General features: G+C 69.2%; 45 protein-coding genes and 1 tRNA gene. 26 read left to right on the top strand and 20 right to left on the bottom strand.

From position 1 onward, the window contains the following. Nucleotides 1-152 precede the first annotated feature (152 nt). The 5 genes from AB0D12_RS25845 to AB0D12_RS25825 all read right to left on the bottom strand — a co-directional run bounded on the left by AB0D12_RS25845 (nt 153) and on the right by AB0D12_RS25825 (nt 7,911). Nucleotides 153-2,390 carry a protein kinase gene (locus AB0D12_RS25845; protein ID WP_362687336.1) on the bottom strand — a complete coding sequence of 746 codons (2,238 nt, stop codon included), beginning with the start codon at nt 2,388-2,390 and terminating at the stop codon, nt 153-155. A 3-nt stretch (nt 2,391-2,393) separates the two neighbouring features. Next, nucleotides 2,394-3,314, bottom strand: coding sequence for a serine/threonine protein kinase (locus tag AB0D12_RS25840; protein WP_362687333.1), 921 nt, complete (start codon nt 3,312-3,314; stop codon nt 2,394-2,396). Nucleotides 3,315-3,455: 141 nt separating this feature from the next. Continuing rightward, the gene (locus AB0D12_RS25835) at nt 3,456-5,543 is read right to left on the bottom strand and encodes a serine/threonine-protein kinase (RefSeq protein WP_362687330.1); all 2,088 of its coding nucleotides are present in this window, start codon (nt 5,541-5,543) and stop codon (nt 3,456-3,458) included. Nucleotides 5,544-5,555: 12 nt separating this feature from the next. Next, nucleotides 5,556-7,742, bottom strand: coding sequence for a PQQ-binding-like beta-propeller repeat protein (locus tag AB0D12_RS25830; protein ID WP_362687327.1), 2,187 nt, complete (start codon nt 7,740-7,742; stop codon nt 5,556-5,558). A 4-nt stretch (nt 7,743-7,746) separates the two neighbouring features. Then, on the bottom strand, nt 7,747-7,911 hold the full coding sequence (locus AB0D12_RS25825) for a hypothetical protein (protein WP_362687324.1): 165 nt from the start codon (nt 7,909-7,911) through the stop codon (nt 7,747-7,749). 671 nt (nt 7,912-8,582) lie between these two features. On the opposite strand from AB0D12_RS25825, the gene AB0D12_RS25820 reads away from it, so the two are divergent. The 5 genes from AB0D12_RS25820 (at nt 8,583) to AB0D12_RS25800 (ending at nt 13,436) form a co-directional block, all read left to right on the top strand. Next, nucleotides 8,583-8,912 (top strand): hypothetical protein, encoded by a 330-nt coding sequence (locus tag AB0D12_RS25820; protein ID WP_362687321.1) that lies wholly within the window; start codon nt 8,583-8,585, stop codon nt 8,910-8,912. A gap of 21 nt (nt 8,913-8,933) precedes the next feature. Continuing rightward, nucleotides 8,934-11,216, top strand: coding sequence for a DUF6571 family protein (locus AB0D12_RS25815; RefSeq protein ID WP_362687318.1), 2,283 nt, complete (start codon nt 8,934-8,936; stop codon nt 11,214-11,216). Between the two features lie 54 nt (nt 11,217-11,270). Next, nucleotides 11,271-11,873: a hypothetical protein gene (locus AB0D12_RS25810; protein WP_362687315.1), complete on the top strand. Its 603-nt coding sequence runs from the start codon at nt 11,271-11,273 to the stop codon at nt 11,871-11,873. Then, entirely contained in the window at nt 11,873-12,445 is a 573-nt protein-coding gene (locus AB0D12_RS25805; RefSeq protein WP_362687312.1) for a hypothetical protein, read from the top strand. Before AB0D12_RS25810 ends, AB0D12_RS25805 begins: the two co-directional genes overlap by 1 nt. Nucleotides 12,446-12,965: 520 nt before the next feature. After that, nucleotides 12,966-13,436, top strand: coding sequence for a VOC family protein (locus AB0D12_RS25800; protein ID WP_362687309.1), 471 nt, complete (start codon nt 12,966-12,968; stop codon nt 13,434-13,436). 146 nt (nt 13,437-13,582) lie between these two features. Here the strand turns inward: AB0D12_RS25800 and AB0D12_RS25795 are convergent. Further along, nucleotides 13,583-13,654 (bottom strand) — tRNA-Cys (locus AB0D12_RS25795). A 170-nt stretch (nt 13,655-13,824) separates the two neighbouring features. Between AB0D12_RS25795 and AB0D12_RS25790 the strand changes: the two genes are divergently transcribed. The 4 genes from AB0D12_RS25790 (at nt 13,825) to AB0D12_RS25775 (ending at nt 19,574) form a co-directional block, all read left to right on the top strand. Next, nucleotides 13,825-15,291 carry an MFS transporter gene (locus AB0D12_RS25790; protein WP_362687306.1) on the top strand — a complete coding sequence of 489 codons (1,467 nt, stop codon included), beginning with the start codon at nt 13,825-13,827 and terminating at the stop codon, nt 15,289-15,291. Between the two features lie 115 nt (nt 15,292-15,406). Continuing rightward, nucleotides 15,407-17,191 (top strand): DEAD/DEAH box helicase, encoded by a 1,785-nt coding sequence (locus AB0D12_RS25785; RefSeq protein ID WP_362687303.1) that lies wholly within the window; start codon nt 15,407-15,409, stop codon nt 17,189-17,191. A 406-nt stretch (nt 17,192-17,597) separates the two neighbouring features. Further along, a complete protein-coding gene (locus tag AB0D12_RS25780) occupies nt 17,598-18,239 on the top strand; it encodes a helix-turn-helix domain-containing protein (protein ID WP_362687300.1) in 642 nt (213 codons plus the stop codon). A 546-nt stretch (nt 18,240-18,785) separates the two neighbouring features. Beyond that, a complete protein-coding gene (locus AB0D12_RS25775) occupies nt 18,786-19,574 on the top strand; it encodes a S16 family serine protease (RefSeq protein WP_362687297.1) in 789 nt (262 codons plus the stop codon). Here AB0D12_RS25775 and AB0D12_RS25770 read toward each other — a convergent pair. From AB0D12_RS25770 to AB0D12_RS25735, 8 genes are all read right to left on the bottom strand, one after another. Then, nucleotides 19,504-20,871 carry an MFS transporter gene (locus AB0D12_RS25770; RefSeq protein ID WP_362687294.1) on the bottom strand — a complete coding sequence of 456 codons (1,368 nt, stop codon included), beginning with the start codon at nt 20,869-20,871 and terminating at the stop codon, nt 19,504-19,506. The genes AB0D12_RS25775 and AB0D12_RS25770 overlap by 71 nt on opposite strands. Next, a complete protein-coding gene (locus AB0D12_RS25765) occupies nt 20,868-21,044 on the bottom strand; it encodes a hypothetical protein (protein WP_362687291.1) in 177 nt (58 codons plus the stop codon). The genes AB0D12_RS25770 and AB0D12_RS25765 overlap by 4 nt, the downstream gene beginning before the upstream one ends. Before the next feature lie 15 nt (nt 21,045-21,059). Beyond that, complete coding sequence (locus AB0D12_RS25760) at nt 21,060-21,653, bottom strand: helix-turn-helix domain-containing protein (RefSeq protein WP_362687288.1); 594 nt, start codon at nt 21,651-21,653, stop codon at nt 21,060-21,062. Nucleotides 21,654-21,774: 121 nt separating this feature from the next. Next, nucleotides 21,775-22,767 (bottom strand): glycine betaine ABC transporter substrate-binding protein, encoded by a 993-nt coding sequence (locus AB0D12_RS25755; protein ID WP_362687285.1) that lies wholly within the window; start codon nt 22,765-22,767, stop codon nt 21,775-21,777. Continuing rightward, a complete protein-coding gene (locus tag AB0D12_RS25750; protein ID WP_362687282.1) occupies nt 22,767-23,597 on the bottom strand; it encodes an ABC transporter permease in 831 nt (276 codons plus the stop codon). The genes AB0D12_RS25755 and AB0D12_RS25750 overlap by 1 nt, the downstream gene beginning before the upstream one ends. Beyond that, nucleotides 23,594-24,823, bottom strand: a complete 1,230-nt coding sequence (locus tag AB0D12_RS25745) for a betaine/proline/choline family ABC transporter ATP-binding protein (protein ID WP_362687279.1) — start codon at nt 24,821-24,823, stop codon at nt 23,594-23,596. Before AB0D12_RS25745 ends, AB0D12_RS25750 begins: the two co-directional genes overlap by 4 nt. Further along, nucleotides 24,816-25,463: an ABC transporter permease gene (locus AB0D12_RS25740; protein WP_362687276.1), complete on the bottom strand. Its 648-nt coding sequence runs from the start codon at nt 25,461-25,463 to the stop codon at nt 24,816-24,818. The genes AB0D12_RS25745 and AB0D12_RS25740 overlap by 8 nt, the downstream gene beginning before the upstream one ends. 9 nt (nt 25,464-25,472) lie before the next feature. Then, the gene (locus AB0D12_RS25735) at nt 25,473-25,949 is read right to left on the bottom strand and encodes an Lrp/AsnC family transcriptional regulator (protein ID WP_362687273.1); all 477 of its coding nucleotides are present in this window, start codon (nt 25,947-25,949) and stop codon (nt 25,473-25,475) included. Between the two features lie 121 nt (nt 25,950-26,070). Here AB0D12_RS25735 and hppD point away from each other — a divergent pair, with 121 nt between their 5' ends. From hppD to nthA, 4 genes are all read left to right on the top strand, one after another. Continuing rightward, complete coding sequence (gene hppD / locus AB0D12_RS25730; protein ID WP_362687270.1) at nt 26,071-27,216, top strand: 4-hydroxyphenylpyruvate dioxygenase; 1,146 nt, start codon at nt 26,071-26,073, stop codon at nt 27,214-27,216. Nucleotides 27,217-27,358: 142 nt separating this feature from the next. Next, nucleotides 27,359-27,640, top strand: a complete 282-nt coding sequence (locus AB0D12_RS25725) for a hypothetical protein (RefSeq protein ID WP_362687267.1) — start codon at nt 27,359-27,361, stop codon at nt 27,638-27,640. Then, entirely contained in the window at nt 27,633-27,923 is a 291-nt protein-coding gene (locus tag AB0D12_RS25720; protein WP_362687264.1) for an SH3-like domain-containing protein, read from the top strand. The genes AB0D12_RS25725 and AB0D12_RS25720 overlap by 8 nt, the downstream gene beginning before the upstream one ends. Then, nucleotides 27,920-28,507 (top strand): nitrile hydratase subunit alpha, encoded by a 588-nt coding sequence (gene nthA, locus AB0D12_RS25715; protein WP_362687261.1) that lies wholly within the window; start codon nt 27,920-27,922, stop codon nt 28,505-28,507. Before AB0D12_RS25720 ends, nthA begins: the two co-directional genes overlap by 4 nt. Nucleotides 28,508-28,649: 142 nt before the next feature. Here nthA and AB0D12_RS25710 read toward each other — a convergent pair whose 3' ends face one another. Continuing rightward, the gene (locus AB0D12_RS25710) at nt 28,650-30,275 is read right to left on the bottom strand and encodes a tetratricopeptide repeat protein (protein ID WP_362687258.1); all 1,626 of its coding nucleotides are present in this window, start codon (nt 30,273-30,275) and stop codon (nt 28,650-28,652) included. 108 nt (nt 30,276-30,383) lie between these two features. On the opposite strand from AB0D12_RS25710, the gene AB0D12_RS25705 reads away from it, so the two are divergent. Both AB0D12_RS25705 and AB0D12_RS25700 read left to right on the top strand, forming a co-directional pair. Continuing rightward, entirely contained in the window at nt 30,384-31,751 is a 1,368-nt protein-coding gene (locus AB0D12_RS25705; RefSeq protein WP_362687255.1) for an FAD-linked oxidase C-terminal domain-containing protein, read from the top strand. Between the two features lie 155 nt (nt 31,752-31,906). Further along, complete coding sequence (locus AB0D12_RS25700) at nt 31,907-32,287, top strand: VOC family protein (protein ID WP_362687252.1); 381 nt, start codon at nt 31,907-31,909, stop codon at nt 32,285-32,287. A gap of 27 nt (nt 32,288-32,314) precedes the next feature. Here the strand turns inward: AB0D12_RS25700 and AB0D12_RS25695 are convergent, their stop codons facing one another. Continuing rightward, nucleotides 32,315-32,791 (bottom strand): SsgA family sporulation/cell division regulator, encoded by a 477-nt coding sequence (locus tag AB0D12_RS25695; protein WP_362687249.1) that lies wholly within the window; start codon nt 32,789-32,791, stop codon nt 32,315-32,317. 218 nt (nt 32,792-33,009) lie between these two features. On the opposite strand from AB0D12_RS25695, the gene AB0D12_RS25690 reads away from it, so the two are divergent. Then, nucleotides 33,010-34,458, top strand: a complete 1,449-nt coding sequence (locus AB0D12_RS25690) for an RDD family protein (RefSeq protein ID WP_362687246.1) — start codon at nt 33,010-33,012, stop codon at nt 34,456-34,458. Between the two features lie 87 nt (nt 34,459-34,545). Further along, the gene (locus AB0D12_RS25685; protein ID WP_362687243.1) at nt 34,546-35,301 is read left to right on the top strand and encodes an RDD family protein; all 756 of its coding nucleotides are present in this window, start codon (nt 34,546-34,548) and stop codon (nt 35,299-35,301) included. Here the strand turns inward: AB0D12_RS25685 and AB0D12_RS25680 are convergent. After that, complete coding sequence (locus AB0D12_RS25680; RefSeq protein ID WP_362687240.1) at nt 35,287-35,637, bottom strand: hypothetical protein; 351 nt, start codon at nt 35,635-35,637, stop codon at nt 35,287-35,289. The two genes, AB0D12_RS25685 and AB0D12_RS25680, sit on opposite strands and share 15 nt — an antisense overlap. Before the next feature lie 373 nt (nt 35,638-36,010). Here AB0D12_RS25680 and AB0D12_RS25675 point away from each other — a divergent pair, with 373 nt between their 5' ends. Then, nucleotides 36,011-38,428: an immune inhibitor A domain-containing protein gene (locus AB0D12_RS25675; RefSeq protein WP_362687238.1), complete on the top strand. Its 2,418-nt coding sequence runs from the start codon at nt 36,011-36,013 to the stop codon at nt 38,426-38,428. Nucleotides 38,429-38,550: 122 nt separating this feature from the next. Then, complete coding sequence (locus AB0D12_RS25670; protein ID WP_362687235.1) at nt 38,551-38,970, top strand: hypothetical protein; 420 nt, start codon at nt 38,551-38,553, stop codon at nt 38,968-38,970. Nucleotides 38,971-39,205: 235 nt separating this feature from the next. Here AB0D12_RS25670 and AB0D12_RS25665 read toward each other — a convergent pair whose 3' ends face one another. Together AB0D12_RS25665 and AB0D12_RS25660 are read right to left on the bottom strand one after the other, a co-directional pair. Continuing rightward, nucleotides 39,206-39,790: an isochorismatase family protein gene (locus AB0D12_RS25665; RefSeq protein ID WP_362687232.1), complete on the bottom strand. Its 585-nt coding sequence runs from the start codon at nt 39,788-39,790 to the stop codon at nt 39,206-39,208. A gap of 97 nt (nt 39,791-39,887) precedes the next feature. Then, on the bottom strand, nt 39,888-41,216 hold the full coding sequence (locus AB0D12_RS25660) for a nicotinate phosphoribosyltransferase (RefSeq protein WP_362687366.1): 1,329 nt from the start codon (nt 41,214-41,216) through the stop codon (nt 39,888-39,890). A 182-nt stretch (nt 41,217-41,398) separates the two neighbouring features. Here AB0D12_RS25660 and clpS point away from each other — a divergent pair, with 182 nt between their 5' ends. From clpS to AB0D12_RS25625, 7 genes are all read left to right on the top strand, one after another. After that, nucleotides 41,399-41,713, top strand: a complete 315-nt coding sequence (clpS, locus tag AB0D12_RS25655; protein ID WP_327323855.1) for an ATP-dependent Clp protease adapter ClpS — start codon at nt 41,399-41,401, stop codon at nt 41,711-41,713. Then, complete coding sequence (locus tag AB0D12_RS25650; protein WP_362687229.1) at nt 41,713-42,306, top strand: DUF2017 domain-containing protein; 594 nt, start codon at nt 41,713-41,715, stop codon at nt 42,304-42,306. The genes clpS and AB0D12_RS25650 overlap by 1 nt, the downstream gene beginning before the upstream one ends. A 345-nt stretch (nt 42,307-42,651) precedes the next feature. Next, a complete protein-coding gene (locus AB0D12_RS25645) occupies nt 42,652-44,082 on the top strand; it encodes an amino acid permease (RefSeq protein WP_362687226.1) in 1,431 nt (476 codons plus the stop codon). Between the two features lie 125 nt (nt 44,083-44,207). Continuing rightward, nucleotides 44,208-44,630 (top strand): M67 family metallopeptidase, encoded by a 423-nt coding sequence (locus tag AB0D12_RS25640; RefSeq protein ID WP_327323853.1) that lies wholly within the window; start codon nt 44,208-44,210, stop codon nt 44,628-44,630. Between the two features lie 120 nt (nt 44,631-44,750). Beyond that, nucleotides 44,751-44,867, top strand: a complete 117-nt coding sequence (locus tag AB0D12_RS25635; protein WP_362687223.1) for a putative leader peptide — start codon at nt 44,751-44,753, stop codon at nt 44,865-44,867. A gap of 123 nt (nt 44,868-44,990) precedes the next feature. Further along, nucleotides 44,991-45,269 (top strand): MoaD/ThiS family protein, encoded by a 279-nt coding sequence (locus tag AB0D12_RS25630; RefSeq protein ID WP_327323851.1) that lies wholly within the window; start codon nt 44,991-44,993, stop codon nt 45,267-45,269. Next, nucleotides 45,269-46,219, top strand: a complete 951-nt coding sequence (locus AB0D12_RS25625; RefSeq protein WP_327323850.1) for a cysteine synthase — start codon at nt 45,269-45,271, stop codon at nt 46,217-46,219. The genes AB0D12_RS25630 and AB0D12_RS25625 overlap by 1 nt, the downstream gene beginning before the upstream one ends. Nucleotides 46,220-46,384: 165 nt before the next feature. On the opposite strand, the gene AB0D12_RS25620 is transcribed toward AB0D12_RS25625, so the two are convergent. Continuing rightward, a complete protein-coding gene (locus AB0D12_RS25620) occupies nt 46,385-46,849 on the bottom strand; it encodes a type II toxin-antitoxin system PemK/MazF family toxin (RefSeq protein WP_362687218.1) in 465 nt (154 codons plus the stop codon). Between the last annotated feature and the right edge of the window lie 180 nt (nt 46,850-47,029).

Below are 47,029 nucleotides of genomic sequence, written 5' to 3'. Positions count from 1 at the left end.
GTGGAGTGGTCAATCTCGTCCAGATGACCATCGGTGGCCACCTGTCTCCACGGCTCCCCACACCAGCAAGATCACGATCTACGGCTGGAGTACTAGGCGGAGCGGGTCACCGGTGCCGAGCGGGTACATGGGGCGAGGGCCTTCTGTTGAGGTCACTGGAGCGGGAATGCGCCAAGGAATTGGCCGCCCAAGGCGATCAATACCCCGGCGCGCTCATGGGCGACGAAGCGCGTGCCGCTCGTTTTGTACGTGCGAGATGTCGTACCGGAGGCGAGCGAGACGGAGTACAGGCCCGAATTGCGCTTGCCGTAGGCGTATTCCGTGCCTATGACGGGAGGGCTGGTTAGGTCGTCCGATCCTTCCACGCCCTTGTCCAGCCATTCGATGCCTCCGCTCTTCGCATCGAGGCCGATGAGGCCGAGCTTCTCCTGCACTGCGTACACAACTCCGTTTGTGACAGCCGGTGGGCCGAAGTAGCGGAATTCGCGGCCAAACTTTCCAGACTTCTTGACGTAGTTCCATGCTTCGCTGCCGTCAGTCAGCCGCAGGGCACGCAATGGTCCCAGCCCCAAATAGACGTGTGTGCCGTCAATCGCCAGCGGGCCGCGCGCCTGGTCCGGCTTGGCGCCGACCATCGGCTCGTCCCAAAGAACCTTTCCGTTCCGTGCGTTGCGTGCGACGACGTGCACAGCCCCCTCGGCGGTCTCCTGGAGCAGTGCAAGCCGGTCGCCGACGACCCCGCCGGCGAGGAAATGCAGCCGCTTGGACCCCTCGGGCCGGGCTGGCAGGGGCTGTCTCCACAGCTCTTTGCTCGTGCCTGTGTCCACGGCGGCCAGGAACCAGGGCTGAACGCGCTGAATTCCATCCTTCTTGTCGGCGCCTTGGCCTGCGGCAAAGTAGACGACTCCCTCCGAGGCGCACACCAACTGGTTTTCCAGAATCGCGCCGTTGAAGTCCTTGAGCTGTGGAAAGCGCTTCTTGAGCCTGCCATTGGTGAGATCGACCGTCTCGATGGTGAACGGTGAGGAGGGGTCATGCTTGGCATCAGATTGCTTCACGTGGCCGATGCGGTAGATGTGCTCGCCGTCGGAAGTGACCTGCCAATAGTGCTCGAGTTCGCCAGTTGCCCACGAGGTTTGCCCCGTCCGGGGATTGACTGCTGCCAGCCCGCTACTGACGATCAGGGCGAGCAGGTCACCGACGGGGAAAGGGACTGACGCCTCAGCGGGCCAAAGATCGCCTGGAGGACTGCTGACCTTGACCTTCCAGAGGTGGTCCTCATCAGGGTTTTTCGGGTACGGAAGGGATATGCCCAAGTCATTCGGAGCGCCTTTCCCGCGTGGCTCCTCAGGGCCGAACCACGACCAGGCGCCCATGCCTATGGCTGTCACAGCGAGTGCCGAGCCGCCTGACAACGCCAGCACTTTGCGGCGGGACATGGGGGCGGGTGTGGAGGCGGGGATGGTTTCGGCTGTGGCGTGATCCGCCGGGGCCGGGAGGCGGTACGGCTGGTGCTGCCAGACCTCCGTCGCGCGGCGGGCGATTTCGGCGAGGACGGTATCGGGGAGGTGGTCGGCGAACTGGCCCTGACCGTCGTGGAGGTGGCTGCTCAGCTCCCAGGTGGTGGGGCGCTGCGACGGGTCCTTCGACAGGCAGCGCGTCAGGATCGGGAGCAGAGTCTCGGGGACCCCCGTCAGGTCGGGGTCGGCGTAGCGGACGCGGTAGAGGAGGTCGGCGGCCTGGCCGGCGCCGAAGGGGCCGTGGCCCGTAGCGGCGTGAACCAGGACGCCGGCCAGCGCGAACACGTCGCCCGCCGAGGTGTGTTCCTGGCCCGTCGCCTGCTCAGGAGACATGAACGCCGGGGTTCCCGCCGCCGCCCCCGTACGCGTGAGGCGGTCGTCGCCCGCCGCCCGCGCGATGCCGAAGTCGATGATTTTGGGGCCGTACGCCGTGATCATGACATTCGACGGCTTCAAGTCGCGGTGGACGACATCCGACGCGTGGAGCTGAGCCAGCGCCCCGGCGAGCGCCGCCCCCAGCGCACGGACCGACGCCTCCGGCAGCGGCCCGGCCAGTGCGACCGCGTCGTCCAGCGGCGGGCCGAGGACGTATTCGGTGGCCAGCCAAGGCGTTTCGGCCTGCGGGTCGGCGTCGACCACGGTCGCGCCGTGATGGCCGCCGATGATGCGTGCCGCGTCGGTCTCCAGCCGGAAGCGGGTCCGGAATCCCGGGTCGCCGGCGATGCGGGCGTGCATGGTCTTGAGCGCGACGGTACGGCCGCCGGCCGAGCGTGCCAGGTAGACGGTGCCCATGCCGCCGCTGCCGAGGCACGCGATCAGACGGTACGCACCGAAACCGGCGGGATCGGCATGCGTCAGAGGGGAGAGCACAGGTCAGGCACCGTGGGTCTGCGGGACGCGAAGCTCCGCGGCGAGTACTTCGGCGGACTGGCGGGCCACTGCCGCCACCACACGGCCCGGCAGCCAGCCGGGCGTCAACAGCGAGGTGCTCGAGTCAAGAACCGTTGACGCCGGCGCTGTGGACGCGGGCGGCAGCGCATGCAGGACCTCGGCCGCGGTCGGGCGGGCCGCCGGGTCGCGGGTGAGGCAGCGGGAGATCAAGGAGCGCAGGGATTCGGGGAGTTCGGCACTGTCCGGGACCGTGTGGCCGGTGGCGGCGTACGCGAGGACCGCGCCCAGGGCGTAGACGTCCCCCGGCGGGCGCGGGCGGCCGCCCGATGCCTGCTCCGGGGCGAGGCTGCCGGGCTCCAGGCCGGGCAGGCCGGAGCGCTGTTCGCCGTCCGGGGCGGCGGCGCGTACGGCGCCGAAGCAGGTCAGACGCGGGCCGTCGCCCGCCAGCAGTACGGCCGCCGGTGACAGGCCGGCGTGCGTGACGCCCGTCGCGTGCGCGCCCGCCAGCGTCTCGGCGAGAGCAGCCCCGATGGCCCGCACCGTGCGCTCCGGCAGGGGCCCGCCGTGGACGGCGAGGGCCACGGGAAGCGGCAGCGAGGGGAGGTACGGGGACGCGTACCAGGGGGAGTCGGACGCCGGCGACAGTTCGGCGACGGGGGAGACCCAGGGGCCGAGCAGCCGGCGAGCGGCGTCCGCCTCGACGAGGAAACGTTCGGGATCCACGCCTTCCCCCGGTGTCCTGACCAGTACCGTACGATCGCCGTCCGCGCTGCGCGCGATGAAGCGGCGCTCGGGGGCAGGGGGAAAGCCCGGACCGGCCGGATCGAGACGCGTGATGAGGTAGTACGGCCCGATCTGGCGCGGACTGTGCCCCTGCGGCCGTTCCGTCTGTGCTCGTTCCATCTGCTAAGCCCCCGTGGTGGTCATGAACGACAGGAGCCTACTCAAGGGCCGGTGCGGGCCCGGAGGGTGGTCCCTCCGGGGGCGGTCACGGACCGCGGACCGTTGGTCGGCTCTGAGGGCTCCTTGCACGTGCAATCCGGGTCAGGCGCGTACCGGCATGGCGACGACCGAGCCGCCGTGCGCGGCGAAGAGCCGGTTGCCGTCGCCCGACACCTCGTACGCCGCCCCGTCGTCCTTGCCGCCGAAGGTGTACGGGAAGAGCTCGTCGCCGGTGTCCACGCTGACTGCCGTCAGTCCGTAGTAGCCCGACTCGACGATCCACACTGTGCCGCCCTGCACAGCAGGCCGCTTCCGGGGGTCGTCGCCGTATCCGCGCAGGTAGAACTTCCACTCCTTCGTTCCGTCGCTCGCGCGCCGCCGGTACAGCCCGTCGTCGACGGCGTACAGCTCGTTCCCGCGCACTGCCGGAGGACCCCAGCCGCCGCCTGACTCATCGACCTTCGTCTGCGGGTCCACCGACCAGATCTTCTTGCCGTCGGCGAGCGCGTGAGCGGCCAGAGTCCGCCCGCCGAAGTAGACCCTGTCCTTCACGATGGCGGGCGCCAGAGCCGCCGTTCCCTGGTCGGGCAGGCCCCACACCTTGCGGCCGGTGGCCGTGTCCAGGACGACCACCACGCCGTCCGATGCGAAGAGCACCAGGCGGCCCGCGCCGACGGCCGCCGCCGGTGGGGCGGTGTACGAGGTGCGTACGGGCGTGGGGATCGACCACAGCACCTTCCGCGTGGCGGCATCGACCGCGCTCAGATGCCGCTCCTTGGTCATCACGTAGACCGTGTCGGCGTCCGCCGCCAGCAGCTTCTCGACGGTGATGCCGGAAGTCGTCCAGGCCTGCTCCCCGGTGGATGCGATGAACGCCTGCAATGCGCCTTCCGCGTCCGCTCCCACGACGAGTCTGTCGGCGACTGTCACGAAGCCGGCCGAGCCACTCGCCCCGGTGGCACGCCACTTCTGCTTCCCATCGGTCACGCGATGGGCGGCCAGGCCACCCTTGTCGGTCTCGAGGATCACCACATCGCGTACGGGAAGGGGAGCCGGGGTCTTCGGACCCGCCCCGCGCACGGGGCCCCACAGTGGCGCGAAGTCGTCGCCGGCAGCCAGTGCCGCGGCTGACGGCGTCTCGACGGCCGGCGGAACGGCGACCGGCGGCGGCCCCGAACCGTCCCGACCGCCGCCCTTGAGCCACCAGGCGGTCGTACCCGCACCGGCCGCGAGGACCGTGCCGCCCACGGCCAGGGCGGTGAGCATGCGGCGCCGGGACGGCTGAGCGGGAACCTCTGTCGAGTACGACGAGACCAGGTGCTCTGCCGTGGTCTCCCGCCGGGCGATCTCCTCCGCCCAGGGCCCCTGCCGCCAGACCTTGCCAGCGCTCTTGGGAGGCGCGAGCGCCTGGGCGATCTGCGCGGGTACGGGCCGCTGCGCCGGGTCCTTGGCGAGGCAGGGGAGTATCAGGGGGCGGAGCTGGTCCGGCACCCGGCTCACGTCCGCTTCACCATGGACGACTTCGTACTGCACCGCAGCCACATGCGGGCCGTTGAAGGCCCGTTGCCCACCGGCCGCGTACGCGAGAACCGCCCCGAGCGAGAAGACGTCGGCCTGCGGACCGACCCGCTGCCCGAGGACCTGCTCGGGAGCGCCGTAGCCGGGGGTGACCGGGATCTGGCCCGTGGTGGTGAGCGTGAGTCCGTGCTCGGGGCGGGCGATGCCGAAGTCGATGACGCGGGGGCCGCGCGAAGTCAGCACGATATTGGACGGTTTGAGGTCACGGTGGACCAGGTCCGCGGCATGAATGTCCTGGAGCGTACGGGCGAGGGACGCGGCGAGCACCCGCAGACCGGGCTCGCCCAGCGGCCCGTACGCGTCGACCGCCTCCTCCAGCGTGGGTCCTGCCAGGAACTCGGTGGCGATCCAGGGCCGTCCGCCCTCGGTCTGTGCGCCCAGTACCCGAGCCACGCCGGCGCTGGTCACGGCCTGCGCGGTCCGGGCCTCGCGGACGAAGCGCTGGGCCAGGTGCTGATCATGCGCGAGCTCGGGCCGCAGGACCTTCACCGCCGCCTTGCGGCCGCTGTTGTCCCGCCCGAAGTAGACCTTCCCCATGCCGCCTTCGCCCAGTGTGCCGATGAGTCGGTATGGGCCGAGGCGCAAGGGGTCGCCGGTGCTGAGGGGGATCATGGTGAAGCTCTCTCACTCGAAGGGCAGGGCGGTCACGGTGGCGCTGTCGGCGCCGATGAGCGTCTTGGTTCCCTCGTGCACTGCGAAACGGATCGCGGAACTCGGCGACGACCGGACGGACTTGTGGGTGCGGAGATCCACGGCGCTGACGCCGCTGGTCACAGGCGCGTACACGAACTTCCTGCCGACGACCGGTGGCACGTCGAGCCTCGGGTCCTCGTCCTTCGTCAGGTCCTCCACCTCCTGCCACAACAGCTTTCCCGTGGTCGCGTTCAGGGCGACGAGGCCGCGGCTGCCCTCGGCCGCGTACACGACGCCGTTCTTCACGGCCGGAGGCCCGTAGAGCCGTGAGTTCTCCTCGACATCGCCCCGATTGCGCCCCTCACCGAACGACCAGGCGACCTTGCCGTCGGAGTGCCGGACCGCGTGGACCCGTCCGCTGCCGATGTAGACGTGCTGCTGGTCCACAGCGAGTTGGCCGGGAATCAGGAAGGAGTTGTCGCCCCGCACTCTGGGCATCTCCGTCGTCCAGAGCCGCTTTCCGGTGCGGATGTCGGTGCCGCTCACGCTGAAGTCCGGGAGAGTCACCCCGTTGCCCGCGGTGACCAGGCACTTTCCGACGGCCTTCGCGCTGATCGCCGACGAGCCGTTGTCGGGATAGATCATCCCGTGGGGCCGCTGCCAGAGCTTCTTCCCGGTACGGATGTCGACGGCGAGCAGACGCCAGCCCTTGGCCTGGTCGGCGAAGTCCGTGGACTTGGGTCCGGTCCAGGCGATCAGATAGAGGACGCCGTCGGCGGCGGTGAGCAGTTCCACGTCGTGCACCGAGCCGCTGAATTCGGCGAAGTGCCCGATGCGACGTTCGAGGGTCCCATTGGCTGCCGAGAACGCGCTGAGTGTCAGCCCCTCCCCTTCGGTCTCCTCGGGTACGAAGCCGTAGATCGCTGTGCCGTCCGACGCGATCTGCTGCCCCACGTCAAGCAGGGGGTAGGACCAGCGCTGCTTGCCGGTCTTCGGGTCCAGCCCCAGCAGCCCAACGTCGGACAGGGTGACGACCGTGTTGCCGACGGGCATGGGGAGCTGGCGCTGCCATTTGTCGGCGACATCGACGCTCCACACGGCCGACGGCCCGTTGTCGGCTTGTTCGTCGATCGAAGCGTCGTCGTCGGCGTGCTGCTTGTCGGACCACGCCCACGCTCCGATGCCTGCGGCAGCCACGCCGAGGGCTGACCCTCCGCCGATCGTGAGCAGCTTGCGGCGGGACATACCGCTCGGGGCGGGGGTCTCGAACTCCTGCGGGGCCGGAAGGCGGTGCGGTTGGTAGTACCAGACCATCGACGCACGGCGAGCGATCTCGAAGAGGACGGTGTCGGGGAGGTGGTCGGCGAATTGTCCTTGACCGTCGTGCAGTCGGGTGGCGAGTTCGCTGGTGGTGGGGCGTTGGGTGGGGTCTTTGGAGAGGCAGCGGGTCAGGATCGGGGTGAGGGCGTCGGGTAGGCCGGTGAGGTCGGGGTCGGCGTAGCGGACGCGGTAGAGGAGGTCGGCGGGCCGGCCCGAGCCGAAGGGTCCGTGGCCCGTTGCCGCGTAGGTGAGAACGCCCGCGAGGGCGAAGACGTCGCCCGCCGGTGTGTGTTCCTGCCCTGTTGCCTGTTCCGGGGACATGAAGGCGGGGGTGCCCGCGGCTGCTCCGGTGCGGGTGAGGCGGTCGTCGCCTGCTGCGCGGGCGATGCCGAAGTCGATGATTTTGGGGCCGTACGCCGTGACCATCACGTTGGAGGGCTTGAGGTCTCGGTGGACGACGTCGGAGGAGTGCAGTTGGGCGAGTGCTCCGGCAAGGGCTGCGCCCAGGGCTAGGACCGAGGCTTCAGGGAGTGGTCCGGCGATGGAGACGGCGTCGTCGAGGGGCGGGCCGAGGACGTACTCGGTTGCCAGCCAGGGGGTTTCGCCGAGCGGGTCCGCGTCGACGACGGTCGCACCGTGGTGCCCGCCGATGATCCGGGCAGCGTCGGTTTCGAGGCGAAAGCGGGTACGCGAGGCCGGATCCGATGCGATGCCCGCGTGCATGGTCTTGAGCGCGACGGTACGGCCGCCGGCGGAACGGGCCAGATAGACGGTTCCCATGCCGCCGCTGCCCAGGCGGGCGATCAGGCGGTATGCACCGAGCTGGGCGGGGTCGTCGTGGATGAGAGGGGACGGCATCGTGTCAGTTCCGTACCGCGCCGAAGCCCGTCGGGCGCGGGCCGTCTCCGGCCAGACGTACGGCCGCGGGGGAGGGGCGACCGGTCGGAACGAGGCGGGTGATCAGGTAGTGCGAGCCGATACGGCGCGGAGTCTCCACGCGCGGTCGATCCGTCTGTGCTCGTTCCATGTGCGAATCCCCCGTCGACAAGACAACATCAGCAGAGCCTACCGAGTGCCCGAGCCCGGATTCGCCGGGAGGTGGATGGCTGCGCTACGCATTTGCTCGTCGGCATCCTGTGACCTCTGGGTCATTCGCATGGCGAAAGCGCAGGGCAAGCGATTGGCCCCAAGCGCGGGTAACCGCCCCCACTCGTGACTATTTGTAGCTAATTGCAGCCGCAATTCAGGGCTGTTCCCTGTCATAAACGCTCGCTACAGTGGCTCTGAAGCAATGGGTAACGGGGGAGGGCACGTTGCTGCCGAGCAACGGTAGGTCGGGGACACACGTCGTGGCCCCCTGCCGGCCTGCTCGGGGCTGCCCAGGACGCGATGGTGCGAGGCCGGCTCGGAGGACGTGCGACGAAACGGTGCGGTGGCTGCGAGCGGAGTGCCCGCCCCCCCGCTGTGGTCCGCCGTACGGCGGTCCGCCGCAGGTTCCGCCACCCCTCATCGATCAGGTCTCCGTAATTCCTGTGAGTCACAGCGAACCAGTCTTGGCAATGATCCGACCGCAGTCCTGAGGAAGACATGTCGTTCGAAGAGGAATGGGCCCAGCACAAGAGCGAGGCCACAACCCGAATGCAGCTCAACCAACTTGACCCGGGTGACGGTGGGCGCGGAGGGGGGCAGAGGCTTCACGTGACGTACAGCGTCCTGATGGGCCGCGCGGACAAAGCAGACACGGCCCGCGGTGACTTTGTCGATGCCGACAACAAGGCGATGACGGAGACCGGCCAGGTGGGAGCGAGCCTCAGAGGCTTCAAGTCGGGTCCTGCCTTCGCCCCCTTCCTCACTCGGTGGAAGAAGCAGGTGTCCTACGTCGAGGGCTTGCTCAAGAACGATGTGGCGGGTGCTCTTCGGGCCTCCGCAGCTGATTTCGAGGTACGCGACAAGGACGAAGCAGACCGCTACAAGAACTCCCGTAAGGGAAAGAACGGTGGCGCCGACGACAAGCCGGACCTGAAGTAAGAGGCTGAGGAGATCACGGACATGCTCGACTACAAGACACTCCTCCATGCCGACTTCACGGAGCTGTCGGAGGCGGTGACCCAATGGGGCAAGCTTCCTGAAAAGTTCCAGAAGGCCAACACCCTCTACTGGAACACAGTGGTCAAGGACATCTCTGGGTCCGACTGGAAGGGCGAGGCAGCCACCGCGGCCTACGAAAAGCTCTCCATGGTGGACAGGCAGATGGTGGCTGCCGGCGACGAGGCAGCGGACGTCCACAAGCTGCTCTCCGATGCCCATGAGATCTTCACGGAAGCGCAGAAGAAGTTGAAGACCCTGACGGCCGACATCGAGAAGGACAAGTATCTCTCGATCAAGCCCGACGGCGAGGTCTGGTTCGATCCCCCAGAGGGCACCGAGAACCAAGCGCAGCTCAACAAGGCGTACCAGGAGTCGATCCAGGCCTACCGGACCAGTATTCGGAATCAGGTGACGGCTGCTCAGGAAGCGGACGACACACTGCACTGGGCCCTCAGTCAGGACCACAACGGCCGCCAGCGCGGTTTTGACTCCGACACGTACAACAGCATCAAGGACGCACAGAAGGGCCGCGAGCAGGCCGACAAGGACCTCAAGGAACTCGAGGAACTCACGGGGGACAAGAGCGATCTGAGGCTCGCCGGCCTCTCGGACAACTTGGATCCCAAGACCCTCCAGCGGATCAACGCTCTTATCGCGAAGCACGAAGGCGACCCGTACTTCGCCGAGAAGTTCGCCACGAACATGGGGCCCAAGGGGACTCTCGAGCTCTGGACGCGAATCGCGGACCGGACGCAGACCGGTGGAGATCAGTCAAAGGCGTCGGAAAGCATTCAAAAGTCGCTCGGCTACACCCTCGCGCTCGCCTCCCATTCCGACAGCGACGCCATGGAGCGCTGGAAGAAGGACATGGTCGGCCTCGGGAGCAAGCAGGTCGAGTTCCTGGACATGAATGCCGGCACCAGTCACAAGGGGCCGTACGGCTTCCAGGTGATGAGCAGCCTCATGCGGAACGGCGAGTACGACAAGGACTTCCTCAAGGACTACGGCAAGGGTCTCATCGACTTCGAGAAGGATCACAGCAAGACGGAGCTGAAGCGGCTGTACCGTCCGGACGGCTCTATCGACCCGTTCCTGAGCTTCGGGGCCGGGTCCGACCACGGCTTGGATCCCATGGCCGGTTACATGGAGGCGCTGGGGCACAACCCGGACGCGGCGAAGGAGATGTTCTACTCGAAGGACTGGGAGGCCGATTCCAAGGTCGACCCGGAGCTGAAGTACCTCATGTCCGATCGCAAGTGGCCCGACGGGAATCCTTTTGCGGAGGACAAGCGGGGTTACGGGTACGACGAGCTGGGCCACGCGCTGGAAGCCGCGACGCTCGGTGTGCCGTACGACCAGCCTGACCTGGGACTGCGCCGCGACGACACGACGGCCAACATCATGTCGCAGGTCGTCCAGACGGTCGCCAACGACCAGGGATATGTGGCCGACAAGCCAGGTATCGGAAACAGCCTGGCCAAGATGGGCGCCGGCTACATCGACGACCTTGACTGGTCCGTCGCGAACTTCGGCGACACCAAGGACGGTCAGGATCTTCGCGACGAAGCCTTCAATCACAAGGGCCCCGGCCACATCAATCTCAAGCATCAGACGGCTTCCGACTTCCTTGCCTCGGTGGGCAAGCACGAGGGAAGTTACGAGATTCTCTCTGCCGCCCAGCATGAGTACACCTCCAGTGCGCTGGTGGCACACCGCCAGCCCGACGCAGCGCTCAACACCATTCTGGAAACGGGTTCCAAGACACACGGAATCCTTGACCAGGCTCGGGTCAGCGAGATCAATCACACGTACGGCGAAGCCACGGACGCAGCCAACCGCAAGATGGCCGAAGCCGCGGAGTGGAAGAAGTTCGGGGTCAGTCAGGGAGTCGGTCTGGGAGTCGGCCTGGCCACGCTGCCGTTCGGCGGGCCCACGACAGCGGCAGCAGTCGCCTTCGCCGTGCCCGCCGTCATCGAAGGTGTGGGTGGAGCCCTGGAGACCGATCAGGGGATCAGGATCGATCGCGAACTGGCGGAGCAGGAAGCCGATTACGACCGCAAGGAAGAAATCTCCAAGAGGGAGTTTGTCTCGCTGGGCAGGTCCCGTGCGGTCGATCCGCTCGAGGCCTACATCGCGGTCCACCCTGAACTCGAAGGGACCAGGTGGCACACGGATATGAAGCACAACTTGGAAGGCAGCTACAACTTCGGTGACAACGAGACCGACCAGACTGATGCGGACTGAATGATGGAGCAGGTGTTTTCCCGTCGGTCTCCCGCAGTCGCTCTGCTTGCGTGTGTGCTGTTCGCGAGCACGGCGTGCAGCGGGAGCGACGAGGAACCGGAGAAGAAGCCCAAGCACTCGGCCGCCCTTACGGCGTTGAGTCGTGCCTGCGGGGGGATCTTCGACAAGGAGACCGTCGCCGAAGTGCTGGCAAGGCCGAAGGGCAAGAGCCTCGAGCGAGGCGCCCAGGTCGAAGGTGCCGTCGACGGGGCGGCTGACGCGGGGCGATTCCTCGGCGAGGAAATGGATTGGTCCAGGCCCTCCAAATCCACCTGCTTTGTCGATGGCGAATCGGGCGGGTCCGCGGAGATCGACATCACTTTCGGATGGTGGCCGGGGCCCCTCCCGCCGAAGGACGCCAAACCAGGAGAGTCCGCCGTGTTCGTGGCGAAGGAAGGGAGTTCGGAGCTTCTCGTCGACTGCCGGCGGACCGACCTGGCCGAGTCGGGGAAGAAGGGAGCGATCCTTCGCGGCGTCATCACCGACCGCGTCGGCCTGAGCAGCAACGCAAGCGCCAAGTTGCTCATCGCCTCGGCCCGGAAGGTGGCGGAGGGCTTGAAGTGTGAGAACCAGCTGACGTTCCCGGATCCGCCGGAACGACAGAAGGGCCTGAAGTAATGACCGGCGTCGTCATCTTCTTCTTCGTCGCAGCGGCCCTCTTCATTGCCCTCGGGCTTGCCGACCAGCGCAAGCTCTACTGGAAGCTGTCCTCCTGGCGTTACCGCAATCCGGAGGCCAATGAGCCCTCCGACACCGCGTACGCCATCGGGCGCGTCGTCGTCTTCGCCGCCGCCGGGATCATGCTGTTTCAGGGATGCTCGGCCATGAACTTCGCCGATGAAACCTCCTGGAGCAAAAGCGAGTTCAAAGAGGCTGTCCAGAGCGCGGCCGTCTCGTTGGGAGACGAGTCGCACGTCGACTCGTCGGCCGGTGGCTATGCCTCGCTGATCGAGTCGAAGGTCGGTGACGCGGCTGAGGGCAAGGGTCCGTCCTACGAGATCGAGGTCGAGGCCGTCGGTGAGAGCGACGACTACGAGATCACCGCGCGCGGTGAGGACTTCGTCTTCTGCCTGCACGTCACGCAGGCCGAGTCGGAGGAGGGCGGGTTCGCTGTTCCGGGGGCGGGCGGGTCGAGCACCGTCGTGTCCGAGTACGACCTGACGGCCACCGCCGACGAGGGCTCGTGTTGACGTCGTTGCTGGGTACGGAAGCGGCCGCCCCTGCGCCGTAGGGGCGGCCGCTTCCATTTGTTCGGCAAGCCGTGTCGGGGGCGACCCGGCTTGCAGCGTATTCCCGGGGCAGCCCCCGGACCTCCGGCCGTAGGGGCGGTCCAGGTCCTCGTACTCAGAGGCCGTGGCCTCCGCCAGTATTGGCTTCCAGTACACAGGCCCGGTCGGCCGCCGCTGCCCATTCTCCTGAGGTACTTGCCCGTCTTGGGGTTCAGGCACATGAGCCAGTTGTGGCTTTCCCGTACGGGAGTCGTGCACCGCGAGCCTCACCTTTCCGGCGGCCGTCTCCTGGAGCAGCCGCATCACGCGTCGCGCTGTAGCAGGACGCGCACGACCGAGCCCGCGCCTGCGGCCGCGGCGCCGGTCCGGTCCGGTCCAGCCGGGTCCGGTTCGGTCCGGTCCGGTCCGAGCGATGAGTTTCGCCGGCCCTGGCGGTCTACATCGGTGAGGCAGTCGCCCCGACCGGCAAAGGAGAGCCCTCATGCAGAAGATCACGACCTTCCTGTGGTTCGACAACCAGGCTGAGGAAGCCGCGCAGCACTACACGTCGATCTTCGACGACTCCCGCGTGACCGACGTACAGCGGTACGGAGAAGCCGGACCGGGCGAGCCGGGAACAGCCATGATCGTCACCTTCGAGCTCGCGGGACAGAAGTTCATCGCGCTCAACGGCGGCCCGCAGTTCACCTTCAACGAAGCCATCTCGCTCTACGTGGACTGCGCGTCGCAGGAAGAGGTGGACGAGCTGTGGGCGAAGCTCAGCGCCGGTGGGGAGGAAGGGCCGTGCGGCTGGCTCAAGGACAAGTTCGGACTGTCGTGGCAGATCATTCCGAAGGCGCTGACCGAGCTGCTGAGCGACCCTGATCCGGTCAAGTCCCAGCAGGTCATGAAGGCCATGCTCGGGATGCAGAAGATCGACGTCCAGGGGCTGAAGGACGCGTACGGGCAGTGACGGGCTCGAGGGGCCGTGTCCGACCTTCCGTACCGTCCCGGATACGGTCCCCGCTTGTTCGAAGAGCTGAGTTCGGCCGTCGTCCTCGCTTACCCGGGGCAACCCCGGCCCCCCCGCAGCGGGGCGCCCGGCGTCCGTGTCCTCGGAGGCCGTGACCGGAATCGAACCGGCGTAACTCGCTTTGCAGGCGAGTCCCTCAACCACTCGGGCACACGGCCGTGTGACTCCAATGCCTCGACCGTAGGCGGGGCGGTGGCACGGCTCAAGGGCCCCGCGCGGGCTGCAACGCGACTGCCATACGGCGTTCATGGTCGTACGACCAAGGGATGAGCGGAGTCCCGTCCAGCGACAGGGCCCATCCCGCTCCACGCCCCTTACTCTGAGGCCCATGACCGCCCTGGAACCCGGTGACGCCGAGGTCACGCCGCCGCCCGCGGACAGAGCCGAAGCCCCCGCCGCCCCGGACGACGACCGGGGCGGCGTTCTCGGCAGATCGCATCGCGCGCTCAGCGTCGGCATCGTCTCCGTCGTCGTGCTGATCGCCTTCGAGGCGACCGCCGTCGGCACCGCGATGCCGGTCGCGGCGCGGGAGCTGCACGGCATCCCCCTGTACGCCTTCGCCTTCTCCGCGTACTTCACCACCAGCCTCTTCGCGATGGTGCTCTCGGGGCAGTGGGCCGACCGCGACGGGCCGCTGCGGCCGCTCGCCGCCGGGATAGCGGCCTTCGGCGCGGGGCTGCTGCTGTCCGGGACCGCGAGTGCGATGTGGCTGTTCATCGTCGGGCGGGCGGTCCAGGGGCTCGGCGGCGGGCTGGTGATCGTCGCGCTGTACGTGGTCGTCAGCCGCGCCTACTCGGAACGGCTGCGGCCGTCGATCATGGCCGCGTTCGCCGCGAGCTGGGTGGTCCCCTCGGTCGTGGGCCCGCTCGCCTCCGGGACCGTCACCGAACACCTCGGCTGGCGCTGGGTGTTCATCGGCATCCCGGTGCTCGTCGTCTTCCCGCTGGCGCTCGCGCTGCCCGCGATCCGGCGGATGGCGTCCGGGCCCGCCGATCCCTCCGCGCCGCAGCCCTTCGACGGACGGCGGATCCGGCTGGCGCTGGGCATCTCGGTGGGTGCCGGACTGCTGCAGTACGCGGGCCAGGACGTGAGGTGGCTCTCGCTGCTCCCGGCTGCGGCAGGCGCGGCGCTGCTGGTGCCGGCGGTGCGCGGGCTGCTGCCGCGCGGGACGTGCCGGGCGGTGCGCGGGCTGCCGTCCGTCGTGCTGCTGCGGGGTGTCGCGGCCGGGTCCTTCATCGCGGCGGAGTCCTTCGTACCGCTGATGCTGGTCACTCAGCGCGGGCTGTCGCCGACGATGGCCGGGTTGTCGCTGGCGGTCGGCGGGGCGACCTGGGCGTTGGGCTCGTACGTACAGGCCCGGCCGCGTCTCGAGCCGCACCGGGAGCGGCTGATGGTGCTGGGCATGGTGCTGGTCGCGGCGGCGATCGCGACCGCGCCGAGCGTGCTGATCGCCTCGGTTCCGGTGTGGATCGTCGGGGTCGCGTGGGGGGTCGGCTGCTTCGGCATGGGCATGGTGCTCGCTTCGACGAGCGTGCTGCTGCTGAAGCTGTCGGCGCCGGAGGAGGCGGGCGCGAACTCGGCGGCGCTGCAGATCTCGGACGGGCTGTCGAACGTCCTGCTGCTGGCGGCGGGCGGCGCGGCTTTCGCGGCGCTCGGCGGGGGAGCGGTGGGGACGGCGCACGTTGCGGTGGGGGCTTCGGGCTCGCACCCGGGGGCGTTTGCGGCGGTGTTCCTGCCGATGGCGGCGGTGGCGCTGGTGGGGGCGTGGGTCGGGACGAGGTGCGATGTGAGCTGAGTCGCACCCTGGGCGGACCCGGCCTCGTTTGGCCGGGCCCGCCCGTCGCTCCCCGGTAGGGTGGCCCGGTTGTCGTATCTGATCCCGTGCTGCCGAGAGCCTTGAACCGGAGACCGTGACTACTACCGCCTCCCACCACCTCTCACCCGCCTTCCCCGGGCGTGCGCCCTGGGGTACCGCCAACAAGCTGCGTGCCTGGCAGCAGGGCGCCATGGAGCGTTATCTCCAGGAGCAGCCACGGGACTTCCTCGCCGTCGCCACCCCCGGCGCCGGCAAGACCACCTTCGCGCTCACCCTCGCCTCCTGGCTGCTGCACCACCACGTCGTGCAGCAAGTGACCGTCGTCGCCCCCACCGAGCACCTCAAGAAGCAGTGGGCGGCCGCGGCGGCGCGGGTAGGGATCAAGCTGGACCCGGAGTACAGCGCCGGGCCGCTGAGCAAGGAGTACCAGGGGGTGGCGGTGACGTACGCCGGTGTCGGCGTACGGCCCATGCTGCACCGCAACCGCTGCGAGCAGCGCAAGACCCTCGTCATCCTCGACGAGATCCACCACGCCGGTGACTCCAAGTCCTGGGGCGAGGCGTGCCTGGAGGCGTTCGATCCCGCGACCCGGCGGCTCGCGCTGACCGGTACGCCCTTCAGGTCCGACACCAATCCCATTCCCTTTGTGCAGTACGAGGAGGGGAACGACGGGATTCGGCGGTCCGCTGCGGACTACACGTACGGCTATGGCAATGCGCTGGGCGACGGCGTCGTCCGGCCCGTGATCTTTCTGAGTTACAGCGGCAATATGCGCTGGCGCACCAAGGCCGGTGACGAGATCGCCGCCCGCCTCGGTGAGCCGATGACCAAGGACGCCATCTCCCAGGCCTGGCGCACCGCGCTCGACCCGCGCGGCGACTGGATGCCGAATGTGCTCCGGGCTGCCGACAAGCGGCTGACGGAAGTCAGGAAGGGCATCCCGGACGCCGGCGGTCTCGTCATCGCCTCCGACCAGGACTCGGCCCGTGCGTACGCCAAGCTGATCCGCGAGATCACCGGCACCAAGGCCACCATCGTCCTCTCCGACGAAGCCGCCTCCTCCCAGCGGATCGAGGAGTTCAGCGAGAACGAGGACCGCTGGATGGTCGCGGTCCGCATGGTGTCCGAGGGCGTCGACGTACCGCGCCTCGCGGTGGGGGTGTACGCCACCACCATCTCGACGCCGCTCTTCTTCGCGCAGGCCGTGGGGCGTTTTGTACGGTCCCGGCGGCGCGGCGAGACCGCGTCCGTCTTCCTGCCGACCATCCCGAACCTCCTCGGCTTCGCCAACGAGATGGAGGTCGAGCGCGACCACGTGCTCGACAAGCCGAAGAAGGACGGCGACGAGGACCCGTACGCCGAGTCCGAGAAGGAGATGGCGGAGGCCGAGAAGCAGCAGGACGAGGACACCGGGGAACAGGACATGCTCCCCTTCGAGGCCCTCGAGTCCGACGCGGTCTTCGACCGCGTGCTGTACGACGGCGCCGAGTTCGGTATGCAGGCGCACCCGGGGAGCGAGGAGGAGCAGGACTACCTCGGCATCCCCGGGCTCCTCGAACCCGACCAGGTGCAGCTGCTCCTCCAGAAGCGCCAGGCACGGCAGATCGCGCACAGCCGCAAGAAGCCCGACGACGAGGCCGATCTGCTGGAACTGCCCGCCGAGCGGCGGCCCGTGGTCTCCCACAAGGAGCTCCTCGAACTGCGCAAGCAGCTGAACACGATGGTCGGCGCGTACGTCCACCAGAGCGGAAAGCCGCATGGCGTCATTCATACGGAGTTGCGGCGGGTGTGCGGTGGGCCGCCGAGCGCGGAGGCGACGGCAGGGCAGATCCGGGAGCGGATCAAGAAGGTACAGGAGTGGGCCACGCGTATGCGGTGAGCCGGTGGGTCGGTGACCTCGTGGGTCGGTGAGCCGGTGAGCCGGTGAGCCGGTGGGTCGGTGGGTCGGTGAGCCGGTGGGTCGGTGAGCCGGTGGGTCGATGGGCCGGTGGGTCGGTACGCGGTGTCGCGTGTACGGATGTCGAACAGGGCCCGGGCGCACGAGTGCGCCCCGGCCCCGCTCATCCCGCGGGACAAGGGAGCGGCGCCCGGATTCTGGACGAGGTCTTCCGCTGAGCGAACCTGGTCGCTACTGTCCCCGCATTGCATACGCCCCGTGGCAGCGCCGCCGCGGAGCGCAGCCGGTGTGCCTGTCCTGCCGGCGGCCTCTGGGGTGCGTCGCCGTGGGACCGGTGTCGCAGTTTCCGTCGAGGACCGCCGTCACTCACTCCGAAGGAGAGGGCGTCGTGACCGCGGAAACCTCCCAGACGCTCGACAGAGGACTACGTGTCCTCAAGCTGCTCGCCGACACCGACCACGGGCTGACCGTCACCGAGTTGTCCACCAAACTCGGCGTCAACCGCACCGTCGTCTACCGTCTGCTCGCCACCCTGGAGCAGCACGCCCTCGTCCGCCGTGACTTGGGCGGCCGCGCCAGGGTGGGCCTCGGCGTGCTGCGCCTCGGCCGCCAGGTGCACCCGCTGGTGCGGGAGGCCGCGATGCCGGCTCTGCGCTCGCTCGCGGAGGACATAGGGGCCACGGCTCATCTCACCCTCGTCGACGGCGCGGAGGCCCTTGCGGTCGCCGTCGTCGAGCCGACCTGGACGGACTACCACGTCGCCTACCGGGCGGGCTTCCGCCATCCGCTGGACCGGGGCGCGGCGGGCAAGGCGATCCTCGCGGCCCGGCAGAGCAAGTCGAACGAGCCCGGGTACACGCTCACCCACGGCGAACTGGAGGCGGGCGCGAGTGGTGCGGCCGCGGCGCTGGTGGGGGTGACAGGGATAGAGGGCAGCGTGGGCGTGGTGATGCTGGCGGACTCGGTGCCGGAGAGGGTGGGGCCGAGGGTGGTGGACGCGGCGCGCGAGGTGGCGGACGCGTTGCGCTGACGCGGGTCCCCTTGCGGGGTGCGGGTTGGGGTGGCCCGGGGTGCGGGTCCCCTTGCGGGGTGCGGTCGGGGTGGCCCGGGGTGCGGGTCCCCTTGCGGGGTGCGGTCGGGGTTGCCCGGGGTGCGGGTCCCCTTGCGGGACGCGGGTCCCGGGTGATTGGGCGTGCCCGGTCTCGCGCGGTGGCCGTCTGGGGCCGCTCCGGGGCTCGTATACGGGACTGCGCTGCATCCGATATGCGGCTCCGCCGCGTGGTCACCGCGCTGCGCGCGAGCTGCGACGTCTACGTCTCGGACACGACCCCTGCGCGTCCGCTGACCCGGTGAACGATCCCGCGCACCCGGCAGGAGCGCCGCACCGCCCGGCGGTGCGGACGGCCCGCACCCTCTGCAGGGCGTCCGCACGCTTGCAACCATGGGTAACGGTCAGCTGGCCCGGCCCCCACGGGCGGCGGGCACGCCTGCGGCCGGTGGGGTACGGCCGGCGACCTCGCGCACCGCCCCGCCGCAGCCCCCGCGCCCCTACTCCGGCGGCAGATAGATTGACACCGTGCTCTCCAGTCTCACGCGCCCCCGCGCCATCGCCCTCTGCGCCCTCCCCGTCGTCGCGCTCTTCGCCGTCGCCGGGCTCGCGCCGCTGCCGTATGCCGTGGCGGAGCCCGGGATGACCGCGAACGTGCTCGGCAAGGACCAGGGCAAGCCGATCATCACCGTCTCCGGTGCGCCCACACGTAAGACCGAAGGTGCGCTGCGGATGACGACGATCGTGGCGACCGGGCCGTCCGCCGAGGTCGGCCTCGGCGATGTCGTCGACGCATGGTTCAGCACGAACCGTGCGATCCTGCCGCACGACTCCGTCTATCCGTCCGGCAAGTCCGACGAGGAGATCGCCCGGCACAATGTCGAGGACATGGAGAAGTCGCAGGACGTCGCCACCCAGGCGGCGCTCTCCTATCTCCACAAGGACCCGTCCAAGGTGAAGGTCAAGCTCCATCTCGCCGATGTCGGCGGGCCCAGTGCCGGGCTGCTCTTCTCGCTCGGCATCGTCGACAAGCTCGCCGGCGACGGCGCGGGCGGCGATCTCACCGGTGGCCGCAATGTCGCCGGTACGGGCACGATCACCGCCGACGGCAAGGTCGGCGCGGTCGGCGGAGTGTCGCTGAAGACTCAGGCCGCCAAGCGCGACGGGGCGAGCGTCTTCCTCGTTCCCAAGGACGAGTGCACCGACGCGAAGGCCGAACTGCCCGGCGGGCTGCGGCTGATCCCCGTCACGACGCTGAAGGGCGCGGTGGACTCCCTTCGGGCGCTGGAGAAGGGCGGGAAGGTTCCGAGCTGCTGAGGTCCGCAGCCGAAGGAGTCCGCCCCGTGTGCGTCCCGGCCCGCCCGCCCGCGTCCATCCCCCGCCCGCCCGCGTCCATCTCCCGCCAGCTCGGGAACACCGCCGGAGCCAGCGTCGTCAGGAAGTACGCCCCGCCGAAGACGAGTAGCGCGGTCGCAAGTCCTGCCTGCTCGATGAGGTAGCCCGCCGCCAGACCGCCGAGCGGCGAGGTCAGCAGCACTCCCGCGGTGGTTGCGCCCGCGACCCGGCTGCGCAGTTCCTCGGGGACGCGCTCGTACATGATCGTGGTGAGGATCGGGTTGAGCATCCCGGCGCCCAGCCCGCCCACCGCCATTGTCACGGCGAGCGGCGCCGTGCCGTCCACCAGCGCCGCCACCACGAACCTCGGCAGCCCGCAGAGTATGAACGCGACGGTGAACAGCGCCCGCCGCGGGAAGCGGTGCCCGATCGCGCCGTAGAGCAGCGCGCCGAGCAGGGCGCAGCCGCCGAAGGCCGCGACCAGCAGGCCCAGGTCCCGGGCACCGCCGAGGTCTTCCTTGGCGTGCACCGGCAGCAGTACTGAACTCCAGCCCTGGTCAAGGCCGTTGGTGAGCATCACCATCACCATGACGCCCAGCAGCAGCCGGGTGCGCAGCAGGAAGGCGTACCCTTCGCGCAGCTCGCCCCGGTACGCGGCGAGCGAGACGGGTGCCGCCCCCCGCCGGGGCTCGGCCGCGCTCAGCCCCCGTACGCCCAGGAAGATCAGCAGCGCGGATCCGCAGAAGGTCGCGGCGTCCAGCAGCAGCACCGCCTCCGCGCCGGTCAGTGCGATGAGGAGGCCGGCCAGTGCCGCCCCGGCCATCCTGGCTCCGCGCGAGACCGCGTCGAAGAGGCTCGCGGCCCGGGCGAGGGGCGTGCACGCCGCCTTCGCGAGGTCGGGTATGAGGACATATCGTGCGGTTTCGCCGGGTGCGTGGAAGAGCCCGGTGACGGCCATCAGCGCGCAGAGCATCCAGAATTCGAGTACGCCCGCGTAGTGCAGCAGCGGGATCGCGGCGAGCGCGAGCGCGCAGAGGAGGTCCGAGGCGATGCTGACCCGGCGACGGCCGATCCGGTCGATGACCGGACCTCCGGTGATCGCCGAGACGATGACCGGCAGGGTCGCACAGAAGGCGACCAGGCCCGCCTTGCCGGGGCTGCCCGTGGTCTGCAGCGCGAACCACGGGACACCGATGAGAGTGAGTGAATTGCCGGTGATCGATACGGCGTTGGCCGCCAGCACGGTGGCGAGCGGCCCGCGTCCCCCCTTGGCCGTCATGCGATACGCGCGGCCGGCGCGGGTTGCTGCTGCACCAGTCGCAGCCCCAACTCGACGAGTGTCCAGCCCAGTTGCGTACGGAGGTCCTCGCGCGGCGGGTGATGCACGCGGGCCGTGTCCCGCAGCTCCGCGGCGCGCAGGTCGTGCAACCGCAGATGTATGTCGGAGTGCATGGCCGGTGGTTCCCCTCAGTCGGTGGAGCGCGGGAAGGCGTGCAGGTGCATACGGACCTGGGCGGTGTCCTTGTACTCGGCGGACTCTGTACTCGGCGCCAAGTCCTGGTAGCTCTCGATGAGCTCGTGGACCTTTTCGTTGAGCTCGTAGGCCTGTGCGGGCGTCAGTCGCAGGGTCCAGTCGCTCACGTCCGAGCTTCTGCGCCACTCGTCGGGCCACTCGCGTGCGGTGCCGAGCCAGGTGCCGACCTCCTGGGTGTGCGCGGTCGCGACCTCGTGCAGAAAGAGGTCGGCGGCGCCGCGCACGGCGGGGTCGGGGTCGCTGAACAGGGAGTCGTCGAAGCTTGTTCCGTCCACCGAGGCCTTCCACCAGCGCTCCCGGCCCTTGCCCCGTTCGGGGTCGTCCTCGACGAAGCCGTGCGCGGCGAGCTGGCGCAGGTGGTAGCTGGTGGCACCGCTGGACTCGCCCAGTTTGTCGGCCAGTTGGGAAGCGGTGGCGGGGCCGTCGTGCCGCAGCGCGGTCAGCAGGCGCATTCGCAGCGGGTGGGCGAGGCCGCGCAGGGAGCGCGGGTCGAGCGGGCGGTAGTTGCGCGGTACGGACTCGGGCATGTTGCAAAGGTAGCCTTGCAAAGAAGTGGTTGCAAGGGTTTCTTTGCAACTGGATCTCTGCAACCGGACCTTTGCATCCGGGGCCCGGCAACCTGGAGCCGGCGACCTTGAGGCCGGGCGGCTAGCCGTTCTTGATGAAGCCCTCCTGGATCAGCCAGTCCTTCGCCACCTTGTGCGGGTCCTCGCCCGCCACATCCACCTTCCCGTTGAGCTCCTGCGCGATCTGCGTGGTCAGCCTCGCGCTGAGGGGGTTGAGCAGACTCGCGATCACCGGCCACTTCTCGATCGTCTTGCTGTGGATCTCCGGCGCCGCGTTGTAGTTGGGGAAGAAGTGCTTGTCGTCCGCGAGGGTGTCCAGGTCCATCGCCTTGATCCGGCCGTCCGTGGTGTACGCCTCGCCGAGCAGGCACGAATTGGACTTCGACACCTGCGTGTAGATGATCCCGGCGTCCATCTTCATGATGTTCCCGGCCGGGATCTCCATCCCGTACGCCTTCTCCATGCCCGTCAGCCCGTCCTCGCGCGAAGCGAACTCGTTCTCCACGCAGACCGTCACCGCCGACGGGTCCTTCTTCGACAGCTCCGCCATGTCCGACATCGTCCTGAGGTGGTACTTCGCGTTGTTCTTCTTGCTGATCGCCAGTGTGTAGGTGTTGTTGAGCGTGGACTGCGGCAGCCAGGTGACGCCGTTCTTCAGATCCTCGTTGTGCACCGCCTGCCACTGCGCCTGCGGGCTGACGATCGGCTTCTGGTGCCCCAGATACGTGATCCAGGCGGTGCCTGTGTAGTCGTACATCGCGTCCGCGTCGCCGCCGACGATCGCCTCGCGCGCACTGATCGAGCCGGGCAGATTCGTACGGTCCAGAACCTCCGCGCCCGCCGCCTTGAAGATCAGGCCGATCATCTGGCCGAGGACGATGTTCTCGCTGAAGTTCTTGGAAGTGACGGTCAGCGAGGCGCCCTTGAGCGGTGCGCCTTTGCCGACCGAACCCGGTGCCACGTCGTCCACCAGCGGCGAACCGCTCTTGAGGCCGCAGCCGGTCAGACCCGTCAGGCCGGTCAGGGTCAGCGCCAGTGCCGCCGCCCCGCTCAGCGCCGCGCGTACGCAGCGCATCACGCCTCCAGCCCGTGCGGCGTGAGCAGCAGCTCGGCCAGCGAGGCCAGCCAGTCCACCAGCAGCGCAAGCGCCACGGTCAGCACCGAGCCGAGGATCAGCACCGGCATCCGCTGGGTCTGGATGCCCGAGGTGATCAGGTCGCCCAGGCCGCCGCCACCGCCGAAGGTGGCCAGCGTGGCCGTGCCGACATTGAGGACCAGGGCCGTACGTACGCCGGCGAGGATCAGCGGTACGGCGAGCGGCAGTTCGACCTTGCTCAGCGTGCCCATCGCCGACATGCCGATTCCGCGCGAGGCCTCCACCAGCTGCGGATCGATCGCGTTCAGACCCGCCACCGTGTTGGAGAGCACCGGCAGCACCGCGTAGATCACCATGCCGACGATCGCCGTCGACGGGCCGATGCCCAGCCAGATCACCAGCAGTGCCAGCAGGCCGATGGCCGGGGTCGCCTGTCCGATGTTGGCGATCGCGGTGACGAGCGGCGCGGCCCTGCTCAGGCCCCGCCGGGTCAGGGCGATGCCCAGTGGGATCGCGATGATCAGCACCCAGAAGGTGGAGATCGCGGTGAGCTGGATCTGCTGCCACACCCGCAGCTGCACATTGCCGCCCGACAGGGAGTTCTCGGCGATCACGTCGAGGGAGATGCTGGAGATCCACAGGAAGGTCACCAGCAGGACGACGACGACCACGGCAGGCAGCACCACCAGCTTCTGCCAGGTGATCCGCCGCTTCGGCGCCGGAGCCGGTGGCGGGGGCTCCTCCTCGTCCGGGAAGGCATGGCCCAGGACGTCGTGCTCGCCGGGCGGGCCGGCGGGAGCTGCACTCATCCGCCCGCACCGCCCTCCAGCTCCACCTCTGTCTGGTGGTGGCGCAGCTCCTCCAGATCGTGCTGGTGCTCGATGGCGATGAGCCGGTCGGCCTCGAGCATCTCGTGTACGGAGTTCATCAGCGTCTCCATGTCGACGACCCCGATGTACTCGCCGCGCCGCCCGGTCACCGCGACCCGCCCGCTGGAGTCCAGGAGCACCGCCTCCAGCGCGTCGTGCAGTGTCGCGTCCCGGGTCACCGTGTCGTGCACCAGCTGCCCCGCCCTGGCCAGCGACCCCTTGGCGCGCATCAGATCGCCGCGCCGCAGCCATTTGTACGGACGGTTCCGCCGGTCCAGCATCAGCACCTCGTTGTGCGGGCCCTTGCGCAGCTTGTTGAAGACAATCTGGAGCGGATCGTCCACGGTCACCGTCGGGAACTCCGCGATCTCGACATCTCGCACCCGGGTGAGATTGAGCCGCTTGAGTGCCGCACCCGCGCCGACGAAACCGGAGACGAAGTCGTCCGCCGGATTGGTGAGGATCGCCTCCGGAGTGTCGAACTGCGCGATGTGCGAACGCTCCCGCAGCACCGCGATCCGGTCCCCGAGCTTGATCGCCTCGTCGAAGTCGTGCGTGACGAAGACGATCGTCTTGTGCAACTCGTGCTGCAGCCTGATCAGTTCGTCCTGCAGATGATCGCGGGTGATCGGGTCTACGGCCCCGAACGGTTCGTCCATGAGCAGTACGGGAGGATCCGCGGCGAGCGCCCGCGCGACGCCCACCCGCTGCTGCTGGCCGCCCGACAGCTGCCGCGGATAGCGCCCGTGGAACTCCCGCGGATCCAGCCCCACCAGATCGAGCATCTCCTCGACCCGGTCCTTCACCTTCGACTTGGGCCGGCCGAGCATTTTCGGTACCAGGGCGATGTTCTCCGCGACCGTCATATGCGGGAAGAGCCCGGAGGACTGGATCGCGTATCCGATCTTCCGCCGCAGCTTCACCGGGTCCATGTCGGTGACGTCCTCGTCCCCGATCCTGATCCGCCCGGACGTCGGTTCGATCAGCCGGTTGATCATCTTCAGCGTGGTCGACTTACCGCAGCCGGACGGACCCACCAGGATCACCGTCTCACCCGCCTTGATCTCCATCGACACGTTGTCCACGGCCGGCTCGGGGCTCCCGGGATAGCGCTTGGTCAGGTTCTCCAGCTCGATGGAGGCCCCTGAATCTGCGGATTCAGGCACGGATCCCCCTCGAGATGGTGAGACGGCCGATGCCCACCAACGCGGTGTCGAAGAGCAGGGCGAGGATGACGATGCCGATCGTCCCCGCGAGCACCTGGTTGAGCGCGTTGGCGCTGCCCAGCGAGGCGATGCCGCGGAAGATCTCATTGCCGAGGCCGGGCCCGGAGGCGTACGCGGCAATCGCGGCGATGCCCATCAGCATCTGCGTGGAGACCCGGATGCCGGTCAGGATCGGCGGCCAGGCGAGCGCCAGCTCCACTCTGAGGAGCCGGGAGACCCGGGACATCCCGATCCCCTTGGCGGCGTCCACGAGCGAGGGGTCCACGCCGCGCAGCCCGACGACGGAGTTACGGACGATCGGCAGCAGCCCGTACAGCGTCAGGGTGATCACGGTCGGCGGCACCCCGAGGCCCACCATCGGGATCAGCAGACCGATCAGGGCGAGCGAGGGGATGGTGAGGATCATCGCTGTCGACGTCATGGCGAGGTTGCCGCCCCAGCCGCTGTGATAGGTGACGAGGCCGGTCAGCACACCGAGAAGCGTGGCGATCACCATGCACTGGAAGACGACGCTGGCGTGCTGGTAAGCGTCGGTGAGCAGCTGCTGGTGGCTGGTGACCAAGTAATCCCAGAAGCTCACACCGTCACCTCAGACGCTTTCGTCCTCCGCGGCCTGCTCCACCAGCGGAATGATCCGCAAGGGCACGGGATTCTCCATGACGATTGCTGTCGAGGCCCGCACGATGCCATCAAAACCGACAACACGGTCGATCACACGTTGGAGATCGGCGTTGGAGCGGGCGACGAGCCGGCAGAGCATGTCGCCGTGGCCGGTGGTGGTGTGCAGCTCGAGCACCTCGGGAACGCTCGCCAAATGGGCGCGTACATCGGCCCCTTGCCCTTGCTTGATCTCCAGCGTGGCGAAGGCGGTCACCGGGTAGCCGAGAGCCGCCGGATCGACGTTCGGGCCGAAACCGCGGATGACTCCATTGGACTGAAGGCGGTCCAGCCGCGCCTGCACGGTCCCACGGGCCACACCGAGACGGCGGGACGCTTCGAGCACGCCGATCCTCGGCTCACGCGCGAGCAGCACGATGAGCCGGCCGTCCAGATGATCGATCGCCATGGCGTCTCCCGAATGGTCATCATGTACAGATAGCCCCGTCATGGTCCCTGATTGCTGTGCACATTGCCCAGCGGAAACACAAACTATTGCGCACCTTGTGGATCGGGTGGAGCCTGCCCATATGACTGAGACCATCGATCACACCCCGACCACCGCGCGTGAGGCCGACCCCTTCCCGGTGAAGGGAATGGACGCGGTCGTCTTCGCCGTCGGCAATGCCAAGCAGGCCGCGCACTACTACTCCACGGCCTTCGGCATGAAGCTCGTCGCCTACTCCGGACCGGAGAACGGCAGCCGCGAGACCGCGAGTTACGTCCTCACCAACGGCGCCGCCCGCTTTGTGCTGACCTCCGTGATCAAGCCCGCCACCGACTGGGGCCGCTTCCTCGCCGACCATGTCGCCGAGCATGGCGACGGCGTCGTCGACCTGGCCATCGAGGTGCCGGACGCGCGGGCCGCGTACGCGTACGCCACCGAGCACGGCGCCCACGGCATCACCGAGCCGTACGAGATCAAGGACGAGCACGGCACGGTGGTGCTGGCCGCGATCGCCACGTACGGCAAGACCCGGCACACCCTCGTCGACCGCTCCGGCTACGACGGCCCGTACCTGCCCGGCTTCGTCGCCGCCGACTCGATCGTCGAGCCGCCGGCCAAGCGCACCTTCCAGGCCATCGACCACTGCGTCGGCAATGTCGAGCTCGGCAGGATGAACGAGTGGGTGGCCTTCTACAACAAGGTCATGGGCTTCACCAACATGAAGGAGTTCGTGGGCGACGACATCGCCACCGAGTACTCCGCGCTCATGTCGAAGGTCGTCGCCGACGGCACGCTGAAGGTGAAGTTCCCGATCAACGAGCCGGCGATCGCGAAGAAGAAGTCGCAGATCGACGAGTATCTGGAGTTCTACGGCGGGGCCGGCGTCCAGCACATCGCGCTCGCCACGAACGACATCGTCGCGACCGTACGTTCCATGCGGGCGGCGGGAGTCGCGTTCCTGGACACCCCCGACTCGTACTACGACACGCTCGGCGAGTGGGCGGGCGAGACCCGGGTGCCCGTCGAGACGCTGCGCGAGCTGAAGATCCTCGTCGACCGTGACGAGGACGGCTATCTGCTGCAGATCTTCACCAAGCCGGTCCAGGACCGGCCGACCGTCTTCTTCGAGATGATTGAGCGGCACGGCTCGATGGGCTTCGGCAAGGGCAACTTCAAGGCGCTCTTCGAGGCGATCGAGCGTGAGCAGGAGAAGCGCGGAAACCTGTAACCGGGGCTCCGCCCCGAACCCCGCGCCTCAAACGCCGGAGAGGCTGGATTTTCGCCTCTCCGGCGTTTGAGGACATGCGGCCGAAGGCCGACAGTCCGCCGCAGGCGCGCCACGATCCGCCGGGCACCCCTACGCTGGACGTATGGCCAGGATCAATGACGTCGGCGGGATGCAAGGCTTCGGGCCCATCGACACCACCGACGACGCCGAGCCCTTCCACGCCGACTGGGAAGCCAGGGTCTTCGCCCTGAACCGCGCCCTCATCGTCGGAAAGGTCTTCAACCTCGACGAGTTCCGCGACGCGATCGAGTCCATGCCGCCCGCCGAATACCTCGCGGCCTCGTACTACGAGCGCTGGTTCCACGGCATCGTCAGCCTCCTGGAGCGCAAGGGCGTCATCGCGGCGGGTGAGCTCGATGACTGACGCGACCACCGACCGCTTCCCGCCGGGCGCGCGGGTGCGGACCGTGCACCACGATCCGCCGCACCACACCCGGCTGCCCCGCTACGCCCGCGGCAAGCACGGCACGGTCGTCGAGCCCGAGGGCCGCGCGCCGCTCGCCGACGTGCGCTCCCAGGGGCGCGAGGACGCCCCCGTCCAGCAGATCTACGCCGTACGGTTCGCCGCCCGGGAGCTGTGGGGCGACGGCGACCACCACGTCGTACTGGACCTGTTCGAGAGCTACTTGGAGGACGAACAGCCGTGACCGGGACCCACTCCGACGCCCTGATCTCCCGCCGCGTACGCCGCCTCGAGACGCTCCTGGAGGAGCGCGGCCTCGTCGCGGGCGCCGCGCTCGACGAAGCCCTCGACGCCTTCCTGAGCGGCGCCTCCCCGGCCAACGGGGCGCGGGTGACGGCCCGGGCCTGGGTCGACGCGGACTTCCGCGCCCGGCTGCTCGCCGACGGGACCGCGGCCGTCGCCGAACTCGGCCTGTCCTCGGGAGGAGTCCAGCCACAGCGGCTGCACGTCGTAGAGAACACCGAGCGCACGCACAACGTCATCGTCTGCACGCTCTGCTCCTGCTACCCGATCCGGCTGCTGGGCCCGTCCCCGAGCTGGTACAAGAGCGAGGCCTACCGCTCCCGGGTGGTCCGCGAACCCCGCGCCGTACTGGAGGAGTTCGGCCTGCGTCTGCCGTCCGACACGGAGATCACCGTCTGGGACTCCACCGCGGAAACCCGCTACATGGTCCTGCCCCGCCGCCCGGCCGGCACGGAGTCCCTGACGGAACCGGAACTGGCGGCACTGGTGACCCGCAACGCCCTGATCGGCACGGCGGCGGTCTAGCACGGGGCGCACAGGCGACTGCCCCGGCCAGGCAGGTGCCGGACTCGTCCGCCGACGGAGGTGAGGGAACGGCCCGCCGCGGGCGACCCGCCCGCATTGCGCCCGCGCCCCCGACCCGTACCCCCCCAGCGCGCCCGCCGCGTCAGTCCCGCACCGGCTTTGACGCCCCCGGGCTCGCCGGCGGCACCGTCCCGGCCTCCGCCGACGGCTTGCGCGGAGCCGGATTCGCCGACGGCTGCAGCTTCGGCGGCGACTGCTCCGGCGGCGCCGACTGCTCCGGCGAAGGCTGCTCCGGCGGCGCCGACTGCTCCGGCGAAGGCTGCTGCCCCGGCGGTGACTGCTCCGGCGAAGGCTGCTTCGCCCCGCCCGCAGCTGCCGATTCGTCCACCCCTGTCACGTCATTCGGCCCGCCCGGCGGCGGCTCCCCGAGCGCGTTCAGTGCGTCCTGCGCCACCGGGCCAAGCAGCGGTGAGAAGTACGGGTTGATCCGCAGTGCCTCCCCCAGGTGCCGCCGGGCCGCGCCGGACTGCTCCAGCGCCCGCTCGATCTCCCCCCGGTGGTACGCGAACAGTGCGCTCCGCAGCCCCTGTCCGGTCGCCCTCCTGGCGTACGGCAACGCCTCCTTCGCCCTGCCTGCCCGGTACAGCGCCCACCCCAGCGCGTCCGCGACGTACACGCTCCGGTGCTGCCGGACCCACTCGCCCGACAGCCGCCGTACGGCCGACTCCGGGTCCCCGTGGTCCGCCTCGAAGCGGCCGAGCACCAGCTCCTCGTTCACCCCGTCCTTCTCCGCCTCCGCCGCGCGGGCACGCAGTCGCCCGTACTCCGTGCTGGCATCCCCGTCCAGCCCCAGCGACTCGTACAACTCGCCCGCCTCCAGCGCGTATTCGGGCAGTGGCGCCAGCCCGAGGGCCGCCTGGTAGTCGCGGAAGGCCTCCTCCGTACGCCCCAGCGCCGCCAGCGCCCGTGCCCGCCCCGCCAGCGACGGATGGTGATCGCTCACGAACCGCAGCGCAGCGTCGTACTGCTCCAGCGCCTCCTGCGGTTCGCCGCGTTCCCAGGCCAGTTCGCCGAGCCGCTGCAGTGCGGCCGCCTTCTCCGCGGGTGCGTCGGCGGACTTGGCCGCGCTGTACGCCACCGACGCCGCGTCCTCGCGCCAGCCCCGCTCCCGCATGACCTGCGAGGCGAGCTCCAGCGTCTGCCCGCCCGAGTACAGCTTCTGGAGCTTGTCCAACGCCTTGCCGGCGGCCTTGTAGTCGCCGAGGCCGTTGTAGGCGTCGATCAGCACCGGATACACCGTCCACCGCTCCGGCTTCTGCTTCCTCGCGCGCTCGCCCCAGGTACGCGCCGCGCCGAAGTCGCGCCGGGCGTTGGCCAGCGCCGCGAGACCCACCAGCGCGTCGACGTTCCCCTCGTGGTCCGGGAGCACCTCCAGCGAGCGCTGCAGCGCGCTCTCCGCCCGCGAGTAGTACGTCGGGTCCGCCAGCTGCGTGCCCCGCTCCACATACGCCGACCCCAGCATCGCCCACGACTCCCCATCAAGGGGGTGGGCCCCCAGCCATTTCTCGCGGTCGCGGATGAGCGCGGTCAGATCGGGGAGGGAGGCGGGAGCGCCCGCGCCCACCGCGGCCATCGCCCGCGCGGCCGGTCCCGGCGCCGGCGGCGGGCCGTCCTCCCCCCAGCCCGGCGCGAGCATGACCACCCCGATGACCAGCGTCGCGCCGACGAGCGTGCCGACCGCGGCGTTCTTCATGGTTTCGCTCTTCATGGCGCTCACTGTGCGTCAGTAAGCAGTCGATACGAAGAACACACTCGGTAGTGCGAAGCGGAATGCAGACGGGTTCACACCGATGGCCCCTGGTGCGAGGCTTGCAGCATGGACGATCTTCTCGACCGGCTGCGTGCCGGTCTGCCCGCCGAGGCCCTGATCATCGACCCGGACATCACGGCCTCGTACGCGAACGACATGGCGAGCTTCTGCGAGGCGGGCACCCCCGCCGTCGTCGTCCTGCCGCGCACCGTGGAGCAGGTCCAGCACGTGATGCGCACCGCGACCGCGCTGCGGGTCCCCGTCGTCCCGCAGGGCGCCCGTACCGGGCTGTCCGGCGCCGCCAATGCCTCGGACGGCTGCATCGTGCTGTCCCTGACCAAGATGGACCGGATCCTGGAGATCAGCCCGGTCGACCGGATCGCGGTCGTCGAGCCGGGCGTCGTCAACGCCGTCCTCTCCCGTGCCGTCAACGAACACGGGCTCTACTACCCGCCCGACCCCTCCAGCTGGGAGATGTGCACCATCGGCGGGAACATCGGCACCGCGTCCGGCGGCCTGTGCTGCGTCAAGTACGGAGTGACCGCGGAGTACGTGCTCGGCCTGGACGTCGTCCTCGCCGACGGACGCCTGCTCACCACCGGCCGCCGCACCGCGAAGGGCGTCGCAGGCTACGACCTCACCCGGCTCTTCGTCGGCTCCGAAGGCAGCCTCGGCATCGTTGTCAAAGCTGTGCTCGCACTCCGGCCGCAGCCGCCGGCGCAGCTGGTCCTGGCCGCCGAGTTCGATTCCGCGGCGGCCGCCTGCGAGGCCGTCTGCGCGATCATGGAGCGCGGCCACACGCCCTCGCTCCTCGAGCTCATGGACCGTACGACCGTCCGGGCCGTCAACGCCATGGCGAACATGGGTCTGCCGGACACCACCGAGGCACTGCTCCTCGCCGCCTTCGACACCCCGGACCCGGCAGCCGATCTGGCCGCCGTCGGCGAGCTGTGCAGCGCGGCGGGCGCCACCGAGGTCGTCCCCGCGGACACCGTCGCCGAGTCCGAACTGCTCCTCCAGGCAAGGAGGTTGTCACTCACCGCCCTGGAGACCGTCAAATCGGCCACGATGATCGACGACGTCTGTGTGCCGCGCTCGAAGCTCGGCTCGATGATCGAGGGTACGGCGGCCATCGCCGAGAAGTACGGCCTCACCATCGGCGTCTGCGCGCACGCGGGCGACGGCAACACCCACCCCGTCGTCTGCTTCGACCACGCCGACCCGGACGAGTCCCGGCGCGCCCGCGAGTCCTTCGACGAGATCATGGCCCTCGGTCTGGCGCTCGACGGCACGATCACCGGAGAGCACGGCGTCGGCGTACTGAAAAAGGAGTGGCTGGCGCGCGAACTGGGCCCGGTGGGCGTGGAGATGCAGCGCGGCATCAAGCAGACCTTCGACCCGCTCGGCCTGCTCAACCCCGGCAAGATCTTCTGAGGCCGATGCGGCACCGATGCGGCACCGCTGTGGCACCGATGTGAGACCAGAGGCCTAAGGCCAATGCCCGATGGCCCGGGAACCGGCTCCCCGCATAGCGTGGAGACATCGATGAAAGTCGACGAAGGCCGATGCAGGCCGATGAAGGAGGAGCCGTGCCGGCACGTCTTGACCACACCATCGTCCACAGCCGCGACCGCTTCGCCGGCGCCCGTTTTCTCGCCGAACTGATCGGTGAGCCCGATCCCAAGCCCTTCGGCCCCTTCGCGAGCCTGCCGCTGGCGGGCGGCGTCACTCTCGACTATCTCGACGTACGGGAGCGCATCGTCTCCCAGCACCTCGCCTTCCTGGTCTCGGAGGAGGAGTTCGACGAGATCTTCGGCCGGATAACCGAGCGCGAACTCCCGTACTGGGCCGACCCGATGCACGACGAGCCGCAGCAGATCAATCACCACTACGGGGGCCGTGGGGTCTACATCGACGACCCCGATGGCCACTCCCTCGAGTTCCTTACGCATACGTACGTCACCTCCTAGGCACCTCCCAGGCCTCCTGGGCGCCTCCTAGGCATCGCCGTCCATGGACTCGTCCGAGGGCCGCAGGTCCCCCAGCCGCAGATCGTCGGCCGGGGTGGGCGCGAGCAGCTCGGCGAGGCCGTCGTCGATGCCGAGCTGTTCCGACTCGGAGCCGGGAGGAACCACCCGCAGTGTCCGCTCCAGCCACCCGGACACCGCCGCGGCGGACGCCTCGACGAGCGCGTCGCCGTCGGGGGAGCTGAGCGCCATCAGGACCACGCTGCGGCCCTCGACCTCGGTCGGCCGGATCCGGACATCTCCCTGCCCAGACGGGCGGAACACCCCTTCGACCAGCAGTTCGCGGGCGAAGTTCCACTTCACGGGGCTGTCGGAGCCGATGTGAAAGGCTATGTGCACGGCGTACGGGTCGTCAGTGCGGTAGGTCAGCCGGGCCGGGACGGGGATGCTGAGCTCGGGCGACAGCACCAGTCTGAGCTCCAGCTCGCGTTCCACCACGGTGTGCATGAGAGGGCTCTCCTTCCTTTTGCGAGGCCTTGTGAGCGGGCCGTGCAAGGAGAGAGCGCGTCGCACCGCGTCTATGACGCGACTTTCGGAAACAACTTTCTGTGGTGCATCCATGACCGGAAAGTAGTCGTTACGGCAGGACCGCCCCAAGGGCGCTCGAGGTTCTGATAGATGTGGAGCCTTGTATTGAGGCCTCGAGGAGATACGGGACCACGGTGATGAGCGCCCCAACACCGGCCACCGGAGACGGCAGCCCCACGCCCGGCTATTACCCGGACCCATCCATTCCTGGATATGTCCGGTACTGGAACGGTGCTTCCTGGGTGCCCGGTACGAGTCGGCCCGCGCCGGAGACGGGCGAGGCGATGCCCTCGGCGCCCGGCTCGACGGCGCCCGAGTTCGCGTCGGCCGGTCCGGCCGCGTCCGCGTACACCCCTGCCCCGATGGAGGAGACCGGCCCGGTCTTCCTCGACGAGGGGCCGGTCGACGAGCCGTCCCGCCCGGAGCCGGCCACCGCCTGGCAGGCGGACACCTCGCGCCAGGGCGGCTTCGGCGGCGAGCGCGACAGCCGCGTCTCGTGGGGCGGCGGCCAGGACCCCCGTACGCCGTCCCAGGGCGGCGCGTCCGGTGCACCCGGTTCGCCCCCCGACCCACGCCGGCCCGCCGATCCGACGGGCGGCGCCCTGCCCGGCGTTCGCTCGCTCGGGCCGTCGAACACCGGCGAGCCCCCGGTGGACGGTACGGTCGCGATCCGCGCACTGCGCCCCGGTGCGGCCAAGCGAGCGTCCGCCGGCCCGGGTGCCCCCGCCGCGGATCCCGCGTCAGCGGCTCCGGCGGGCGAGACACCGGCCGGCCTGCCCCAGCGCCCGCCTCAGGACGGTACGGGCGGGATCGCGGCACAGCGCCTCGGCGGCAGCGCGCCCACCCCCACCGCACCCGCGCAGCCGCAGGCCCCGGCCCAGCGTCAGCGGCAGCCGCAGACCTCAGAGCCCCAGCAACAGCTCCAGCCGCAGGTGCCCGCGCAGGCCCAGGCTCCCGTCACCAACGGCCCCGGCGGGGGCTCCGCCTCCTGGGCCCAGCAGGTCCACCGGCTCGCCGCCACCGCCGACGAGGGCGAGCCGCCCGTCGTGCCCTGGAAGCCCCCGGTCAACGACCCGTTCCTGCAGGCCGCGCAGGCTCAGGCCGCGGCCCGTCCCGCGTCGCTGGGCAAGCGGTTCGCGGCGCGACTGATCGACTTCGTGCTGCTCGGCGCGCTCGTCGGCGCCGTCGCCGTACCGGTCGTCTCCCAGGCGCGCGCCCATATCGACGAGAAGATCGAGGCGGCGAAGCAGTCGGGCGAGACGGTCACCGTCTGGCTCTTCGACGGCACCACCGCCGTTCACCTCGGGATCATCCTCGGCGCCCTGCTGGTCCTCGGCGTGCTGTACGAGGCACTGCCGACCGCCAAATGGGGCCGCACTCTCGGCAAGAAGCTCTGCGGCCTGACGGTCTGGGACATCGAGTCCCACGAGCCGCCGTCCTTCGGGGCCGCGCTGCGCCGCTGGCTGGTCTACGGAGTGCTCGGCGTCCTCGTCGTCGGGGTGTTCAATGTGCTCTGGTGCCTGTTCGACCGGCCGTGGCGGCAGTGCTGGCACGACAAGGCCGCACACACCTTTGTGACCGGCTGACCCGCCGCCCGAAGAATTCCCGGGAGGGTTCCCCCGAACGGCACGCGAGCCGTTGCGGGGGCCCTCGGGGCGGGGTGCACTGCCCCCATGAGCAACGACCAGCCGACGCCCGGCGAGCCGCCAGAGAACGACCCCTTCCGCAAGAGGCCGCAGGAACCCACGCCTCCGTCGGGCGGTGGTCAGGAACCCCCGCAAGGCCCCCCGCAAGGCCCGCCGTCGGACTCTCCGTACGGCTCCGGGCAGGGCGGCGGCTCGCCGTACGACGGTCCACCGGGCGGCGGCTCGCCGTACGGCGGCGGCCAGCCCCCTCCGCACGGTCCGAACGCCTACGGCGGCCAGTACGGAGGAGCGGACCCGCTCGCCGGGATGCCGCCGCTCGCGGACTTCGGCAGGCGGCTCCTGGCCCGTGTCATCGATGTGCTCATCGTCCTCGTGCCGCTGTTCCTGATCTCGCTGGCCTTCGGCGGCTGGGGCGGCACAACGAACGGCGGCGACAGCTGGGACGACTTCACCAACCAGGTGAACACCGGCAGGCAGTGGCTCTGGTCGCTGGTCTCCCTGATCGCGTACGTCGGCTACGACACCATCATGATCGCCAAGAGGAACGGTCAGACCGTCGGCAAGAGCCTGATGAAGATCCGGGTCGCGATGCTCAACGACGGCACCGTGCCGGACACCAGCTCTTCGCTGTTGCGCGCCGCGGTGCTCTGGGTGCCCGCGCTGGTCTGCTGCTTCTGCATCTGGTGGCTCGTCATCATCCTGACGATCCTGCTGGACAAGCCGTACAAACAGGGTCTGCACGACAAGGCGGGCAAGACGGTGGTGGTGTCAGCGGCGCAGTGAGTGCTCGCCGACCCTGGCCTCGGCGCCCGCATGCGCGCGGAGCGTGGACACACGCGTGGTGAGGCCGTCGGCGGAGGCGGCGGAGGTGGCCGAGGCGGGGTTGCCGGAGGCGGCGGCACGGTTCGTACGGACCGTGTACGTCGCCTTCGTCGTTCCGCGCAGAGTCCTGCTCATGGGCAGGGCGACCGCGACGACCAGACCGAGGGCCATCGAGGCGACGCCGATCACGCCGACGGCGACGCCATTGGTGGTACGGGTCAGCAGCAGCAGGGCGAGGGTCGAGAAGACGACGGTGGCTGAACCGTAGGCGAGTTGTGCGGCAGTCGGACGCGGCATGACGGTATCCGTCCTCGGGGCATTGGTCAGGGGGTGTCTCTCAGCGAGGTCGCACTGTCAACTGACTCTACGACGGTGGATGCCCTGGAGGAACCGGTAGTAAGCGTGACCTAACCCACGGTGCCGTTGCACGGGGGGCGCACGGAGTCATTTGGGCGCTCGACTGGCCGATTCGATGCGCCTGTTGTCCGGTTTGGGGATCGTCCGGATAGCGGAACTGTACTCCTGCATAGTGCAGTTGGTCTGTTCAAGTCAAGGACTGTCTTTTCTTCGGTAACTCCGGTCGAATGTCGTCACTTGTGACGCGACACCGCGCGCGGACGACCCCACATTCCGGTCCGCTGCGACGGGGCGCGGGGGAGGACACCATCAAGTGACCATCAAGCGACGGACGATCAGAGCGTCCGCGGTGATTGCGGCCCTGGCCGCGACCACCGCGTCGGCCTCGGCGTTCACCAGCGCTCAGGCCGACACTCCGAGGACCACGGATCCGGCCGCCATCGAGCGCCACGACCCGGAGCCGCAGAAGGGGCAGCCCGAGCACGACCTCGACGGCCCGTTCAGCAAGCAGCAGGACCAGCAGCGCCAAGCCGCGCTGGAACAGGTCATATCCGGCGACGCGACCGTGCAGAAGCGCGGCGCGTCCAAGGTCGTGAAGCTCGGCGACAAGAAGTACGTCGAGCTCGGCCGGGAGAAGACGGACAAGATCTTCACGATCCTGGTGGAGTTCGGCGACAAGGTCGACGACACCACGATGTTCGACCCGGACGGTCCGGACGGCCCCGAACCGCCCGTCAAGAAGTACGGCGGCACGCCCGGCCCGCTGCACAACAAGATCGCCCAGCCCGACCGTAAGAACGACAACTCCACGGCCTGGCAGGCGGACTACAACCGGCAGCACTTCCAGGACCTGTACTTCGGCACCGGCAAGGATGCGAAGGGCCGGCCGAAGGACTCGCTGAAGACCTACTACGAGAAGACCTCCTCGGGCCGCTACTCGGTCGACGGCGAGGTCGCCGACTGGGTCAAGGTCGACTACAACGAGGGCCGCTACGGCTCGAACTACTGCGGCGACACCAACTGCCCCAACGTCTGGGACACGGTCAAGGACGGCGTCACCGCCTGGGCCGCGGACCAGAAGGCGAAGGGCCGCACGGACGAGCAGATCAAGGCGGACCTGTCGAAGTACGACCAGTGGGACCGCTACGACTTCGACAACGACGGCAACTTCAACGAGCCCGACGGCTACATCGACCACTTCCAGATCGTCCACGCCGGTGAGGACGAGTCGGCGGGCGGCGGCGCCGAAGGCACCAACGCCCTGTGGGCGCACCGCTGGTACGCGTACGGCCAGGACGCCGGCAAGACCGGCCCGGCGAACAACAGGGCGGGCGGCACCCAGATCGGCTCCACCGGTATCTGGGTCGGCGACTACACCATGCAGCCCGAGAACGGCGGCCTCGGTGTCTTCGCCCACGAGTACGGCCACGACCTCGGTCTGCCCGACCACTACGACACCACGGGCAAGGGCGAGAACTCGACCGGCTTCTGGACCCTGATGTCGGCCGGCTCCTGGCTCGGCACCGGCAAGGACTCCATCGGCGACCTGCCGGGCGACATGAGCGCCTGGGACAAGCTGCAGCTGGGCTGGCTCAACTACACCAAGGGCAAGGCGGCGACGAAGTCCACCCACAAGCTGGGTGTGGCGGAGTACAACACCAAGCTGCCGCAGGCCCTCGTCGTCGAGCTGCCGAAGAAGCCGGTCACCACGACTGTCGTGAAGCCCGCCGAGGGCTCCAAGCAGTGGTGGAGCGACATGGGTGACGACCTCAAGAACACCCTGTCCCGCCCGGTCGACCTGACCGGCAAGTCCAAGGCGTCCCTGGAGCTTTCGGGCTGGTGGGACATTGAGGCCAACTACGACTACCTGTACGCCGAGGTGTCGACGGACGGCGGCGCCAACTGGACGCCGGTGGACGGTACGGCCGACGGCAAGCCGATCACCCGTGACGCGGGCGACAAGCCGGCGCTGACCGGTGTCTCGGGCGCTTACAAGAAGCTGGCGTACTCGCTGGACGCGTACGCGGGCAAGAAGGTCGACGTCCGCTTCCGCTACCAGACGGACGGCGGCGCGGGCGGCAAGGGCTTCGCGGCGGACGCGCTGAGCGTGGTGGCGGACGGTACGCCGCTGTTCACCGACAACGCCGAGGGTGACGACGCGGGCTGGACCTCGAAGGGCTTCTCGCGCATCGGTGAGTCCTTCACCAAGGAGTACGAGCAGTACTACCTGGCCGAGAACCGTCAGTACGTGTCGTACGACAAGACCCTCAAGGCCGGCCCGTACAACTTCGGTTTCAAGGCGCCGAAGGACGCGTGGGTCGAGCACTACCCGTACCAGAACGGCCTGGTGGTCTGGCTCTGGGACACCTCCCAGAAGGACAACAACACCAGCGCCCACCCGGGCCAGGGTCTTGTCCTTCCCGTGGACGCGCATGCGAAGCCGCTGAAGTGGGCGGACGGCACGCTGCTGCGGAACAAGATCCAGTCGTTCGACTCGGCGTTCAGCCTGCGGCCGACCGACGGCTTCACGCTGCACAAGGCGGACGTGGCGCTGCGGATCAAGCCGCAGGCGGGCAACCCGGTCTTCGACGACCGCAAGGGTGTGTACTGGTTCGCCGAGAACCCGACGGCGGGTGTGAAGGTAACTGACACCAACACCAAGATCTCGATCGTGAGCGAGCCGCTGAACGGCCAGACGATCACGGTCAAGGTTGGTCCGTCGGCCAAGTAATTGGTATCACTGCAGGTCAAGTCATGATCGGCCGTCGCCCTCTAGCGGGCGGCGGCCGATCGTGTTTAGGTGCGTCTACCAGATCCTTATTGACACGCCATCTCACGGGGGAGTGGGTCAGCATGCCCGGCGGAGGTTTCAGCAAGCTGCCGAACGGCAGTGTGGTGGTAGCGCTCAGCCTGCCCAGCCCGTCGGGCGACGGCGGTACGGTCCGCTTCCTGGTCCACGCCGCGAACCGTGCGAGGGCGTTGACGCGGCTGCGGAATCTGGGGCTGCGGGCGGTGTATCTGCGGGGCAATGCGGAGCCGCCGACACCGGACGAGATCACGGCGGTGCTGCACCACCCGGACGGCCTGCTGTGGCGGGCCAGCCCGGAGGACCACAAGGAGCTCTGGCACCCGATACGGGCGCTCCTCACCCCGCGCCGGTGGGGCTCCGCCCCGTCTCCGGCTCCGGCCCCGGCGCCTCAGGCGCCGACGAGGCTCACATTGGCCCCGCCCGACCCGGGGGTCCGCCCCGAACCCCGCTCCTCAATCGCCTGAGGGGCTCAGGTCCGGCCCTCCTGTCCGGGCCGGGCAAGGCGGCGTCTGCTGACGCCTGCGGCGGGCGCGTTTCCCCGGCCCGCCCCTTCCCGTAACGGAGGCAAGCCCCCATTTCCCCGTACGGCCCTCGGCCGTGTCCTCAATCGCCGGACGGGCTGGGTTTCCCCGTCCGGCGGGGCTGAACCTTTCAGCCCCGCCGGCGATTGAGGCGCGGGGTCCGGGGCGGAGCACCAGGTCAGAGCATCGGCTTGCCCGTGAGTTCCACGCCCGCCCCCCGCAGCTCCTCCAGCGCCCGCTCCGTCGTCGCCTCCGCGACCCCGGCCGTCAGGTCCAGCAGCACAGTCGTCGTGAAGCCCTCCCGGACCGCGTCCAGCGCCGTCGCCCGTACGCAGTGGTCCGTCGCGATGCCCACCACGTCGACTTCCGTCACCTCCCGCGCCCGCAGCCACTGCGCCAGCGTCGAGCCGTTCTCGTCCGAGCCCTCGAAGCCGCTGTACGCCGCCGCGTATCCGCCCTTGTCGAAGACCGCGTCGACCGCGCCCGACGCCACGGCCGGCGCGAAGTTCGGGTGGAAGCCCACGCCCTCCGTGCCGGCGACGCAGTGCGCCGGCCAGCTGTCGACGTAGTCCGGCTGCTCGGCGAAGTGGTCGCCCGGCTCGATGTGGTGGTCGCGGGAGGCGACCACATAGCGGTAGCCCGCCTGAGCCTGGCCTATCAGGTCGGTGATGGCCGCAGCGACATCCGCACCTCCCGCCACCGCGAGGCTGCCGCCTTCGCAGAAGTCGTTCTGAACGTCCACGACGATCAATGCGCGGTGCATGCGGGTGTCCTTCGATGGGGGAGATCGGTGGGCGGCGAGCGAATGTACTGAGCGTAGAGACTTCAACCGCCTTGCGGGAGGGGGCCCAAGGCTGCGTTCACACGTACTCCGTCGGGAGGACGGGCTCCCCCTTCGACAGCTGGAGCGCCGACATCGGCAGCCCCGCGAGCGCCGCGGTGTGCCTCTCGCGCGCCGTGTCCAGCGGCTCGCGGGCGACGATCTCGCCGCCCTTGACCAGCTCCACCAGCAACTGCCGGTCCACGAGCTCGGGCGGGACCGAGTGGAGGCCGATCACCTCGGCCTCGGCGACGCCGTGCGCGTCCACCCGGCGCGCGGCCCACTTGCGGCCGCCGATCGAGGACTTCGCGCCCAGGGACTTCTTCGCCACCGGCTCCAGCGACGCCTTGGGATCGGCGGACCGCGCGCGGGCGACCAGCTTGTAGACCATTGAGCAGGTGGGGTGCCCGCTGCCGGTGACCAGCTGCGTGCCCACGCCGTACGCGTCGACCGGCGCCGCGGCGAGTGAGGCGATGGCGTACTCGTCCAGGTCCGAGGTCACCACGATCTTGGTGTTGGTCGCGCCCAGCTCGTCCAGCTGCTGCCGCACCCGGTGCGCGACCAGCAGCAGGTCCCCGGAGTCGATGCGTACGGCCCCGAGCTCGGGGCCCGCGATCTCCACGGCGGTACGGACGGCCTCGGCCACGTCGTACGTGTCGACCAGCAGCGTCGTACCCCGTCCGAGCGAATCGACCTGCGCCCGGAAGGCGTCGCGCTCGCTGTCGTGCAGCAGTGTGAAGGCGTGCGCGCTGGTGCCGACCGTCGGGATGGCGTAACGGAAGCCCGCCGCCAGGTCCGAGGTGGAGCTGAAGCCGCCGACGTACGCGGCGCGCGCCGAGGCGACCGCGGCGAGCTCGTGCGTACGCCGTGCGCCCATCTCGATCAGTCGGCGCCCGGCCGCGGCCGTCGACATCCGCGAGGCCGCCGCGGCGATCGCCGAGTCGTGGTTGAGGATGGAAAGGATCACGGTCTCCAGCAGCACGCACTCGGCGAAGGAGCCCTCGACCCGCAGGATGGGCGAGCCCGGGAAGTACACCTCGCCCTCCGGGTAGCCCCAGATGTCGCCGCCGAAGCGGTACGAGGCGAGCCACTGGAGTGTGGGTTCGTCGACGATCCCCTGATCGCGCAGGAAGCTGATCACGCCCGCGTCGAAGCGGAAGTTCTCGACGGCGTCCAGCACCCGGCCGGTGCCCGCCACTACGCCGTAGCGCCGTCCGTCGGGCAGCCGGCGGGTGAAGACCTCGAAGACGGAGCGGCGGTCGGCGGTGCCGGACCTCAGCGCCGCCTGGAGCATCGTGAGCTCGTACTGATCGGTGAAGAGCGCCGTCGACGGCACATCCACCGGCAGCCCAAGGTCCGCAGCGTTCACAACGGTCAACCTCGCTCTTTCGTCGTGGGCCGCCGACCGGGTCGGTCCGCGGTCCGGCCCGCGGCGGACCGCTGTCGGATACAGCGCCCCGCGAGATGCCTCGACGAGGATGCTACCGCACATCTCGTCAGAGTGACGAGATGTAGGCCCCGTTTGTGCGATGAGCCCCCGCGGGTGGCAGCATGGACCGGGTGAGTGTTGCTCCCACAGAGATCGAACGCCCCGAGTCGGCGCAGGAGACCTTCGCCGTGCCCGAGCCCGACGTGCCGTGGGTGACGCTCGTCCACAATGACCCGGTCAATCTGATGAGCTACGTCACCTATGTCTTCCAGGCCTACTTCGGCTACTCCAAGGACAAGGCGCACAAGCTGATGCTCGACGTCCACCACAAGGGCCGGGCCGTCGTCTCCAGCGGCAGCCGCGAGGAGATGGAGCGTGACGTGCAGGCGATGCACGGCTACGGACTGTGGGCGACGCTCTCCCAGGACCGCAACTGATGGCCGGGCACTTCGAGCCCGTTCCGGGGGGCGGCGCGGCCGTCCCGCTCGACGAGGTCGAGATCTCGATCCTGCGCTCGCTCGCCGTACAGCTGCTGGAGCTCATCGGGCCCGGCGACGAGCCGGTCGACGGCGAGGACCCGCTGGCCGCGCTGTTCACCGAGGGGCCGAGTGAGCCGCCCACCGACCCGGCGCTCGCCCGCCTCTTCCCCGAGGCGTACGGCGGTCCTGACGCCGATGTCGAGGATGAGGAACTGCGTGCTGCCTCGGCCGAGTTCAGGCGCTTCACGGAGACGGATCTGCGCTCCCGCAAGCGCGATGACGCGGTCGCGGTCGTCCGCACCCTGGACTCGCTGACCGCCACCGGCGAGGGCGGTGCCGTACTCAAACTCACCCCCGACGACTGTCTGCACTGGCTCGGCGCGCTCAACGACCTGCGCCTCACCATCGGCACCCGGCTCGAGGTCGGCGACGAGGACGAGAGTGGCGAGCTCTACCGGCTGCCGGACTCCGACCCGCGCAAGCCGATGGTGATGGCGTATCTCTGGCTCGGGGCGCTCCAGGAGACGCTCGTCGAGACCCTGATGGCCTGACGTCGACGCCTGGGATGTCCGACACTCGGACGTCCCGAGTTGTTCGCTCAACGGACACTCAAATCCGGATAACGATCACGTCACCACATCGGCATGGTTTGTAGTGCCCATGGATCTTTGTCCGCTTCTTCCTGTGGCGTGTGCCACAGCCACCTCGGCCGATCAGTGTTGCGGCCGTGATAAATCTTCACGACCACCAGGGGGCGCCACCCATGCCCCCGGGGGGCGCTGGGCCGGCTGATCGCCGGTGGCACTCCATTCACATCCGGGGGGATCAGGACGTGATCCGCAGTCGCGCGGCAGATGCAGCGGACGCGGATCAGCATGGAGAAAGGGCGCATCACCATGACCTCGGTGCAGGTCGACAAGCACGACGGCAATGAGGCCGCGGGGTCCGCGACAGGCGCGGACGAGGGCTACCAGCGCGGACTGGGTGCCCGGCAGATCCAGATGATCGCGATCGGCGGCGCCATCGGCACCGGCCTCTTCCTCGGCGCGGGCAAGGCCATCTCGAAGGCCGGACCCAGCCTCATCCTGGCCTATGCCATCGCGGGCCTGGTCATCTTCTTCATCATGCGGGCGCTGGGCGAACTGCTCATGTACCGCCCCGTCTCGGGTTCCTTCTCCGAGTACGCCCGTGAGTTCGTCGGCCCGTTCGCGGGGTTCGTCACCGGTTGGACGTACTGGCTCTTCTGGGTCGTCACCGGCATCACCGAGGTCAGTGCGGCCGCCCAGTACATGACGTTCTGGTGGGACATCCCGCAATGGATCTCCGCGCTCGTCTTCACGACCATCCTGTACGCGGTGAACCTGATCTCCGTGAAGCTCTTCGGTGAGCTGGAGTTCTGGTTCTCGATGGTCAAGGTCACGGCCATCATCGGCATGATCCTCATCTGCGCCGGCATTCTCACGCTCGGCTTCTCCGACGCCGGTGACACCGCGTCCGTCACGCACCTCTGGGCCGACGGCGGCTTCTTCCCCAAGGGCATCGGCGGCACGCTGATGACCCTGCAGATCGTGATGTTCGCCTTCCTCGCGGTCGAGCTGGTCGGCGTCACCGCCGGCGAGTCCAAGGACCCGGAGAAGACGCTGCCCAAGGCGATCAACACCGTGCCGTGGCGTATCGCCGTCTTCTACGTCGGCGCGTTGATCATGATCCTTTCGGTGGTGCCCTGGGACGAGTTCCAGCCGGGTGTCTCGCCGTTCGTGGCCGCCTTCCAGAAGATGGGCCTCGGTGTCGGCGCCGCCGTCGTCAACTTCGTCGTGCTGACCGCGGCCCTGTCCTCCTGCAACTCCGGTATGTACTCCACCGGCCGGATGCTGCGCGACCTCGCGCTCAACGGCCAGGGCCCGAAGTTCTTCACCAAGCTCACGAAGAGCGGCACTCCGCTGGTCGGTACCACCGTCTCCGCGGGGCTGATGCTGGTCGGCGTCTGGATCAACTACCAGTGGCCCGGCGACGCGTTCAACTACGTCGTCTCCTTCGCCACGATCTCCGGCATGTGGGCCTGGATCATGATCCTGGTCTGCCAGATCCGCTACCGCGCCAAGGCCGACCGCGGCGAGCTGCCGGAGTCCACCTTCAAGGCGCCCGGCGCCCCGTGGACCAGCTGGTTCGCGCTGCTCTTCATCATCATGGTCATCGTGATGATGGGCGTCGACAAGGACGCGCGGATCTCGCTGTACTGCGCGCCGCTGTGGGCCCTGATCCTCGGTGTCTCGTATCTGGTGCTGAAGCAGCGCAACCCCGAGGGCGCGGCCTTCATCAAGCGCTGAGGCCCCTGAGCCGGCGCTCGATGCCCCTGGGCCTCTGACCGGCAGCCTCTGACTGGCGTCCAGCATTCGGGCCCACCCGTACCACTCTTCGGTACGGGTGGGCCCTTCTGATTATCCTGATCCGCATGCTGACCCTCACCGAGGCCCTGTACGACCAGATCGTCGCGCACGCCCGCGCCGACCACCCCGACGAGGCATGCGGCATGGTCGCGGGCCCGGAGGGCACCGGCCGCCCCGAGCGCTTCATCCCGATGCTGAACGCGGCCCGCTCGCCCACGTTCTACGAGTTCGACTCGGCGGACCTGCTGAAGCTCTACCGGGAGCTGGACGACCGCGACGAGGAGCCGGTGATCATCTACCACTCGCACACCGCGACCGAGGCCTACCCCTCCCGTACGGACATCAGCTACGCGAACGAGCCGGGTGCCCACTATGTCCTGGTCTCCACCGCCGACGTCGATGAAGCGGGCCCGTTCCAGTTCCGCTCGTTCCGCATCGTGGACGGCGTGGTGACGGAGGAAGAGGTGCAGGTCGTAGCGGCGTACTGAGCGCCGGCCCGGTCCCCTGTACGCCTCCGGTGGCCCTCGCGGCCCATATGCTGAGCGCTTTCCGTCCATCATGCGAGATCACATTCCGGGACCCGGACAGGGAATCGATACGATGACCGCATGGTTCCCCATGACGTGAGCGACAGGACGCCGAGCACTGTGCTGCTCGTGGCGCGGCTGCACGTCGACCTGTGCCGTCTCGCCAGCGCGATGTGTACGGGCCGCGCCGCGTACTGACGTTCAGACACGGCTCTACGGGCCGAGCGCACCCACAGCACCACCCCTCGAGCGGGGGGCGGAGCCGCGCGCCCCTTGTGTCACACCCGCACCCCCGCCACTCTCCCGACAGGAGCCCACGCCATGGCCATCGAGGTCCGCATCCCGACCATCCTCCGCACCTACACCGGCGGCGCCAAGGCCGTCGAGGGCAGCGGTGACACGCTCGCCGAGCTCTTCGCCGACCTCGAGTCCCGCCACAACGGCATCCAGGAGCGCATCGTCGACGGCGACCAGCTGCGCCGCTTTGTGAACGTGTACCTCAACGACGAGGACGTCCGCTTCCTCGACGGCATCTCCACCAAGCTCGCCGACGGCGACAGCGTCACGATCCTCCCGGCCGTCGCCGGTGGCATGCGCTGATGCGTTACGACTCTCCGCTGGCGGCGGTCGGCAACACACCGCTGGTCCGCCTCCCGCGGCTGTCCCCGTCCGGTGACGTCCGCATCTGGGCCAAACTCGAGGACCGCAACCCGACCGGCTCGATCAAGGACCGCCCGGCGCTCCACATGATCGAACAGGCGGAGAAGGACGGGCGCCTGACGCCGGGCTGCACGATCCTGGAGCCCACCAGCGGCAACACCGGCATCTCGCTGGCCATGGCGGCGAAGCTCAAGGGCTACCGCATGGTGTGCGTGATGCCGGAGAACACGAGCGAGGAGCGCCGGCAGCTGCTTGCCATGTGGGGCGCGGAGATCATCCCGTCGCCTGCGGCGGGCGGCTCCAACACGGCGGTACGCGTGGCCAAGGAGCTGGCGGCCGAGCATCCGGACTGGGTGATGCTGTACCAGTACGGCAACCCGGACAACGCGGGCGCGCACTACGCCACGACGGGCCCGGAGATTCTCGCGGACCTCCCGTCGATCACCCACTTCGTGGCGGGCCTGGGCACGACGGGCACGCTGATGGGCGTCGGCCGCTACCTGCGCGAACACGTCCCGGGCATCCGCATCGTGGCGGCGGAGCCGCGCTACGACGACCTGGTCTACGGCCTGCGCAACCTGGACGAGGGCTTCGTCCCCGAGCTGTACGACGCCTCGGTCCTGACCAGCCGCTTCTCGGTCGGCTCGGCGGACGCGGTCACCCGTACCCGTGAACTCCTCCAGCAGGAGGGCATTTTCGCGGGCGTCTCGACGGGAGCGGCGCTGCACGCGGCGATCGGCGTCGGCAAGAAGGCGGTGGCGGCGGGCGAGCCGGCGGACATCGTCTTCGTGGTCGCGGACGGCGGCTGGAAGTACCTGTCGACGGGGGTCTACACGGCGGAGACGACGGAAGCGGCGATCGAGACGCTGCAGGGCCAGCTCTGGGCGTAGCGGCGTGGCGGGTGCGGGTGCCCCGCCGGGGGAGCGGCACCTATGCGCCGTGCGGCGGGCGCGGGCGTGGGGGCGTCAGCCTCCACGTTCCCTCTTCCCCGAGCCCCGGCGGGAAGCTCCCTCCGCCCGGGCGAGGAGTCCCTTGCACGGCGGGCACGCCCCGGGTCACGCAGCCAGGTGCCGGACCTGGTCCCATATATTCGGGTCCACCATCCCGACCCGTCGCCTGAAGTCCCAGACCCCCAGCTCCCGCAGCTCGTCCGTCTCCAGAAAGCTCGCCCGGCCGCGCGCGTTGCGCACCGTGCCCGGTGGCAGTGAGATCACGCCCGGCCGCTCGTCGTGGTACTTGCTGGTGATCTTCGCGACCTGGACCGTCTCGCCCCGTACCGAGAGCACCAGACACGGCCGGTCCTTCGACCCGGGCCCGTCCTCGTACGGCACGTTCGCCCACCAGATCTCGCCCGGCTGCGGTCGCCGCTTCGGCCCGCGCCGGGGGCCCGTCGGCCGGCCCGGCGGGCGGGCGCGTCCCCCCGGGCGGCGGCCCGCGCTGTGGCCCCGCCCGTCCCTCACCGCAGCGACCAGCGCGATCACCACCACGGCGAGCACCGCGAGCCACCACGACGTGTCCATACCCCCAGACGTTACCGGCGCACCGCCCCCCGCGCGCGCCCCCGTCCCACGTCCCCCCGGACCGGGCGCCCCCGGAAGCGGTGAAGGAAACCATCCACCGGACGGCAACCGACAACGCCCCCGGCCCACCTCGACCACATGACCGGGCGCCCCCGGAAGCGGTGGAGGAAACCATCCACC

The sequence above is a fragment of the Streptomyces sp. NPDC048479 genome (assembly GCF_040651435.1).
Lineage (GTDB): Bacteria > Actinomycetota > Actinomycetes > Streptomycetales > Streptomycetaceae > Streptomyces.
The sequence above is the reverse complement of the archived record's forward strand: the minus strand, read 5'-3'. Positions and strand labels throughout refer to the sequence as shown.

Excerpts from the sequence above, each read along its gene's own strand:
- AB0D12_RS25840 (WP_362687333.1), bottom strand. The coding sequence starts at position 3,314 with ATGGAACGAGCACAGACGGAACGGCCGCAGGGGCACAGTCCGCGCCAG.
- AB0D12_RS25835 (WP_362687330.1), bottom strand. The coding sequence starts at position 5,543 with ATGATCCCCCTCAGCACCGGCGACCCCTTGCGCCTCGGCCCATACCGA.
- AB0D12_RS25830 (WP_362687327.1), bottom strand. The coding sequence starts at position 7,742 with ATGCCGTCCCCTCTCATCCACGACGACCCCGCCCAGCTCGGTGCATAC.
- AB0D12_RS25825 (WP_362687324.1), bottom strand. The coding sequence starts at position 7,911 with ATGGAACGAGCACAGACGGATCGACCGCGCGTGGAGACTCCGCGCCGT.
- AB0D12_RS25815 (WP_362687318.1), top strand. The coding sequence starts at position 8,934 with ATGCTCGACTACAAGACACTCCTCCATGCCGACTTCACGGAGCTGTCG.
- AB0D12_RS25805 (WP_362687312.1), top strand. The coding sequence starts at position 11,873 with ATGACCGGCGTCGTCATCTTCTTCTTCGTCGCAGCGGCCCTCTTCATT.
- AB0D12_RS25800 (WP_362687309.1), top strand. The coding sequence starts at position 12,966 with ATGCAGAAGATCACGACCTTCCTGTGGTTCGACAACCAGGCTGAGGAA.
- AB0D12_RS25790 (WP_362687306.1), top strand. The coding sequence starts at position 13,825 with ATGACCGCCCTGGAACCCGGTGACGCCGAGGTCACGCCGCCGCCCGCG.
- AB0D12_RS25770 (WP_362687294.1), bottom strand. The coding sequence starts at position 20,871 with ATGACGGCCAAGGGGGGACGCGGGCCGCTCGCCACCGTGCTGGCGGCC.
- AB0D12_RS25765 (WP_362687291.1), bottom strand. The coding sequence starts at position 21,044 with ATGCACTCCGACATACATCTGCGGTTGCACGACCTGCGCGCCGCGGAG.
- AB0D12_RS25760 (WP_362687288.1), bottom strand. The coding sequence starts at position 21,653 with ATGCCCGAGTCCGTACCGCGCAACTACCGCCCGCTCGACCCGCGCTCC.
- AB0D12_RS25755 (WP_362687285.1), bottom strand. The coding sequence starts at position 22,767 with ATGCGCTGCGTACGCGCGGCGCTGAGCGGGGCGGCGGCACTGGCGCTG.
- AB0D12_RS25750 (WP_362687282.1), bottom strand. The coding sequence starts at position 23,597 with ATGAGTGCAGCTCCCGCCGGCCCGCCCGGCGAGCACGACGTCCTGGGC.
- AB0D12_RS25735 (WP_362687273.1), bottom strand. The coding sequence starts at position 25,949 with ATGGCGATCGATCATCTGGACGGCCGGCTCATCGTGCTGCTCGCGCGT.
- hppD (WP_362687270.1), top strand. The coding sequence starts at position 26,071 with ATGACTGAGACCATCGATCACACCCCGACCACCGCGCGTGAGGCCGAC.
- AB0D12_RS25725 (WP_362687267.1), top strand. The coding sequence starts at position 27,359 with ATGGCCAGGATCAATGACGTCGGCGGGATGCAAGGCTTCGGGCCCATC.
- AB0D12_RS25720 (WP_362687264.1), top strand. The coding sequence starts at position 27,633 with ATGACTGACGCGACCACCGACCGCTTCCCGCCGGGCGCGCGGGTGCGG.
- AB0D12_RS25710 (WP_362687258.1), bottom strand. The coding sequence starts at position 30,275 with ATGAAGAGCGAAACCATGAAGAACGCCGCGGTCGGCACGCTCGTCGGC.
- AB0D12_RS25705 (WP_362687255.1), top strand. The coding sequence starts at position 30,384 with ATGGACGATCTTCTCGACCGGCTGCGTGCCGGTCTGCCCGCCGAGGCC.
- AB0D12_RS25695 (WP_362687249.1), bottom strand. The coding sequence starts at position 32,791 with ATGCACACCGTGGTGGAACGCGAGCTGGAGCTCAGACTGGTGCTGTCG.
- AB0D12_RS25690 (WP_362687246.1), top strand. The coding sequence starts at position 33,010 with ATGAGCGCCCCAACACCGGCCACCGGAGACGGCAGCCCCACGCCCGGC.
- AB0D12_RS25685 (WP_362687243.1), top strand. The coding sequence starts at position 34,546 with ATGAGCAACGACCAGCCGACGCCCGGCGAGCCGCCAGAGAACGACCCC.
- AB0D12_RS25680 (WP_362687240.1), bottom strand. The coding sequence starts at position 35,637 with ATGCCGCGTCCGACTGCCGCACAACTCGCCTACGGTTCAGCCACCGTC.
- AB0D12_RS25670 (WP_362687235.1), top strand. The coding sequence starts at position 38,551 with ATGCCCGGCGGAGGTTTCAGCAAGCTGCCGAACGGCAGTGTGGTGGTA.
- AB0D12_RS25665 (WP_362687232.1), bottom strand. The coding sequence starts at position 39,790 with ATGCACCGCGCATTGATCGTCGTGGACGTTCAGAACGACTTCTGCGAA.
- clpS (WP_327323855.1), top strand. The coding sequence starts at position 41,399 with ATGGACCGGGTGAGTGTTGCTCCCACAGAGATCGAACGCCCCGAGTCG.
- AB0D12_RS25650 (WP_362687229.1), top strand. The coding sequence starts at position 41,713 with ATGGCCGGGCACTTCGAGCCCGTTCCGGGGGGCGGCGCGGCCGTCCCG.
- AB0D12_RS25645 (WP_362687226.1), top strand. The coding sequence starts at position 42,652 with ATGACCTCGGTGCAGGTCGACAAGCACGACGGCAATGAGGCCGCGGGG.
- AB0D12_RS25640 (WP_327323853.1), top strand. The coding sequence starts at position 44,208 with ATGCTGACCCTCACCGAGGCCCTGTACGACCAGATCGTCGCGCACGCC.
- AB0D12_RS25635 (WP_362687223.1), top strand. The coding sequence starts at position 44,751 with ATGGTTCCCCATGACGTGAGCGACAGGACGCCGAGCACTGTGCTGCTC.
- AB0D12_RS25630 (WP_327323851.1), top strand. The coding sequence starts at position 44,991 with ATGGCCATCGAGGTCCGCATCCCGACCATCCTCCGCACCTACACCGGC.
- AB0D12_RS25625 (WP_327323850.1), top strand. The coding sequence starts at position 45,269 with ATGCGTTACGACTCTCCGCTGGCGGCGGTCGGCAACACACCGCTGGTC.
- AB0D12_RS25620 (WP_362687218.1), bottom strand. The coding sequence starts at position 46,849 with ATGGACACGTCGTGGTGGCTCGCGGTGCTCGCCGTGGTGGTGATCGCG.